Source organism: Nocardia jejuensis NBRC 103114 (assembly GCF_001613145.1).
GTDB classification, from domain to species: domain Bacteria; phylum Actinomycetota; class Actinomycetes; order Mycobacteriales; family Mycobacteriaceae; genus Nocardia; species Nocardia jejuensis.
The window spans coordinates 1-57,671 of the sequence record NZ_BDBU01000051.1; the positions used below are offsets into that span (position 1 = coordinate 1).

At 68.8% G+C, this 57,671-nt stretch carries 50 protein-coding genes, 1 pseudogene and 1 riboswitch; of the genes and pseudogenes, 32 read left to right on the top strand and 19 right to left on the bottom strand.

Going from position 1 to position 57,671, the window contains the following annotated elements; all coding sequences use genetic code 11:
- Positions 1-1,670 (bottom strand): annotated as a pseudogene (locus NJ1_RS40040) (hypothetical protein); the annotation flags it as partial.
- 256 nt (positions 1,671-1,926) lie between these two features.
- Between NJ1_RS40040 and NJ1_RS32490 the strand changes: the two are divergent.
- A complete protein-coding gene (locus tag NJ1_RS32490) occupies positions 1,927-2,370 on the top strand; it encodes a DUF3151 domain-containing protein (RefSeq protein ID WP_084479093.1) in 444 nt (147 codons plus the stop codon).
- A gap of 68 nt (positions 2,371-2,438) precedes the next feature.
- Complete coding sequence (locus tag NJ1_RS32495; RefSeq protein WP_067702412.1) at positions 2,439-3,533, top strand: FUSC family protein; 1,095 nt, start codon at positions 2,439-2,441, stop codon at positions 3,531-3,533.
- Positions 3,534-3,655: 122 nt separating this feature from the next.
- Here NJ1_RS32495 and NJ1_RS32500 read toward each other — a convergent pair whose 3' ends face one another.
- Both NJ1_RS32500 and NJ1_RS32505 read right to left on the bottom strand, forming a co-directional pair.
- Positions 3,656-4,438 (bottom strand): site-2 protease family protein, encoded by a 783-nt coding sequence (locus NJ1_RS32500; RefSeq protein WP_067702288.1) that lies wholly within the window; start codon positions 4,436-4,438, stop codon positions 3,656-3,658.
- A 161-nt stretch (positions 4,439-4,599) separates the two neighbouring features.
- A complete protein-coding gene (locus NJ1_RS32505) occupies positions 4,600-5,262 on the bottom strand; it encodes a hypothetical protein (protein ID WP_067702291.1) in 663 nt (220 codons plus the stop codon).
- Between the two features lie 369 nt (positions 5,263-5,631).
- On the opposite strand from NJ1_RS32505, the gene NJ1_RS32510 reads away from it, so the two are divergent.
- Positions 5,632-6,921, top strand: a complete 1,290-nt coding sequence (locus NJ1_RS32510) for an adenylosuccinate synthase (protein ID WP_067702294.1) — start codon at positions 5,632-5,634, stop codon at positions 6,919-6,921.
- Between the two features lie 102 nt (positions 6,922-7,023).
- Here NJ1_RS32510 and NJ1_RS32515 read toward each other — a convergent pair whose 3' ends face one another.
- Entirely contained in the window at positions 7,024-7,206 is a 183-nt protein-coding gene (locus NJ1_RS32515) for a DUF397 domain-containing protein (protein ID WP_067702297.1), read from the bottom strand.
- Entirely contained in the window at positions 7,203-8,201 is a 999-nt protein-coding gene (locus NJ1_RS32520) for a Scr1 family TA system antitoxin-like transcriptional regulator (protein ID WP_084479089.1), read from the bottom strand. The genes NJ1_RS32515 and NJ1_RS32520 overlap by 4 nt, the downstream gene beginning before the upstream one ends.
- Positions 8,202-8,826: 625 nt before the next feature.
- Here NJ1_RS32520 and NJ1_RS32525 point away from each other — a divergent pair.
- Entirely contained in the window at positions 8,827-9,012 is a 186-nt protein-coding gene (locus NJ1_RS32525) for a hypothetical protein (protein WP_067702303.1), read from the top strand.
- A 36-nt stretch (positions 9,013-9,048) separates the two neighbouring features.
- Here NJ1_RS32525 and yczR read toward each other — a convergent pair whose 3' ends face one another.
- Positions 9,049-10,542, bottom strand: coding sequence for a MocR-like transcription factor YczR (gene yczR, locus NJ1_RS32530; protein ID WP_067702306.1), 1,494 nt, complete (start codon positions 10,540-10,542; stop codon positions 9,049-9,051).
- Positions 10,543-10,603: 61 nt separating this feature from the next.
- On the opposite strand from yczR, the gene NJ1_RS32535 reads away from it, so the two are divergent.
- Together NJ1_RS32535 and NJ1_RS32540 are read left to right on the top strand one after the other, a co-directional pair.
- Positions 10,604-10,906 carry a hypothetical protein gene (locus tag NJ1_RS32535; RefSeq protein ID WP_067702309.1) on the top strand — a complete coding sequence of 101 codons (303 nt, stop codon included), beginning with the start codon at positions 10,604-10,606 and terminating at the stop codon, positions 10,904-10,906.
- Positions 10,907-11,151: 245 nt separating this feature from the next.
- Positions 11,152-11,712, top strand: coding sequence for a methylated-DNA--[protein]-cysteine S-methyltransferase (locus tag NJ1_RS32540; protein ID WP_067702311.1), 561 nt, complete (start codon positions 11,152-11,154; stop codon positions 11,710-11,712).
- Positions 11,713-12,274: 562 nt separating this feature from the next.
- Here NJ1_RS32540 and NJ1_RS32545 read toward each other — a convergent pair.
- The 3 genes from NJ1_RS32545 to NJ1_RS32555 form a co-directional block, all read right to left on the bottom strand.
- Positions 12,275-13,273, bottom strand: coding sequence for a hypothetical protein (locus NJ1_RS32545; protein ID WP_157574430.1), 999 nt, complete (start codon positions 13,271-13,273; stop codon positions 12,275-12,277).
- 419 nt (positions 13,274-13,692) lie between these two features.
- A complete protein-coding gene (locus NJ1_RS32550; RefSeq protein ID WP_067702317.1) occupies positions 13,693-16,299 on the bottom strand; it encodes a helix-turn-helix transcriptional regulator in 2,607 nt (868 codons plus the stop codon).
- 66 nt (positions 16,300-16,365) lie between these two features.
- Positions 16,366-17,181, bottom strand: a complete 816-nt coding sequence (locus NJ1_RS32555; protein WP_067702320.1) for a helix-turn-helix transcriptional regulator — start codon at positions 17,179-17,181, stop codon at positions 16,366-16,368.
- A 101-nt stretch (positions 17,182-17,282) separates the two neighbouring features.
- Between NJ1_RS32555 and NJ1_RS32560 the strand changes: the two genes are divergently transcribed.
- Entirely contained in the window at positions 17,283-17,825 is a 543-nt protein-coding gene (locus tag NJ1_RS32560) for a YceI family protein (RefSeq protein ID WP_067702322.1), read from the top strand.
- Between the two features lie 166 nt (positions 17,826-17,991).
- On the opposite strand, the gene NJ1_RS32565 is transcribed toward NJ1_RS32560, so the two are convergent.
- Positions 17,992-19,089 carry a CaiB/BaiF CoA transferase family protein gene (locus NJ1_RS32565; RefSeq protein WP_067702325.1) on the bottom strand — a complete coding sequence of 366 codons (1,098 nt, stop codon included), beginning with the start codon at positions 19,087-19,089 and terminating at the stop codon, positions 17,992-17,994.
- Positions 19,090-19,283: 194 nt separating this feature from the next.
- Between NJ1_RS32565 and NJ1_RS32570 the strand changes: the two genes are divergently transcribed.
- Positions 19,284-19,766, top strand: a complete 483-nt coding sequence (locus tag NJ1_RS32570; protein WP_067702328.1) for a DUF456 domain-containing protein — start codon at positions 19,284-19,286, stop codon at positions 19,764-19,766.
- A 14-nt stretch (positions 19,767-19,780) separates the two neighbouring features.
- Here NJ1_RS32570 and NJ1_RS32575 read toward each other — a convergent pair whose 3' ends face one another.
- Positions 19,781-20,848, bottom strand: coding sequence for an amidohydrolase family protein (locus NJ1_RS32575; protein WP_084479090.1), 1,068 nt, complete (start codon positions 20,846-20,848; stop codon positions 19,781-19,783).
- Between the two features lie 67 nt (positions 20,849-20,915).
- Entirely contained in the window at positions 20,916-22,337 is a 1,422-nt protein-coding gene (locus tag NJ1_RS32580) for an FAD-dependent oxidoreductase (RefSeq protein ID WP_067702331.1), read from the bottom strand.
- A 290-nt stretch (positions 22,338-22,627) separates the two neighbouring features.
- Between NJ1_RS32580 and NJ1_RS32585 the strand changes: the two genes are divergently transcribed.
- The 5 genes from NJ1_RS32585 (at position 22,628) to NJ1_RS32605 (ending at position 26,349) form a co-directional block, all read left to right on the top strand.
- Entirely contained in the window at positions 22,628-23,137 is a 510-nt protein-coding gene (locus tag NJ1_RS32585) for an Rv0361 family membrane protein (RefSeq protein WP_067702334.1), read from the top strand.
- 103 nt (positions 23,138-23,240) lie between these two features.
- Positions 23,241-23,356: riboswitch (SAM riboswitch) on the top strand.
- A gap of 15 nt (positions 23,357-23,371) precedes the next feature.
- Positions 23,372-23,794: a rhodanese-like domain-containing protein gene (locus tag NJ1_RS32590; RefSeq protein ID WP_067702337.1), complete on the top strand. Its 423-nt coding sequence runs from the start codon at positions 23,372-23,374 to the stop codon at positions 23,792-23,794.
- Positions 23,791-25,005, top strand: a complete 1,215-nt coding sequence (locus NJ1_RS32595; RefSeq protein WP_067702414.1) for an O-succinylhomoserine sulfhydrylase — start codon at positions 23,791-23,793, stop codon at positions 25,003-25,005. Before NJ1_RS32590 ends, NJ1_RS32595 begins: the two co-directional genes overlap by 4 nt.
- 207 nt (positions 25,006-25,212) lie before the next feature.
- On the top strand, positions 25,213-25,854 hold the full coding sequence (locus tag NJ1_RS32600) for a type 1 glutamine amidotransferase family protein (protein WP_067702340.1): 642 nt from the start codon (positions 25,213-25,215) through the stop codon (positions 25,852-25,854).
- A gap of 48 nt (positions 25,855-25,902) precedes the next feature.
- On the top strand, positions 25,903-26,349 hold the full coding sequence (locus NJ1_RS32605; protein ID WP_067702343.1) for a MarR family winged helix-turn-helix transcriptional regulator: 447 nt from the start codon (positions 25,903-25,905) through the stop codon (positions 26,347-26,349).
- A 217-nt stretch (positions 26,350-26,566) separates the two neighbouring features.
- On the opposite strand, the gene NJ1_RS32610 is transcribed toward NJ1_RS32605, so the two are convergent.
- Positions 26,567-27,367 carry an HAD-IIA family hydrolase gene (locus tag NJ1_RS32610; RefSeq protein ID WP_067702346.1) on the bottom strand — a complete coding sequence of 267 codons (801 nt, stop codon included), beginning with the start codon at positions 27,365-27,367 and terminating at the stop codon, positions 26,567-26,569.
- Positions 27,368-27,639: 272 nt separating this feature from the next.
- Here NJ1_RS32610 and fgd point away from each other — a divergent pair, with 272 nt between their 5' ends.
- The 3 genes from fgd (at position 27,640) to NJ1_RS32625 (ending at position 32,089) form a co-directional block, all read left to right on the top strand.
- The gene (gene fgd, locus NJ1_RS32615) at positions 27,640-28,647 is read left to right on the top strand and encodes a glucose-6-phosphate dehydrogenase (coenzyme-F420) (RefSeq protein ID WP_067702422.1); all 1,008 of its coding nucleotides are present in this window, start codon (positions 27,640-27,642) and stop codon (positions 28,645-28,647) included.
- Positions 28,648-28,790: 143 nt separating this feature from the next.
- The gene (pta, locus tag NJ1_RS32620; protein WP_067702349.1) at positions 28,791-30,896 is read left to right on the top strand and encodes a phosphate acetyltransferase; all 2,106 of its coding nucleotides are present in this window, start codon (positions 28,791-28,793) and stop codon (positions 30,894-30,896) included.
- Entirely contained in the window at positions 30,893-32,089 is a 1,197-nt protein-coding gene (locus tag NJ1_RS32625; RefSeq protein ID WP_067702352.1) for an acetate kinase, read from the top strand. The genes pta and NJ1_RS32625 overlap by 4 nt, the downstream gene beginning before the upstream one ends.
- Positions 32,090-32,118: 29 nt before the next feature.
- Here the strand turns inward: NJ1_RS32625 and NJ1_RS32630 are convergent, their stop codons facing one another.
- The 3 genes from NJ1_RS32630 to NJ1_RS32640 are packed head-to-tail and all read right to left on the bottom strand — an operon-like array spanning position 32,119 to position 37,123.
- Positions 32,119-34,794, bottom strand: a complete 2,676-nt coding sequence (locus NJ1_RS32630) for a serine/threonine-protein kinase (RefSeq protein WP_084479091.1) — start codon at positions 34,792-34,794, stop codon at positions 32,119-32,121.
- Between the two features lie 2 nt (positions 34,795-34,796).
- Entirely contained in the window at positions 34,797-35,795 is a 999-nt protein-coding gene (locus NJ1_RS32635) for a glutamate ABC transporter substrate-binding protein (RefSeq protein WP_067702356.1), read from the bottom strand.
- The gene (locus NJ1_RS32640) at positions 35,792-37,123 is read right to left on the bottom strand and encodes a GlnX family signal transduction membrane protein (protein WP_157574432.1); all 1,332 of its coding nucleotides are present in this window, start codon (positions 37,121-37,123) and stop codon (positions 35,792-35,794) included. The genes NJ1_RS32635 and NJ1_RS32640 overlap by 4 nt, the downstream gene beginning before the upstream one ends.
- A 132-nt stretch (positions 37,124-37,255) precedes the next feature.
- On the opposite strand from NJ1_RS32640, the gene NJ1_RS32645 reads away from it, so the two are divergent.
- The 3 genes from NJ1_RS32645 (at position 37,256) to NJ1_RS32655 (ending at position 40,705) form a co-directional block, all read left to right on the top strand.
- A complete protein-coding gene (locus NJ1_RS32645; protein WP_067702362.1) occupies positions 37,256-37,930 on the top strand; it encodes an NUDIX domain-containing protein in 675 nt (224 codons plus the stop codon).
- 4 nt (positions 37,931-37,934) lie between these two features.
- On the top strand, positions 37,935-40,118 hold the full coding sequence (locus tag NJ1_RS32650) for a molybdopterin-containing oxidoreductase family protein (RefSeq protein ID WP_067702366.1): 2,184 nt from the start codon (positions 37,935-37,937) through the stop codon (positions 40,116-40,118).
- Between the two features lie 155 nt (positions 40,119-40,273).
- Positions 40,274-40,705, top strand: a complete 432-nt coding sequence (locus tag NJ1_RS32655) for a type II toxin-antitoxin system Rv0910 family toxin (protein ID WP_067702369.1) — start codon at positions 40,274-40,276, stop codon at positions 40,703-40,705.
- A 364-nt stretch (positions 40,706-41,069) separates the two neighbouring features.
- Here NJ1_RS32655 and thiE read toward each other — a convergent pair whose 3' ends face one another.
- Positions 41,070-41,771, bottom strand: coding sequence for a thiamine phosphate synthase (gene thiE, locus NJ1_RS32660; RefSeq protein WP_067702372.1), 702 nt, complete (start codon positions 41,769-41,771; stop codon positions 41,070-41,072).
- Between the two features lie 263 nt (positions 41,772-42,034).
- Here thiE and thiO point away from each other — a divergent pair, with 263 nt between their 5' ends.
- The 6 genes from thiO (at position 42,035) to NJ1_RS32690 (ending at position 47,761) form a co-directional block, all read left to right on the top strand.
- On the top strand, positions 42,035-43,348 hold the full coding sequence (thiO, locus tag NJ1_RS32665; RefSeq protein WP_067702375.1) for a glycine oxidase ThiO: 1,314 nt from the start codon (positions 42,035-42,037) through the stop codon (positions 43,346-43,348).
- Positions 43,345-43,557: a sulfur carrier protein ThiS gene (gene thiS, locus NJ1_RS32670; RefSeq protein WP_067702377.1), complete on the top strand. Its 213-nt coding sequence runs from the start codon at positions 43,345-43,347 to the stop codon at positions 43,555-43,557. The genes thiO and thiS overlap by 4 nt, the downstream gene beginning before the upstream one ends.
- Positions 43,550-44,314, top strand: a complete 765-nt coding sequence (locus NJ1_RS32675) for a thiazole synthase (protein ID WP_067702380.1) — start codon at positions 43,550-43,552, stop codon at positions 44,312-44,314. The genes thiS and NJ1_RS32675 overlap by 8 nt, the downstream gene beginning before the upstream one ends.
- A 267-nt stretch (positions 44,315-44,581) precedes the next feature.
- Positions 44,582-45,526 (top strand): ABC transporter ATP-binding protein, encoded by a 945-nt coding sequence (locus tag NJ1_RS32680; protein WP_067702384.1) that lies wholly within the window; start codon positions 44,582-44,584, stop codon positions 45,524-45,526.
- Positions 45,526-46,284, top strand: coding sequence for a DUF2705 family protein (locus NJ1_RS32685; RefSeq protein WP_067702387.1), 759 nt, complete (start codon positions 45,526-45,528; stop codon positions 46,282-46,284). Before NJ1_RS32680 ends, NJ1_RS32685 begins: the two co-directional genes overlap by 1 nt.
- 709 nt (positions 46,285-46,993) lie before the next feature.
- A complete protein-coding gene (locus NJ1_RS32690) occupies positions 46,994-47,761 on the top strand; it encodes an adenylate/guanylate cyclase domain-containing protein (protein WP_422615801.1) in 768 nt (255 codons plus the stop codon).
- Positions 47,762-47,780: 19 nt separating this feature from the next.
- On the opposite strand, the gene NJ1_RS39885 is transcribed toward NJ1_RS32690, so the two are convergent.
- Complete coding sequence (locus NJ1_RS39885) at positions 47,781-47,936, bottom strand: CG2302 family histidine operon protein (RefSeq protein ID WP_169813234.1); 156 nt, start codon at positions 47,934-47,936, stop codon at positions 47,781-47,783.
- Positions 47,937-48,114: 178 nt separating this feature from the next.
- Between NJ1_RS39885 and NJ1_RS32695 the strand changes: the two genes are divergently transcribed.
- From NJ1_RS32695 to NJ1_RS32725, 7 genes are all read left to right on the top strand, one after another.
- Positions 48,115-49,830, top strand: a complete 1,716-nt coding sequence (locus tag NJ1_RS32695) for an acyclic terpene utilization AtuA family protein (protein ID WP_067702390.1) — start codon at positions 48,115-48,117, stop codon at positions 49,828-49,830.
- Between the two features lie 187 nt (positions 49,831-50,017).
- Positions 50,018-51,166 carry an acyl-CoA dehydrogenase family protein gene (locus tag NJ1_RS32700; protein ID WP_067702428.1) on the top strand — a complete coding sequence of 383 codons (1,149 nt, stop codon included), beginning with the start codon at positions 50,018-50,020 and terminating at the stop codon, positions 51,164-51,166.
- The gene (locus NJ1_RS32705) at positions 51,163-52,767 is read left to right on the top strand and encodes an acyl-CoA carboxylase subunit beta (protein ID WP_067702393.1); all 1,605 of its coding nucleotides are present in this window, start codon (positions 51,163-51,165) and stop codon (positions 52,765-52,767) included. The genes NJ1_RS32700 and NJ1_RS32705 overlap by 4 nt, the downstream gene beginning before the upstream one ends.
- Positions 52,768-52,775: 8 nt before the next feature.
- Positions 52,776-54,791, top strand: coding sequence for an acetyl/propionyl/methylcrotonyl-CoA carboxylase subunit alpha (locus NJ1_RS32710; protein ID WP_067702396.1), 2,016 nt, complete (start codon positions 52,776-52,778; stop codon positions 54,789-54,791).
- Between the two features lie 4 nt (positions 54,792-54,795).
- Complete coding sequence (locus tag NJ1_RS32715) at positions 54,796-55,959, top strand: acyl-CoA dehydrogenase family protein (protein ID WP_067702400.1); 1,164 nt, start codon at positions 54,796-54,798, stop codon at positions 55,957-55,959.
- A 15-nt stretch (positions 55,960-55,974) separates the two neighbouring features.
- Positions 55,975-56,763, top strand: a complete 789-nt coding sequence (locus NJ1_RS32720; protein WP_067702403.1) for an enoyl-CoA hydratase family protein — start codon at positions 55,975-55,977, stop codon at positions 56,761-56,763.
- Between the two features lie 5 nt (positions 56,764-56,768).
- Positions 56,769-57,383: a TetR/AcrR family transcriptional regulator gene (locus NJ1_RS32725; protein WP_067702406.1), complete on the top strand. Its 615-nt coding sequence runs from the start codon at positions 56,769-56,771 to the stop codon at positions 57,381-57,383.
- A gap of 14 nt (positions 57,384-57,397) precedes the next feature.
- Here the strand turns inward: NJ1_RS32725 and NJ1_RS39480 are convergent, their stop codons facing one another.
- Positions 57,398-57,559, bottom strand: a complete 162-nt coding sequence (locus NJ1_RS39480) for a hypothetical protein (RefSeq protein WP_157574434.1) — start codon at positions 57,557-57,559, stop codon at positions 57,398-57,400.
- Positions 57,560-57,671 lie beyond the last annotated feature (112 nt).

Here is a 57,671-nt window from a genome sequence, read left to right on the forward strand (position 1 = left end):
GGCGGCGACGGCCGAGTCTCCTCGACGTCCTCGGGCACGACACCCGGCCCACTCTGTCCCTGACCCGGGCCGCCCTGCCCGGGACCACTCTGCCCCGGACCACCCTGGCCGGGACCGCCCGGGCCGCCTTGACCGGGAGCCCGGGGCCCCGCGTTCCGAGGTCCCACATTCCCGCGCGGCGTCTGCGGCAACTTGCTCACCGCGCGCCCCTGCGGCCCGGAAACCCGGCTGATCTTCTCGGTAGCCTGCTCACCCGACACCACCGGCAACATGGTGGTCGCCGGATCCACCTCGGCTGCCCCCTGTCGCATGGACACCGTCTGCGCGTCCCCGTCACCGTCGTGCGCGTCGGATCGGCCGTCCGCCGCGTCATCGACGCTTCCGGCGAAGCCTTCGGTGTCGGCGGATCCGCCGTCGACCGGACGACTCGAATCGCCCTGTCCGCCTGCGGAGTTCGATCCGCCGTCCCGGTTCCGGGCGTCACCGGCCGTCCCGCTCGCCGCGCCGCCGGTGGCCGCGCCGCCTCGCTGGGCTGAATCCGATTGCGCCGCTGCGGCTCCGGAGCGCTCATCGCCCACCGGCCCGCCGGGCCCCGACGAAGGGCGCTCTCCGCCTGCGGCATTCGCGGTAGCCATCGATGCGGTCGCATCAGTGGCCATCGATGCGGTCGCATCAGTGTCCATCGACGCGGCCGCATCAGCGGGCCCGCCACCCGCGACATTGTCGCCCGGTCGGCCCGCGCCGCCCCGGTCGCCCGCCGAGGCGATCTTGAACACGGTGGTGGGAGCGTCCGCGGTGGTGGGTGACTGTCGCTGGTCGCCCGACCCCTGCGGCCGCTGCGCATCAGCCGAACCCTGCTCCTGCGGCCGCCGAGCATCCGAGCTGCCTTGTCCCAGCGGCGGTTGCGCGCCGGGATTGCCCGGATTCCGAGGCGGTTGTCCGCCGGGGTTGCCGGGGGCCTGAGGCGGTTGTCCGCCGGGATTGCCCGGGCTCTGAAGCGGCTGCCCGCCGGGGTTGCCCTGGTTCTGCGACGGCCGCGCGCCGAGACCACCGGGGCCCTGCTGCTGTTGACCGCCCGCGAAACCCTGGCCCTGGGGCTGCTGACCAGGGGAGTAGCCCTGCTCCTGCGGGCGCTGAGGCGCGTTGCCCGGTCCCTGCGAGGGCTGCCCGCCCGAGTTGACGCGGTTCTGCTGTTGTTGCGCACCGGCATTGCCCGGGTTCTGCGGTTGCCCTCCGGCAGCACCGGGCTGGTGCGACACGCCCGGGGCGTTGCCCGGCTGTGCGGCGTCGGTCCGGGGGCGATCCGCGCCGGGGGAGACCGGCTGAGCCGCGCCCCGATCGGGGCGGGCAGAGCCCGCGGTCTGGTAGCGGGTGGTCGCGTCGTCGGATCCGCCCTGCGGGCCCTCGTACTTGATCGTCGCGAAGCCGGGAGGGCGATTGCCGCCGGGGGCCGCGGGGTCGGCTCCGCCACCGTTGCCCGTGCCGCCGTCGCCCCCGCCGAGGTTGTCACCGGGGCTTGCACCGATGCCGGGGTTGCCGCCGGGCGCGTTGCCGCCGCCGGGGTTCGGGTTGCCCGCTCCGGCGGCCGGACTGCCGGGATTTCCTGCCGCTGCCGGATTCCCGGGGCCGTTCGCGCCCGGACTCGCTTGTCCGCGTAGGGAGTTCGGCACCGGAGGTAGCGGTGAGGGGGACACGCCTGGGGTGCGGAACGCCTCTGTGGGTGCGTTCGACGCGGGGTTCACTGATCCTGCGGGGGTGTTCCCGGCGTCCGGTTCGGCGCCCTCGGCCCGGTCTGCCGGATCGGCAGGGCCTTGTGGCTTTCGGTCGTCGGTCGAGTCGGACACGCGTTACCCCTCGCTTTCGGCGGAACTGTGATTCGACGGTCAGCCTACTGAGAGTTCGAGCGGTCGGTGCAGAATGATCGGCATGACCTCCTTCGGTGACCTGCTCGGACCGCAGCCTGTATTGCTCCCGGAAATCTCCGACGCAGAGGAAGCGCTGCTCGACAAGCAGGATCCGGTGCTGGTAGCGGCGGCGCATCCCTCTGCCTCCATCGCCTGGGCGTATCTCGCCGAGGCCGCCTTCGCCCGTGGTGAGGCGGCCGAGAGCGAGGTGAACCACGACATCGTCGCGGCCTACGCCTTCGCCCGCACCGGCTACCACCGCGGCCTGGATCTGTTGCGCCGCAACGGCTGGAAGGGTTTCGGTCCGGTGCCGTGGAACCACGAGCCGAACCAGGGATTCCTGCGCAGTGTCGGCGTGTTGGCGAAGGCCGCCCGCGCCATCGGTGAGACCGACGAGTACGCGCGCTGCCTCGATCTGCTCGAGGACTGCGACCCGCGCGCGGCCGGCGAACTCGGCCTCGACTGAGTACAGCCGACGTGACCAGCGGCCTGGGCACGACCTTCGACGCCGCCAAGGACAGCGGCGTCGCCCGCATGCGCAATGCCGGTAAACGATTGCGCTCCTCGCTGCTGCCGATCGTGCAGTGCGCGGTCGGCGCCGGCCTGGCCTGGTTCATCGCGCATCATGTGATCGGCCACCCGCAGCCGTTCTTCGCGCCGATGGCCGCGATGATCTCGATCGGTGTGTCGTTCGGCGCGCGCCTGCGTCGCTCGGTCGAATTGATCGTCGGCGTGGCCGTCGGCATCGGTATCGGCGACCTGTTCGTCTCGCAGGTGGGCACGGGTGTCTGGCAGATCTCCCTGCTGGTGATCGTCGCCATGAGCGCGGCCGTGTTCCTGGACGGCGGCCCCGTGATCACCATGCAGGCGGCCAGTTCCGCGGTGCTGGTGGCAACACTGTTGCCACCGCACAGCGGCGGTTCGGGCCTGCGCATGGTGGACGCGCTGGTCGGCGGGCTGGTCGGCATCGTGGTGGTGGCCGCGCTGCCGTTGCACCCGGTGCGCCGCGCCCGGCAGCAGGCGGCCGACATTCTCGACGTCATCGGCAAGGCCCTCACCGAATGCGCCGACGGTCTGCTCGAACACGACGCCGAGAAGATCAAGACCGCTCTGGACGCGGCCCGCAACACCCAGGCCCCGATCGATTCGCTCCGCAGCACCCTCGAGGGCGGCAAGGAGATCATTCGAATCTCCCCGCTGTACTGGAACTCTCGCGCCCGCCTGCAACGCCTGCGCGACACCGCCGATCCGCTCGACAACGCCGTGCGCAACACCCGCGTCCTGCTGCGGCGCGCGCTCACCTCGGTGCGCGACGACGAGGTCCTGGACCCGCGCCTGATCCAGCAGGTCGAGCAGCTCGGGCAGGCCGTGGACGTGGTCCGCAAGATGATGCTCGCGGATCCCGACGAACAACCCGACCCCGCCGAGGCGACCCGCGTTCTGCGCTCGGTCGGCAAGGGCGCGACCATGGATCTGGTGAGCGGTGCGGGCCTGTCCGCTCACGTCGTCTTCGCCCAACTGCGTTCCATCGTGGTCGATCTCATGCAGGTGTGCGGCGTCCGCCGACTCTCGGCCATGGCCCTGCTGCCCCCGACCGTGGACCACCCGTATGTGACCCCCATCGACTGAACCCGCACGGTGTGGGCTGATCACCCACGGGGCCCGGGTGGCCGCCGAGCGGCTTCATCGGCCGAATCCGGCGCCGATCGCCCGAGCCGAGTCCCGCTGTGCCGCAGAGCCGATCGCGTGCCTCAGGTCCAGAAGCGGGTCAGCGATCCGCCGTAGCTCGGCCAGATGGACGGCACGCCGGACAGATCGAACAGGGCGTGGATGCCGTCGAAGAAGGCGCGGTTGACCTCCGGCACGAACAGCAGCGCGACCAGGATCAGGATTCCGTACGGCTTGATCTGATCCACCGATCGCCGAGTCTGGTAGCTCAGCGACGGTTCCAGGATCCCGTATCCGTCGGTGCCGGGAATCGGGATCAGATTCAGCACGGTGGCCGTGATCTGAAGCAGCGCAAGGAAACTCAGCCCGAACCAGAACGCGGGATGCGAATACTGGCTGCCCCACAGCTTTACGATCAGCAGCAGCACGACCGCGCAGACCGCGTTCACCGCCGGGCCCGCGCCGCTCAGAATCCGTTGCGTGCGTGGGCTGAACGAATGCGAGTGCACGTAGACCGCACCGCCGGGCAGTGCGAAACCGCCGAGCGCGATGAACAGCACCGGCAGCCCGATCGACAGCAGTGGATGGCTGTACTTGAGCGGGTTCAGCGTCAGATATCCGCGCATCTCGACCTCGCGGTCACCAGCGCGGAAAGCCACGTACGCGTGCGCGAATTCGTGCAGGCAGACCGACACGATCCAGCCCGCCACCACCATGACGAACACACCGAACTGCGCCCAGCGCGAGAGCAGATCGGCCTGCCAGGCGAGCACGCCGCCCGCGACCGCGATCAGCACCACGACCAGGAAGATAGGGCTCGGCCGCACCGCACCGGCGGCTCGGCCCACTGTGTAGGGGTTGGTCACTGTGATAACTCCAGCACGTCGGAAACTTCCATGGGGTTCGAGCGGACCGAATCGCTCCGGCGGCGATGTGCGCCCGGACATCCCGTGCGCACGGCTCGACGCGAGAACCGACCGGCATGCTCGTCGCGGTCGACTCCATTCTGGAGCAGAGTCCGCGCGGATCAGCGCACCAGCAGCCAGGGCTCGTGGTGTCGATAGAACGTGGACCGCGGAACGATCTTGTCGGTGGTCACGCCGTCGCGCGTGACGATCGCGCCGCGGGTACCCAACTGGACCGCGCGCCCCGGGACCCAGCGCCGCCCGCGCAGCAGTCCGCGCTGCACGTGCGCCTGCAATCCGGGCATGGCCAGCGTGGGTGAGATGTGCAGCGCGTTGACCTTGCCGGTGAACAACCGGACGTCGTCGACGTACGCCTCGCCCTCGAGCTTCTCACTGTTCGCCCCGACCAGGGTGGCCCGGCCGATCAGCACCTTGCCGGTGTCGTCGCGGATCAGCGGGGTCTCCCTCGCCTTGCCCTCGAGCGCGCGTTTCGCGGCGGCCGAGCCGGTGCCGGTGTCGTAGGCGCGCGAGCCGTAGGTGCGATCGACCGGCACGAAGCCGATCTCGACGCCGAGGCGTTCGGTGCCCAGCAAATGCGTGAGTACAGCGGCCAGACCGGCGTCCTCGCCGAGCACGATCAGCCTGGGCAGGCTGTCGGCGGCCATGACGGGCAGCAACTCATCGAGTTGGGAGCCGGTGGGTATGGCCGCGGTCTGAGTGGTGGGCAGGGAGGCCAGCGCGATGGGAACCGGCGCGCCGTCGCAGCGGAGAACATGGGTACTCAACTGCCGTGCACCCTCCTCGGACCTGACACACCAATCGCCTCGCTGCCTTGTGTCGGACCCCCAGCCGGTCCGTCTCCCCGTGCCACCATAACCCTGTCTTCAGGGGCATGTCGGTCTCGCTGCTCATCCGTTACTGTGTCCGCTTTGCCGCGCCTGCTGTCCAGTTCGTCGCGTACGCCGTCCGCTTTGCCGGGCTCCCCGCAACCTGTCGTACACCGGCTGTTCTCCGGATACCGCCAAACCAGAGGGTATGCCCAGCCGGGCAATGGTCACGGCATCCATTAGACTGTCCCTCCGGCCACCGCCTTCCGACGGCGGGTAGCTGCAGCATCAGCGGTGCTGCGCGTCGAACCCGTAGGAGACTTCGAAATGCCGGCAATCGTGCTGATCGGCGCCCAGTGGGGCGACGAAGGCAAGGGCAAAGCGACCGATCTGCTCGGCGACCGGGTCCAATGGGTGGTGCGATACCAGGGCGGCAACAACGCGGGTCACACCGTGGTGCTGCCCAATGGCGACAAGTTCGCGCTGCACCTGATCCCGTCCGGCATCCTCACCCCCGATGTGACCAACGTCATCGGCAACGGCGTGGTGGTGGATCCGGGTGTGCTGCTGACCGAACTCGCGGGCCTGGACGAGCGCGGCGTGGACACCTCCCGCCTGCTGCTCTCGGCTGACGCGCATCTGATCATGCCGTACCACGTGGCCATCGATAAGGTCACCGAGCGCTTCCTCGGCAACAAGAAGATCGGCACCACCGGTCGCGGTATCGGCCCCTGCTACCAGGACAAGGTCGCTCGCGTCGGCGTCCGGGTCGCCGATGTGCTGGACGAGAAGATCCTCACCCAGAAGGTCGAAGCCGCACTGGAATTCAAGAACCAGGTGCTGGTGAAGATCTACAACCGCCGCGCGCTGGATCCGCAGCAGGTGGTGGACGAGATGCTCGAGCAGGCCGAGGGCTTCAAGCACCGCATCGCCGATTCGCGGCTGCTGCTCAACGAGGCGCTCGAGCGCGGCGAGATCGTGCTGCTGGAGGGTTCGCAGGGCACCCTGCTGGACGTCGACCACGGCACCTACCCGTACGTGACCTCCTCCAACCCGACCGCGGGCGGCGCGGCCGTCGGCGCGGGCGTCGGCCCGAACAAGATCACCACGGTGCTCGGCATCCTGAAGGCGTACACCACCCGCGTCGGCTCGGGCCCGTTCCCGACCGAGCTTTTCGACGAGTCCGGCACCTACCTCGCCAAGACCGGCGGCGAGGTCGGCGTCACCACCGGCCGCGCCCGCCGCACCGGCTGGTTCGACGCCGTGATCGCCCGCTACGCCACCCGCGTCAACGGCATCACCGACTACTTCCTCACCAAGCTGGACGTGCTCTCCAGCCTCGACACCGTCCCGATCTGCGTGGCCTACGAGGTCGACGGCAAGCGCGTCGAGGAAATGCCCACCACCCAAACCGATTTCCACCACGCCAAGCCGATCTACGAGGAAATGCCCGGCTGGTGGGAAGACATCTCGGGCGCGCGCACCTTCGAGGAACTCCCGATCAACGCCCAGAACTACGTCAAGCGCCTGGAAGAACTCTCCGGCGCCCGCATGTCCTGCATCGGCGTCGGCCCGGGCCGCGACCAGACCATCGTGCGGCACGACATTCTGGCGTAGAGCGCCTCGGGGGCCGAAACCCCCTACGGTGAGCAAACATTCGCCCCCGGTGCATTCGATGTGCCGGGGGCGAAGCCGTTTCCGACTCGGCGGCGTCGTGCCCTACCGGGTCGTGAAGCGAATGAAGCTGTCCCAGTCCTCGGGAGTGAAGAACAGCTCCGGCCCACCGGGATTCTTCGAGTCGCGAACACCGACGGCATCAGCGGCGTGGCATACCTCCACGCACTGCTTCCCGCCTTCGGACCGGCTCGACTTGTACCACTCGCCCGCGATCGGCTTCTTCATGCCGCGTACTCCTTCGCCACTCGAAACAAGAGGTCTCTCGAAGCCTCTTCGGTCAACGCTACAGTCGCAAGGTTCGCGATTGCCTCGCGATATTCGTCGAGTTCTTGCTCATGCTCGTGGAACGTACTGCCGAGCGCGCCTTCGGCAAACACCACAGGCGGTAGGGGTGTGCCGTGGCCAGTGGTTGGGAACCGCATCAGCGTGAACCCCTGCATCGTCAGCCCCCTATGAGCACCGGCTCCGAACGGGACAACCCTGATGCTGACGGCCTCTCGTCGACCACTCTCGGCCACCGAGCGAAGCTGTTCGGCCATAACCCGCACGCCGCCGGGCTGGTGACGTAGAACCGCCTCCGACACGAACGCCTCCAGTTGAAATCCGGCGTCGTCGAGACGTGTCTTGCGCTGCTCGGTCAGCTCCAGGCGGCGTTCCAGGTCCACTGCGGACACATCCGGTTCGTTGATCAGGATGATTGCTCGGCGATAGTCGGGAGTCTGTAACAGGCCCGGAATGATCGTCGGCTGATAGGTGATCATGGATTCCGCAGCGGATTCCAGCCGGAGGAACTTGGGAAAGTTCGGGGCTATCTGATCGGTGTAGGACTTCCAGAAGCCCTTCGAAGTACCTTGCAGCCTTTCGACTTTCGCCTGTTCTTTGACTTCCTCCCACAGACTGAGAGCCTCGGCGCGGTTGGCCTCCTCCGTGCCGTAGTAGTCCAACATCGCCTTTAGCTGCATCGTGCTGATTTTCGTACTCTGGCCGTCCTCGAGCCGCTGGATCGTCATGCGTGACACCTCCGCCTCCACTCCGGCGGCGAGGAGTGTCTTGTTCGCGCGATCTCGCAGCTCGCGCATGAGGTTTCCGAACGCTCGGCGAGAGACCGTTGATCCAGTCATTTCGTTAGCCTCGCTATCTGAATATGCTCGAATTAGCTGGTGCACGTGCACATTTCGTGCACGCACAGACTGAATACGTTCAAACTGTGCGCCCAGCATATTTGCTCTGCATCACGCTGTGAACGGTTCAAAAACTATGAACCGGGTGTCTACTTGGGAGGTGCCCGGAGCGGGAAGCCTCTGACAATCGGCGACCGCCAAGCCAGTGGATCAGTGACTCACGTCGTCGAAGTGCCATCGATCCTGCGCCCGGGTCGTCAACTATCCAAAGACCAAGGGACACGCAGATGTTCAGTCAAACGTGGTCGATCGCATTCCCGATGATTCCGTGTTTGCTCGTTCTCGCCTGGGCGGGTTTGTCGCCTGCCTTCGATCGTCCAGTTGCCCCACGTGCTGCTTTCGGTCGGCGAGTGGTCGAACTGCCGAACGGGCGCAAACTCCGCTTGACGGCGGCGCACCGTTCGGGCGGCAGGCATCGGCCGAAAGGTTGGTGGCGGTGGTGAATTTCAGAGTGGTCCGTCTTCATTCAGATCAGGAGAGGTTGCCCGCGATGTCGCTCAATTCTGGATTCTGTGTCAACGGCCGTCACCTGCAGTGCGGCACCACCGGGTGTGACTGCGGTTGCCACGGACTTCAGGGCAGCGGTTCAGCGAAGCGGACGCCGCTGGCGGTGGTTCCGTCACCTGGAGAGACAGTCGAAGTCATCCACCGGGAGTACCGATTCATGGCGTCCTTCGGGACCGAGAAGGCCATGGCCGAATTCGAGGAGGGAGTGCGGCAATTCAAGACCGACTGGAGGGAGGTAGCGGCCGTGGAGGTAACGGACATGATGCCGTCCACTACCTCTCAGACGATTCTGGCGCGCATGTTCCACGAGATCAGAGCTGTCGACCGGGCTTGGCGGCCTTGACCACGTCGCGTAGCGCGGTCGGCGAACGGTGTTGCGTCAGTAGGTGATCAGGGGGGAGAGGGGGTCGGCGGCGTGGGGGGTGAGGGAGGTGTAGGTGGCGGCAATGGATTTGACGGCCAGGCGGAGGTCGGGTTCTTCGTGGGTGAAGGGGAGGCGGATGAAGCGTTCGAAGGCGCCTTGGACGCCGAAGCGGGGGCCGGCGGCCAGCAGGACGCCGTGGTTGGGGGCGGTGGCGGCGAGGGCGGTCGAGACCGGGGCGGGGAGTTGGGCCCACAGGGACATGCCGCCCGCGCCGGGGGCCACGCGCCAGTCGGGGAGGTCCTCGGCGAGGGCGTCCAGGAGAGTGGCGCGGCGCGAGAGGAGTTGTTGCTTGCGGGTGGTGAGGATTTCGTCGGCGTGCTGGAGCAGGTGGACGGTGGCCAGCTGATCCATCACCGGGGTGCCGAGGTCGACGGTGGAGCGGGTGCCCAGGAGTTTGGCGATGAGCGGCTGATTGGCGCGAACCCAGCCGACGCGCAGGCCGCCCCAGAACGACTTGGACGCGGAGCCGATGGTGACGATCTCCGAGCCGCGCGCGAAAGCCGCTGCGGGCGGCATGGATTCACCGTCGGTGAGGTCCAGATCCACCATGGATTCGTCGACGATCACGGTCATCCGGGTCTCGCGCGCGATGGCGGCGAGTTCGGCGCGGCTCTCGGCATCCATGAGCAGGCCGGTGGGGTTGTTGAAGTCAGGGATCAGATAGGCGACGCTGGCGGCGGTTTGCCTTGCCGCGCTGCGGATTCCGTCCATGTCCCAGCCGTCGGGGCGCATCGGAACCGGCACCGGCCGCGCGCCCACATCGCGAATCGCCTCGATGGCATTGGGGTAGGTGGGATGCTCGATGAGCACCCGCTCGGCGGGGGTGGTGAGCACGTTCAGCAGCAGTCGCAGACCGTGCTGCGCGCCCAGCGTGATCAGGATCTGATCGGGTTCGGTGGGCAGGCCGCGCTCGGTGTAGCGGCGGGCCAGGGCCTCACGCAGGATGAGCACGCCCACCGGATCCATGCCGTGCGTGCCCAGATAGGTCGGAAGTCCCTGCAGCGCATGTGAATACGCCTCGCTCATGATCGGCGGGGCGGCCATGGCGGCGTAGGTCATGTCGACGGTCGGCAGTTCGGGCTGCGCCATCATGGCCAGAATGCTGCGGGCCGGTTTGGTGCCGTCGTGCACGACGGTCGGCGGCAGCGCCACCGTGCTGCGCGAACCCTGCCTGCTGATCAGATAGCCGTGCTCGCGCAGCAGCGTGTACGCGGAGGTGACCGTGGTGCGGCTGACCGCGAGGCTGGTGGACAGATCCCGCTCGCTCGGGAGGGCGACGCCCAGCGGTGCGCGGCCGTCGTGGATCAGCAGCCGGATGCTCTCGGCCAGGGCCACGTAGGCGGGTCTGGTCGGACGCTTGGCGTCCGCGGCGGCCACGCCCGGCTCGTCGTGCCGCCAGCGGCCCAGGTCGCGTGTGAGGCTCGCGGCGCCGATCACTCGTGTTGCCATAAGGGCCAGTATCCGGGCACTGGATATTTATTTCAAGTCCAGCTGGAGCCACCATGGAGACATGCTCGCTCTACTCGCCTCCGCACTGGTCGTCGCCGCCTTCGCCGGTCTCGTGTACCGGTACGCACCCAAGCCCAGCGAACGCTGGGGGATGCTGCTGGAGCGGTACCGCCCGCATGCCCCCATGTCCGACTGGTCTGCCATGGATTATGAAGCGGCGCGCCAGTATTCGGACCTCGCCGCCGTTCGGGCGTACCGGGAACCGGAGCCGCCGCGCACCCCCGCCGCGCTGGTCCGCCGTAAGTCTCCGGTCTTGCCGGACCTGTCCGGGATCCCTTGCCGTGGCGAGACAGTCCAGTTCTAGAAAACTGGCCCGCATTGGGGATCTTGTGCGAAGGCCACCCATCCGACCGGACTCGGAACCTCGCTTTGCCCGGCATCGCGTCGGAGCCGCGAGCCTGCCACCTCGAACCTCGGAACTCGCCGTCGAGCGGCATCGGATCCCGCCCCGGACTCGCCCTCTCCACATCGGCCGATCGCCGAGGTCCCGAATCGATTCGGGACCTCGGCGGTTCATACATTGTCGGACCTCGAGTGCACACTGAAGAGATGTCCGACCAGGCCCGTCCGCTCGCTTCGGCGGCGCTCTTCGATACAGCGATCGGCACCTGTGCCCTCGCCTGGAGTGCCACGGGCGTACTGCGGTTCGCTCTCCCCGAAGACGACCCGGAATCGGTGCGCGAGTACATCCTGCGCGGGCATCGCGTCTACGAGATCCGCGAAGCCGAGCCGACCCCGGAGATCGTGGACGTCATCGCCCGCGTCCGCGCTCACCTCGACGGCGAGTTGGACGATCTAGTCTCGATTCCGCTGGACACGGCCACCCTCAACGACTTCGACCGCGCCGTTTACGACATCACCCGTGCCATCGCCCCCGGCCACACCCTCACCTACGGCACGGTCGCCAACCGGATCGGTGCTCCCGGCGGAGCCCAGGCCGTGGGCCAATCCCTCGGTCGCAATCCGATTCCCCTGATCGTTCCCTGCCACCGAGTCCTGGCCGCCGACAATGCCCTCACCGGCTTCTCCGCCCCCGGCGGCGTCACCACCAAACAGCGCCTGCTGGAAATCGAGCGAACCCCCGGCTTCGGCGAGGCCACCCTCTTCTGACTGCGGCCTGGCCTGGCTATACCTCGTGTGATGTGTAAGTCCGCCGAAACTGGAAAGTCATGTCGTGACATGCCGGCAACGGCGAATCCGAGGAAAGAGGCGGATTTCATGACCCTGCACGAACCCGGCCCCAACGGCAGCTCCGGTGATCTCTGGAACGTACCCGTCAACGCCGATGACGACGGCCGAGACTCCACCCGAACCAACCAGCTGTAGGTTCGTCCTCACCCTTCACCGGATCCGACCTCGCCCCGATCGGTCTGGGGCAGAGACAGTCACGACGACGCGCTCGCAGTATCCAGTCGAGATGCGGTGTCTATCGAATCCGGTCGTCGTCGGGGCAGGTCTCGCCTGCGGGCCTCCGCGCTCGCGCAGCTGAGGTGCACCGTGCTGTAACCATCTGCACCGATGGGCGTGAACGCCGACAGCGGTGGAAGAGCGTCTGCACCAGTGGAATCGGTGCAAACGCTCTGCTTTCCGTCGCTGCCACTTTCCCGGTCATGAGCTGAACGCAGCCTGCCTGCCCCGCTGCGGCCAGAGGGTGTCGGCTCGCGGCACCGGGTCAGACGGTGCCACCGAACGCGGCTCCCGTCGCACCACCGGCGATTCCGCCGACGACGGCTCCGGCGACGGCCGCGGGAATTCCGACGAGTGCTGCGCCCGTGGCCGCGCCTACCGCCGCACCGCCGCCCGCGCCGATCAGCGCGCCGATCGCCGCGCCTTCGGGGGAACCGGCACCGCCGGTGGGGATTGCGGTGACGAGGCCGCCGATCACTCCGCCCGCGAGGGCGCCCACCCCCGCACCGATCACCGCACCCGGTACCGCACCGAACATCGCGGCGGGGACGCCGGCGAGCACCGCTCCGGTCGCTCCACCCATCGCGGCTCCCGCGAGAGTCAGGCCCGCGATCTTGTCGGAGCGGCCGGCGTCGATGCCCACCGAATCCAGGCCGGTCGCGATGGTCGCTTCGATCGCGGCCGCACCGCCGTTCACGGGCCCGAGTACCGCGTCCGGGACGTCGTTTCCGACGGCGGTCATGAACGCGCCGACCCGCAGCATCCGGGGCGGCGGCATGATCGGCGCCACCGGCGTGACCGGTTCGGGGGCATGCAGTTTCCGCCAATCGATGGCCGGTGCCGCTTCCACCTCGGGAATCCGCCGAAAGTTCAACGGGAAGAACGCCTCCGGGCGAGTGGCGGGCGGCGTGGTCACCCCCGGCTGAAACGAATCCGGCCGCGGATTCCGCCCCCGATTCCCGCCCGGCTCGGCGACCCCCGGTAGCGCGACCCCCGGCTGCGTGGGCCGAACCCCGCCCGATGACCCACCGTCCATGCCCGGCAGCATCGGCCGGGCCCCACCCTCTCCGAAAACTCCACCACCCCAGGGCTTCTGCTGCCCCGTGCTCTGCTGCCCGCTGCCGGCCGCCACCGGCGAGACCGGCGCCACCGCATCCCGCTCCCGCACACTCGAACACCCCGCCGCCAACGCCACCGGAATCGCCCCCATCAGAACCACCCGCCGCACAACCCCACCCAGCAACCCGACATCCCGACGATCCATGCCGAACACCACCTTCATCACAGTTGAAACCCACTGTCCGCCAACGCCCGACCAGCCCCGCGAACACTTCTGACCAGGACTTCGTCACCCATCACACCCCGGACAGCCCCACCCCCAACTTCGCACCCCCGACACACCCCACCCATTTCATCCACAGCCCGTCACAACTGTGGATAAGCCGTACCCGCCGCCCCGGCCGGTACCCGCCCTCCGGTCTGGCGCAGCCCGCGAACCCGCCGCAACTCCTCTGGACGAGTACCCCGAGCGGCGAAGAACGGCGGGGTCGCGCATCGGAGGGCGCGTCGCGGATCACGCCGCCGACGGCGAAACCGGCTGCGCCGCTGCCCACTCCGTCGAGGACGGCCGCCGGGATTCCGATGACCGCGCTCCGGGATGATTTCTCGAGCCGGAGATGACGCTCAGGGTTTGGGGGAGTCTCCGCCGAGCATGAGGTCGGCGAGGGCCTCCCGGTCGGTGACGTCGAGTTTGATGCAGGCGCGGTAGAGGTGCCCTTCGACCGTGCGGACGGAGACCGTGAGCCGGTCGGCGATCTGGCGGTTGGACAGGCCCGCCGCGACCAGGTTGGCGATTTCGCGCTCGCGGGTGGTGAGGGGGAGGGGTTGGGCGGATTGGCGCAGGGCGGGGGTGCTGGCCCCACCGCAGGCGGCGGCCAGGCGATTGGCGGTGGCGGCCGATTCCAGCAGGCGGCGGCGGTCACCCGCGCGTTCGTGAGCGGTGGCGGCCTGCGCGGCGGCGTCCGCGGCCGAGAGCAGTACGCCGATTGTCTCGAATTCCGCTGCGGCGGTGTCCAATCCAGGTCCGTCGTGCGCGGCCACCGCCACGGCGTGCCGAGCCTGGACCTGGACGAGGCGTCCGTCCACCCGCGCCGCGAGATCCGCCAAACGGCCCGCGACACCGTGATCGCCGAAGCGCGCGGCGGTGTGCAGCGCCATCGCCTCGATGGCGTGCTGGTGTGACCGCGCCGCGGCATCGGCCGCGCCGAGGGCGAGCCGTATGGCCGGCGTCGCGGTGCCCTCGGCAGCTGCCTGCCAGGCCTTGGCGATCTCCAACTGCGGTTCGTAGACCGCACTGTGCCGTCCCCCGCGCTCGATCGCCGCGGCGATCGATTCCGCGGCGTCCACCGACCGGCCCAGCGCCGAATAGGCCTCGGCCAGGCGAAGTCTCGCCGGGAACATCCACGCCGCGGCCCCCTCGGTGGTGAGCGCGGCGAGCGCCTGTTCGAGATTGTCGATGCCCTGCGGGAAATGCCCCTGGGCCACGTCGACCGTGCCCTGCAGGATCTTCATCATGCCCCACGCCAGGTACTGCCCCGGCGAGGAATACGTGTAAGGGCTTCCGGCACAACGTCTTGCGGCATCGATGTCACCGGTGAAGGTGAGCGCCAATACTTCCGCGTGCGTGGACATGAACTGGTTCAGCCCGTCGATGTGCGAGGCCACGGCATGTCCGCGCGCCGCATACCGCCGCGCCGCGTCACCGCGCCCCATCAGCGCGAGTGCGAGCCCGCCGCCGAAGGCCGCCCACCACACCGCCCACGGCGGCGCGTCCGCGTCGGCCATCACCGGATCGGCCAGCGCGAACGCCTCGTCCAGCTTGTTCTCGTTGACCGCGCAGGCCGAGGCCAAACCGTCCAGCGTGGCCACCACCTTGGGATGCGTGGCCCGGCCGCGCACCGACCCGAGCACCTCGTCGGCGCGATCGGCATCGCCCATGGACCACAACAGATTCGAGACCCGGGTGCTGCCCCAGCGCGCCAGCTGCACCTCGTTCATCTGATCCGGATCGAACCCCGCCAGCGTGCGCTCGGCCTCGATCCGGTGTCCCTGCCACAGCAGTGCGCGGGCCAGCAGGTCCGCGGCTTCCACGCCGCCGCGCCGTTCCACGGCCGCGCGCGCGAACCGTTCGCCCAGTGGCAGATTCGCCAGCGCGATGGCATCGGCCGCTGCCGCCTCGAACAACTCCAGATCGGCGGATTTGTCACTGTCCAAAGCCAATTCGGCCAAGCGGATGCGATCGGCCGCCGAGTGGATGGGCCGCTCCCTGAGCGAGGTGAACAGCCGCCCGCGCAGTCGCCGCGCGGACGCGATCCCCAGTCGCCGCCGGATCACCTCCCCGAACAGCGGATGGTTGTACCGCACCAGCAGCTGGTGACCGTGCTCCACGATCCGTACGACGCCGCGGTTCTCGGCCGTCTCGACGGCGGCCTCACCCGTGAGTTCGGCCAGCACGTCCAGGTCGATGGGTTCGCAGAAGGTGAGCAGTTCCAGTACCCGCAACACGGGCTCGGGCAGTTGCTCCACCCGATCCTCCAGCAGCGCAGCCAATTCCGAGGTGACCGCGGCCCGACCGCGCAACTGCCACACCCCTTTGACCTGCCGCAGCGCACCCGCCTCCAGCGCGCCCTCGACGAGGTGGCGCAGGAAAAGCGCGTTCCCGCCGGAGGATTCCCACATCAGATTGGCGGTGAAGCCCTCGAGCTGTCCGCCCAGCATGGACTCCACCAACTCCACGCTCTGCCGCTGGGTGAACGGCGACAGGTCGATCCGCAGTAGATGCCCGTCCTTCCACAGCGAGGTCACCGCGTCGGGCACCGGAACCCCGCTGCGCACGGTCGCCACCACCATCGCGGCCCTGTCGATGGCCAGTTGCAGCAGCAGCGTCGCGGACAGCTGGTCGAGCAGGTGCGCGTCGTCCACGCCGATGATGGTGTGCCCGTCCGCGAGCAGCGCCTCGCGGGCCGCGGCCATGAAGGTCACCGGATCGTGTGCGGTGTACACCCCGACCATGTGCGCGAACACCCCGAGCGGGATGCTGCGCGCGGATTCGGTGCCCGCCACCCAGCGAATGTTTCCGCCCACGGCGGCGGTCGCCTGCCGTGCCAGTGTGGTCTTGCCGACCCCCGCATCCCCGGTGAGCACGGCTCCGACGAAGTCCCCGCTGGTCAGTGCCGCTCTGATCGATTCGAGCTCGTTCTCTCGTTCGACCAGCGGCCAATTCCGAGCCATGTATTCAACTGTAGTTCTCGTTTCCCTCGTGAGCAGGGGGAACGAAAAGCCCGGAATGTGGGGTTTTTACTCGTTGACCAGCCGCAATCCGGGGCTGCGAACCTGCCTGCGGTCCACCAGCCACACCATGACGCTCTGGTCGGCGGCCGGATCGAGCGTCTCGGCCTCGATCTCGATCTCGCCGCGTTGCGGATGGTCTATCCGCAGGATGAACGAGCGGTGGTCGCTGACCCGATGTTCGCGCCAGCGGCGGGCGAATTCGGGGGTGCGGTTCAGTGCGGTGATGGTGGCGGCGACGGAGGCGTCGTCGGCGAAGCGCGTGTGCGAGGCGCGGAGCGACGAGGTGACCATATCCGCGGCGTCGTCCCAGTTCAGAAAGTATTTGCGCGCGTCGGGGTTGGTGAACAGATAGTGCGCGAAGTTGCCCTGTCCGGCCTCGTCGAACACGCCGAGGGGTTCGGCGAGGTCGCGCCAGGCGGGATTCCAGGCCAGTAGGTCCAGCCAGCGGCCCAGGATGAACGCGGGTGTGGGGTGCAGCGCGTCGATCACGGCCTGCACGGTCTCGGAGACCTGTTCGCGGGCCTGGCCGCTGGACGGGCAGGTCTCCTCCATGCCGAAGGCCAGCTTGCCGAAGTGGTGCCGTTCGATTTCGTTGAGCCGCAACGCATCCGCGAGCGCGCCGAGCACCGCCACGGACGGGTTGGTGTCGCGGCCCTGTTCCAGCCGGGCAAGATAGTCCGAGCTGACCCCGGCGAGCGCGGCGACCTCCTCGCGGCGCAGTCCGGGCGTGCGCCGGCGGCGGCCGACGGGCAGGCCGACCTCCTCGGGCTGCAGCTGGGCCCGGCGTGCGATGAGAAACTCGGCGAATTCGGATCGGGACACCTCACCATGGTGCCTGATCCCGGGCCCGTTATCCCAGCCCTGGCAGGTCCAGGATCAACCCGGTGTGGTTAAGCGGACCTCGGTCCGCTTATTCTTCTCTCATGACGACTTCCGAGCAGACCACCATCGCCCCCGGCTCCTGGACCCTGGACGCCGCCCACTCCTCGGTGAACTTCACCGTCAAGCACCTGGGCATCTCCAAGGTTCGCGGCCGCTTCAACCGCTTCGAGACCGCGTTCGTCGTCGACAACGAGGGCAAGGCCGTGATCGAGGCCACCGTGTACTTCGATTCCTTCGACACCGGCAACGAGTACCGCGACAACCACGTGCGCAGCGCCGACATCCTCGATGTCGCCAACCTCCCGCACCTGACCTTCCGCGTTCCCGAGGGCATCAAGGTCGCCGAGGAGTTCGAGGTCACCGGTGAGGCCACCATCGGCGGCATCACCAAGCCGGTCACCCTCGACGTCGAGTGGGGCGGCGTACAGCTGTTCCCCGGCGACAACAAGAACCACGCGGGCTTCAACGCCACCGGCTCGATCAAGCGCAGCGACTTCAATGTCGCCCCCGGTCTGCCGACCGCCATGCTCAGCGACAAGATCACCGTCGAGCTCGACATCCAGCTCGTCGAGCCGGAGGCCTGAACTCCCTCCACCGCAGCGGATTCAGTGCGGTGGCCGGTGTGATCCGCGCCGCCGCAGCCTGATTCGCTGACCGCAGTGCCGCCGACCGCGGTCGGCACGACGCAGAACAGCCCGCGACCTCAGGTCGCGGGCTGTTGCCGTACGGGGCCGTGTCAGGCCCGAAAGATCAGTCGGCCCAGACCTGTTCGAACGGGGTGCCGACGGTGGGTGGGGGAGTGGGGGTGCCGCCGGGGGTGCGGGAGAACCGCGGCGCGGGCGCGTGCTGCACGATGCCGTCGATCTCGATCAGACCGGTCCGCGCCACGATGTGCTCGTTCTGCTCGGCCTCGCTGAAGGTCAGGACCGGTGTGGTGCAGGCGTCGGTGTCCTTGAAGATGGCCCACCACTCGTCGCGGGTCTTGGTCTTGAACTTCTCGGTGAACAGCTTGCGCAGCTCATCCTGGCCGTTCGGATCGATCTGGAACGGCAGGCCCTCGGGGTCGATCTCCAGGCCCTTCAGGAACTCGGCGTAGAACTGCGGCTCGATGCAGCCGACCGCCATGTACTTGCCGTCGGAGGTCTCGTAGGTGTCGTAGAACGCCATACCGGTGTCGAGCAGGTTGGTGCCGCGCTCGTCGGACCACAGGCCGACGCCCTTCATGCCCCAGATCATGTGCGAGAGCGCCAGCGCGCCGTCGATCATGGCCGAGTCGATGACCTGACCCTTGCCCGAGTTCTGGCGCTCGACCAGCGCGGCCAGGACTCCGAAGACCAGGAACATGGAGCCACCACCGAAGTCCCCGACCATGTTCAGCGGCGGAACGGGACGCTCACCCTTGCGGCCGATGGCATTGAGCACACCGGTCAGCGAGATGTAGTTGATGTCGTGCCCGGCGCGGTCCGAGAGCGGACCGTACTGGCCCCAGCCCGTCATCCGGCCGTAGACCAGGCGCGGATTGCGCTCGAGCGCGGCGTCGGGTCCCAGACCCATGCGCTCGGTCACGCCCGGGCGGAAGCCCTCGAGCAGCACGTCGGCCTTCTCGATCAGCCCGAGCACCTTCTCGATGTCGGCCGGATTCTTGAGGTCGGCCTCCACGATGGTGCGGCCGCGCCACTGCGCGCGCTCCATGAAGCCGGGCAGCTGGTTGGGGCGCTGCACCCGGACCACGTCCGCGCCAAGGTCCGCGAGCAGCAGCGCCGCGTGCGGACCGGGGCCGATGCCGGCCAGTTCAACAACCCGCACGCCCGCGAGCGGGCCCTGCTTGGCGGTGGATGGAGTGCTCACAGGCCCCTACCTCGGTTCAATCGTCGTCGATCATGTGCCCCAGCCCCCGGGGCCGGTGTTGACACTATGACAATAAGTGGTCGGTCCCCCGGAGGGCACCCCCCGAATCCGGCCGCTCGCGTGATCCTCGACGCGCGGCGCTGCGCGCACCGGTAGTGGACAATGCTGGGGAATCTCGAGCTGGAGGAACCGCAGTGAGCGCAATGGGCGAGGTCCTGGTCGGCCTCGCGATTCTGATCGGCCTGCTGGGCATCATCGTGCCGATCCTGCCGGGGGTGATCCTCATCCTGGCCGCGATCCTGGTCTGGGCGATCATGACCGGCGGGACGTCGGCCTGGATCGTATTCGCCATCTGCACAACGCTTCTGGTGATCAGCGGCGTCATCAAGTACACCTGGCCGGGCCGCAGGCTGAAGGAGGCGGGCGTGCCGAACCGCACCCTGCTGCTGGGCGCGGTGTTCGGCATCGTCGGCTTCTTCGTGGTGCCGGTTGTCGGGCTGATCCTGGGATTCGTTCTGGGCGTGTACCTTTCGGAATACCAGCGGATCAAGGAGCATCAGGCCGCGTGGCAGTCGACGATCCACGCGCTCAAGGGCGTGGGCCTGTCGATGCTGATCGAGCTGTTCGGCGCGCTGATGGCGACCGGAGTCTGGCTGATCGCGGCCCTCGCGCTCTGACGCACCGCGCGCGATCAGCCGAACCGGTTGCGGCGGTGCGGATTCCGGCCCTCGCCGGGATTTCGCGGATTCGCCGGGTTTCGCGGGTCGGCCGGATTGCGCGGATCGGCGGGCGTACCGGGGTCGACGGGATTGCGCGGCTGCCCCGGGCGCGGACGGCTGATCTGCCGGGGACGACCCGGTTGACGCGGCGGCCCCGGCTGGATGATCGGAAACGGCACGGTGCTCGGCGGCGGAGTGGGCAATTCCGAGCGATGCAGCCGCAGCGTCGGTGAATCCGATTCCGGGCGGGCCGCCGAGCCGGGCATCGGCAGGGTCGGATTCGGGTCCTGCAAGTGCCGTTCCTTGGCGGGCAGGCGGTAGAAGGCGCGCGCGTTGTCATCCAGCACTCGATGCAGATCCGAACCGACCGCGGTGGCTATGACGTCGATATCGGTGTCCCGGAACGGCCGTCCGGCGCGGGTGCCCGGCAGGTCGGAGCCGAACATGAGCGCTTCGGGGCTGACCGCGTGGATCTTGCGCAGTGCCATCCCGACGTCCATGGCGACGCGGCCGAAGCCCGATGCCTTCACCTTGGCCCCGCGATCGACGAGGTTCAGCAGGTAGGGCAGGCATTCGTCGCTCATGCCCATGTGGTCGATCGCGAGCACGGGAAGTTTGGTGATGACCGGTTCCAGCGAGCCGAGCATGGACCCGTCGATGTACAGCTCGACATGCCAACCGGCCAGCTCGTACGCCCGCAGCGCGAGCATGGTGAGCCCGACGATATCGCCGCCGCCACGCTTGAGGTTGAAGCGCAGCGCGCGAACGCCCGCGCGATCCAGCGCCAGGATCTCCTCGTCGGTCGCGTCCACGTGCAGGTTGGTGACGCCCACCCAGCCCTCGCCCAGTTCGGCGAGGGCCGCGGTCAGCCAGCTCTGATCGGTGCCCTGGAAGGACCCGATGACCACCGCACCACCGTCGATACCCAGGCGCGACATGCGCTTGCGGTAATCGCCGATGGTGTACGGGTCGGGCAGGTAACCTTCGTTCTCGACCAGCGGATACCGCGGATCGATGATGTGGACATGGGCATCGAACACGTGATCAGCATGCCTCACAACGGTGACAAGTGTGGATGACCTTGTCCGCCTGTCGGATTCGTGCAGGTCAGGAGGGGTTGGCGGTCTTGTCCGGCTCGCTGGCCCGGAACATGTCCTCGCGCTCGACGACCTTGACCCGCTCGCGGCCCTCCGGCTCGCCCAGTGCGCGCTCGTGCGCGTCGAGGCGGTACCAGCCGGCCCAGGTGGTGAACGGGACGCCCTTGCCCTCGAGGAAGTCGGTCACCGCGTCCAGCCCCGGCTCGACGGCCGGGGTGAAGTTGGCGGCGTCGTCCAGCAGGCACGCGACGGTCTCGTTGGCATCGCCCTTGGTGTGGCCGATGAGGCCGACCGGGCCACGCTTGATCCAGCCGGTGACGTAGGTCTGCGGCACGTAGCGCTCGGCGCCGTCGGCGTTCTCGTCGGCGAGCACGCGCCCGGCCTCGTTCGGCACGGTCCCGGCCTGCTCGTCGAACGGCAGGGACGGGATGTTCTGCGACAGGTAGCCCACGGCGCGGTACACGGCCTGGATGTCCCAGTCCTTGAATTCGCCTGTGCCCTTGCAGTTTCCGGTGCCGTCGAGCGAGGTGCGCTCGGTGCGCAGACCAACGACCTTGCCGTCGGCGTCGCCGACGATCTCCGACGGGCTCTCGAAGAAGTGCAGGAACAGCTTGTGCGGGCGGGCGCCGACGTCGCGGATCGCCCACTGCTCGAGGGTGTTGCAGATCATGTCGACCTGCTTCGAGTGGCGGCGGGCCGCTTCCGAACCCTCGTCGTAGTCGATGTCCTCGGGATCGACGATGACCTCGATGGTCGGCGAGTGGTCGAGCTCGCGCAGTTCCAGCGGCGTGAACTTGGCCTGAGCCGGTCCACGGCGGCCGAACACGTGCACCTCGAGCGCCTTGTTGGACTTGAGGCCCTCGTAGACGTTCGGCGGGATCTCGGTCGGCAGCAGTTCGTCACCGGTCTTGGCGAGCACGCGCGCCACGTCCAGGGCCACGTTGCCGACGCCGAGAACCGCGACCTTCTCCGCCTCCAGCGGCCAGGTGCGCGGCACGTCCGGGTGGCCGTCGTACCAGGACACGAAGTCGGCGGCGCCGAAGCTGCCGTCCAGTTCGATGCCCTTGATGTCGAGCGCGCGGTCCGCGTTCGCGCCGGTGGAGAAGATGACGGCGTCGTAGAAGCCGCGCAGGTCCTCGAGGGTGATGTCGACGCCGTAGTCGATATTGCCGAGCAGGCGGACCTGCGGCTTGTCGAGCACCTTGTGCAGGGCGGTGATGATGCCCTTGATGCGCGGATGATCCGGCGCGACGCCGTAGCGGATGAGGCCGAACGGCGCGGGCATGCGCTCGTAGAGGTCGATGCTCACTCCGTCGAAACCGGTGGGGGCATCGGACTTCATCAGGGCGTCGGCGGCGTAGATCCCGGCCGGGCCCGCGCCCACGATCGCAATGCGTAGCGGACGAGTAGTCGCTGCACTCTGTTCGGTCATTCTCTCGCGCACCCTTTGGGTCGAAACGATCTTGCCGTCGGTCTTGGCCGTCTTTCTTAGCTTAGGCTAAGTTGACGCCCTGGCTACGGGGTGGTGCCGTCTCCGGCCCCCGACGCTGCAGCGTTGCTGCGTAGTGAGGCTATTCCCGCCGGTAGGCGGGAATTGTCGTGATTCTATCGGTGCGGCCGGACGCCCGACCGCGCCGGTGTGGCGAACCGCCGCGAGGCCCGTTCACGGCGTCGGATGGCGCCGCGCGCCGGACACCCGCGCCGACCAGGCATGATCAAGCCATGGCCGACCCCAGCGAACCCAGCCCCGAATCCGGCGAGCCGACCGGCGATTCCGCCCGTTCGGCGCGTGGATCGGCCGAGGTCACCGCGGAGCCGCCGATCCCGATCGATCAGGGTGAAACCCGGTCCATGCTGCCGTTCCTGGTGGCCGCGGGTGTGATCGTGTTGGTCGTGGCCGGAATCGTGGTCTCCACGCTGCTCTCGCCGGCTGAGAAGAATCTCACAGATTCCGGTCGCGTCGCGATCGCCGCCCGGAACTTCGTCCAATCCCGCAGCGAGACCGACTCGTTCGACGCGAGCACCGCCTGCGCGAATTTCGACGAGAACCGTTCGCCGCTGAATTTCCCCGGTGCGAGCGGCAAGAAGATCGATCTGGTCAAGGTCGAGAACACCGCGATCGAGGGGGACAAGGCCACCGCCGACGTCACCTTCCGGGTCGAGGGCCGCGAATCCACCGGGAATTGGCACTTCACCAGAGCCGACTCCACCTGGCTCGTCTGCACCGCCTGAACGCCTGATGGGGACGGCTGTCGGGGGCTCGCGCACCGCACGCGCGCCCGCGCGTGCGGTGAGGGTTTGACAGCCGGGCCTTGCCTCGGTCAATCTCAACCCAGGTCATGAGTACCAGCGTCAAGCCCCGGCTGGCTGGTCGGCAACCCTCCTCCGCGGTGGGGTGCTCCGGGTGACGACCTGGCCACGCGCCGGACAGCGGCGCGGCAAGTGCGGATTCACAGGAGGTTCGACATGAGCTACGCGGGTGACTTGACGCCGAAGCAGGCGTGGGAACTGTTGCGTGACAACCCGGATGCGGTGCTGGTGGATGTGCGCACCGAGGCCGAGTGGCGCTTCGTCGGCGTGCCCGACACCAGCGGTATCGGCCGTCCGACCAAGCTCATCGAGTGGGTCGACACCACCGGCACGCCCAACAATCGCTTCGTGGACCAGCTGAAGCAGGCTCTCACGGACCGGGATTCGGGTTCGGACGCGCCGGTGATCTTCATCTGTCGTTCCGGGCAGCGGTCCATCGGCGCCGCCACGGCGGCCACCGCGTCCGGATACGAACCCTCCTTCAATGTTTCCGAAGGTTTCGAAGGCGCGCTCGACGCGCAGGGACATCGCGGCAGCAGCGGCTGGCGCGCCGACGGTCTTCCGTGGAGGCAGTCATGATCACCGGTGGTGCGTTCGACAGGCCACTGCCCGAAGGCGTCGGCCCGGCCACCCTGGCGGTGCGCGGCGGCGTCCGGCGTTCGGGTTTCGAGGAGACGTCCGAGGCGCTGTTCCTGTCCTCGGGCTTCGTCTACGAGAGCGCCGAGGCGGCCGAGGCGTCGTTCACCGGCGATATCGAGCACTTCGTCTACTCGCGCTACGGCAATCCGACGGTCGCCATGTTCGAGGAGCGGCTGCGCCTGATCGACGGCGCGGAAGCGTGTTTCGCCACCGCCTCGGGCATGGCCGCGGTCTTCACCGCGCTGGCCGCGCTGCTGGGCAACGGTGACCGGCTGGTCGCGGCGCGCAGCCTGTTCGGCTCCTGCTTCGTGGTGTGCAACGAGATCCTGCCGCGCTGGGGCATCGAGACGGTGTTCGTCGACGGTGAGGACATCGCGCAGTGGGAAGAGGCGCTGTCGGTGCCCACCCAGGCCGTGTTCTTCGAGACCCCGTCCAATCCGATGCAGTCGCTGGTGGACGTCCGCCGCGTCACCGACCTCGCGCATGCCGCGGGCGCGAAGGTGGTGCTGGACAACGTCTTCGCGACGCCGCTGCTGCAGCGCGGGTTCGACCTCGGCGCGGATGTGCTGGTCTACTCCGGCACCAAGCACATCGACGGTCAGGGCCGAGTGCTCGGCGGCGCGATCCTCGGATCGAAGGAATACATCGACGGTCCCGTGAAGAACCTCATGCGGCACACCGGTCCGGCGCTGAGCCCCTTCAACGCCTGGACGCTGCTCAAGGGTCTCGAGACCATGCCGCTGCGGGTGAAGCAGTCCAACTCCTCGGCGCTGCGGATCGCGGAGTTCCTGGAACAGCATCCGGCGGTGTCGTGGGTGAAGTACCCGTTCCTGAAGTCGCATCCGCAGTTCGACCTGGCGCAGGCGCAGATGTCCGGCGGCGGCACCGTGGTCACCTTCGAATTGAAGGCCGCTCCCGAAGAGGCCAAGAAGCGCGCCTTCGAGGTGCTCAACGGACTGCGCATCATCGACATCTCGAACAATCTGGGCGACGCCAAGTCGCTGATCACGCATCCGGCCACCACCACCCACCGGGCCATGGGCGCGGAAGGTCGTGCGGCCGTGGGGATCACGGACGGCGTCGTGCGTATCTCCATCGGTCTGGAGGATGTCGAGGATCTGCTCGGCGACCTCGAGCGCGCACTGGGCTGATTCGCTCGCGCTGAACCCGTAGGCCTTGGGCCGGAACCGTTTTCGACGGTGTTCCGGCCCTTCGTCGTTTCTCCCGGCGACAGCGACTTCGCCGTTGCCGAAGCGGTCGCCGGGTCCATCTCTTGTCATGCCGGGTCGGTCGCTGTGGCGGGCCTCTTTCCGATTCGAATATTGACAGTATGCTGTCAAATATGACAGCATACTGTCATGACGAAGACAGTGCACCTGGCCGTTTACGACACCTTCTCCGATTGGGAGACCGGCTACGCCACCGCTCACATCCACCGCGAGCTGTGGCAGCGGGAACCCGGAACGTGGCAGGTGAAAACGGTGGGACCGAGCATCGAACCGGTCACCTCGATGGGCGGCATGCGGATCGTTCCGGACCTCGCGCTGGCGGATCTCGCGCCGCAGGACAGCGCCATGCTGATCCTGCCCGGCTCGGCCACCTGGGAGACGGGCGCGCTCGCGGCATTCGCGGACAAGGCGCGCGAGTTCCTCGCGGCGGGCGTTCCGGTCGCGGCCATCTGCGGGGCGACCTTCGGACTGGCGAGCGCCGGACTGCTCGACGCCCGCGCGCACACCAGCAATGCGGCGCAATACCTTGCCATGAGCGGATATTCGGGTGGCGAGCACTTCTCGCACGAGCCCGCGGTCATCGACGGTGATCTGATCACCGCGACCGGGACCTCGCCGGTGGACTTCGCCCGTGCGATCTTCGCGCGGCTCGAACTGTTCGAGCCGCGCGTGCTCGAGGCCTGGTTCGCCCTCTATAAAGACAACGACCCGGCCGGTTTCTTCGCGCTCGCCGAATACGAACAGGCCCGAACGGCGGGCCCGGTCGCGTGATGCGGGAGAATCGTCTGCACTCGGCGGGCCCGGCATGCAGGAGGTGAGATGACCCGCTCCGAACAGGACCTGTTCAGCACGGTCGCCATCACCTCTTTCAAGCTGAACGGCCAATTCCTGTCCATCGCAGAGGAATTGGCCCGCCCGGCCGGCATCACCGCCGCCTGGTGGCAGGTGCTGGGGGCGGTGCTGCGCGAACCGCTGCCGGTGGCCGGCATCGCCCGCGAGATGGGGATCACCCGCCAGAGCGTGCAGCGCATCGCCGATCTGCTGGTGGATAAGGGCCTGGCCGAGTATCGGCCGAACCCCGCGCACAAGCGCGCGAAGCTGGTGGCGGTGACCGATGCCGGCCTCGCGGCGGTGCGGCGCATCGACCCGCAGCACGCGGAGATCTCGGCACGGCTCGCCGCGAAACTGGGGCCGGAGCGGCTCGCCGCGATCACCGACGCCCTGACGGAACTGTCCGCCGCTCTGGAGGTGCTGGAAACCGAGTGATCGGGGCATCGTCGCGGCGTGCGGGCTGAGTCGTCGGCACGGTCGGGTGCCCGATGGAACGCCCACGGCTCGGCGGCGTCGGTGTGGCACAGCGTCGACCGTTCCGTCGACGGCCGCCCGCGCACGGCGGTCCTGAACGCGGGGCCGCACATCCAGCCCGTGTGACGAGTTCGGTTCTCCAGCAAATGAACTCGGAGTCACCCGGGATGGGCGGATCTCACACGCTGAACGGGTCCTTGGTCTTGCCGACCAGGTCGGCGACGGACTTCAACACCGCGGTGGGGCGGTAGGGGTACTGCTCGACGGTGGACATGGTGGAGATGCCCGTGGTGACCAGGATGGTGCGCATGCCGGCTTCCAGACCGGAGATGACGTCGGTGTCCATCCGGTCGCCGATCATGACGGTGGACTGCGAGTGCGCGCCGATCCGGCGCAGCGCCGACCGCATCATGAGCGGGTTGGGCTTGCCCACGTAATACGGTTCCTTGCCGGTGGCGCGGGTGATCAGCGCGGCGACCGAACCGGTCGCGGGCAGGATGCCCTCGCGCGAGGGACCGGTGGCGTCGGGGTTGGTGGCGATGAAACGCGCACCCGCCGAGATCAGCCGGATGGCCGTGGTGATGGCCTCGAAGGAGTAGGTGCGGGTCTCACCGAGCACCACGTAGTCGGGGTTGCTGTCGGTGAGCACGTAGCCGATCTCGTGCAGCGCGGTGGTGAGGCCGGATTCGCCGACGACATAGGCGGTTCCGTCGGGGCGCTGTTCCTTGAGGAAGGTCGCGGTGGCCAGGGCGGAGGTCCAGATCGACTCCACCGGGATGTCCAGGCCGGTGTGCTTGAGCCGGGCCTGCAGGTCGCGTGCGGTGTAGATCGAGTTGTTGGTCAGAACCAGGAACGGGATCTCGTTGTCGCGCAGTTCGGCGAGGAACTGGTCGGCGCCGGGCACCAGGTGGTTCTCGTGCACCAAGACGCCGTCCATGTCGGTGAGGTAGGACAGGATCGGTTCATCGATGGAAGTCACGAGTCAATTGTCCGCTATCGAAGTCCGGCGTGTCGGCCGGAGGGGCACACCGGCCGCGAACTTTTCGAAACCCACTTCACACGAACGAACGCGACACGCGGAATACCCGCGCTGACGGCCGGGTTCGCCGATGTGGGTGCGACCCCCGACACACCGCTGACTAGGGTGCGAAGAAGGCCGTTCGCACCGATGCCCACCCGGCGTCCCGGACGGCCGCGCGGGAGGTTGGGCCCGCACGACACAAGCGCAACAAGGCGACAGGAGTGGCGCACGTGAAGGACCTCAAACTCGGATACAAGGCGTCGGCGGAGCAGTTCGGCCCGCGCGAGCTGGTGGAGATCGCGGTCGCGGCCGAGGAGCACGGCCTCGACAGTGCCACGGTGAGCGATCACTTCCAGCCGTGGCGGCACAACGGCGGGCACGCCCCGTTCTCGCTCGCCTGGATGGCCGCGGTGGGCGAGCGCACCCAGCGCATCCAACTCGGCACCTCGGTGCTGACCCCGACCTTCCGCTACAACCCCGCGGTCATCGCCCAGGCGTTCGCGACCATGGGCTGCCTGTACCCGGATCGCATCATGCTGGGCGTCGGCTCCGGTGAGGCGCTCAACGAGATCGCCACCGGGTACCAGGGCGAATGGCCGGAGTTCAAGGAGCGGTTCGCGCGCCTGCGCGAATCGGTGGATCTGATGCGCGCCCTGTGGACGGGTGATCGCGTCGACTTCGACGGCGAGTACTACAAGACCGTCGGCGCCTCGATCTACGACGTGCCCAAGGGCGGCATCCCGGTGTACATCGCGGCGGGCGGCCCGCTGGTCGCGCGCTACGCGGGCCGCGCGGGCGACGGGTTCATCTGCACCTCGGGCAAGGGCATGGACCTCTACACCGAGAAGCTCATGCCCGCGGTCGCGGAGGGTGCGGCGAAGGTCGGCCGGACCGTGGACGACATCGACCGGATGATCGAGATCAAGATCTCCTACGACACCGATCCCGAACTGGCGCTGGAGAATACGCGCTTCTGGGCCCCGCTCTCGCTGACCCCGGAGCAGAAGCACTCGATCACCGATCCGATCGAGATAGAGGCCGCCGCGGACGCGCTGCCGATCGAGCAGATCGCCAAGCGCTGGATCGTCGCCTCGGATCCGGATCAGGCCGTCGAGCTGATCAAGCCGTACCTGGACGCCGGGCTGAACCACCTGGTCTTCCACGCCCCCGGCCACGACCAGCGCCGCTTCCTGGACCTGTTCAAGCGCGATCTGGGCCCGCGCCTGCGCGCGCTGTAGTTCTCGCACCGCGTTCCGCCCCGCACCCTTCCAGGGTGCGGGGCGGTGTCGTATGGGAAGGGGCGAGGGATATGTGTGGTGATCCGCACTTGTGCCGCGTGCTCCGGGTGAACCGCACATAACGGTCGGTAGGCTCTCGGGGTATGGCTGCGGCACCGGTTTCCAGCGTGTACATAGCGTCCCCCGAGGGCGATACCGGCAAGTCGACTGTGGCGCTCGGCGTCCTGCAGGCGCTGGCCGCTACCACCCCGCGCGTCGGCGTGTTCCGTCCCATCACGCGGTCCGCGACCGAGCGGGACTACATTCTGGAACTTCTGCTCGAGCACTCCACCTCCGATGTCGACTACGACATGGCCGTCGGCGTCACCTACGAACAGGTGCACGCCGACCCGGACGCGGCGATCAGCGAGATCGTCATGCGCTATCACGATGTGGCCAAGCACTGCGACGCCGTGCTCATCCTGGGCAGCGACTACACCGATGTCGCCAGCCCCAGCGAGCTGCGCTACAACGCCCGCATCGCCGTGAATCTCGGTGCGCCGGTGTTGTTGACCGTGCGCGGATCGGGCCGCACGCCCGAGGAGATCGTGCAGCTGGTGGAGCTGTGCCGGACCGAACTGGTGGCCGAGCACGCGAAACTGGTCGCCGTCATCGCCAACCGGTGCGACCCGGACGAGCTCGAGGCCGACGCCGACGCTTTGAAGCGCGCCGCGGCCGTCCCGTCCTGGGCGCTGCCGGAGGTTCCGCTGCTGCAGGCTCCCACCATGGACGAGCTGTGCCAGGCCATCGGCGGCGAAATCTACAGCGGCGACCCGGAATTGCTGCACCGCGAGGCGCTCGAGGTGATCGTCGGCAGCATGACCATCGAGCACATTCTGGACCGGCTGACCGACGGTGTCGCGGTCATCGCACCGGGCGATCGCTCCGAGGTGCTGCTGGCCATGGTGAACGCCCATGAGGCGGAAGGCTTCCCGTCGCTGTCCGGCATCATCATGAACGGCGGCATGCGGCCCGCGCCGTCCATCGCCCGGCTGATCGCCGGTCTCAAGCCGCGACTTCCGATCCTGGCCACGGATCTGGGCACCTTCGAGACCGCCAAGGCCGCCGCGCGCAGTCGCGGCCGCATCTCGCTCTCCAGCATCCGCAAGGTGGACACCGCGCTCGCCCTGATGGAGGAACGGGTGGACGCGCGAGAACTGCTGCGCCAGATCGAGATTCCCATTCCGAACGTGACGACCCCGCAGATGTTCGAATATCAGCTGATCGAGCGCGCCCGCTCGGATCGCAAGCGCATCGTGCTGCCCGAGGGCACCGACGACCGCATCCTGCGTGCCGCCGGCCGGGTGCTGCAGCGCAAGATCGCCGATCTCACCATCCTCGGTGACGAGACCGCGGTGCGCGGTCGCGCCGCCGAACTCGGCCTCGATATCGAGGCCGCCGAGGTGCTCGATCCGCTCACCTGTCCGCTGCGCGACGAGTTCGCGCAGGAGTACGCCCGGCTGCGCGCCAAGAAGGGCATGACGGTCGACCGCGCCCGCGAATTCATGGCCGACATCTCGTATTTCGGCACCATGATGGTGCACATGGGCGTGGCCGACGGCATGGTGTCCGGCGCGGCGCACACCACCGCGCACACCATCCGGCCGGCCTTCGAGATCATCAAGACGGTGCCGGGGGTGGCCACGGTCTCGAGCGTGTTCCTGATGGCCCTCTCGGATCGGGTGCTGGTCTACGGCGACGGCGCCGTGGTGCCGGATCCGACCGCCGACCAGTTGGCCGACATCGCGATCTCCTCCTCCCGCACCGCCCTGCAGTTCGGCATCGAGCCGCGCGTCGCCATGCTGTCGTACTCGACCGGCGAATCCGGGACCGGCGCGGATGTGGACAAGGTCCGCGAGGCGACCAAACTGGTGCACGAGCGGGCGCCGGAACTGCTGGTGGAGGGCCCGATCCAGTACGACGCCGCGATCGAGCCGACGGTCGCGCAGACCAAACTGCCCAACTCCCAGGTCGCCGGGCAGGCGACGGTGTTCATCTTCCCGGACCTCAATACCGGCAACAACACCTACAAGGCCGTACAGCGCAGCGCCGGCGCGGTCGCCATCGGCCCGGTGCTGCAGGGTCTGCGCAAGCCGGTCAACGATCTCTCGCGCGGCGCGCTGGTCGCGGACATCGTGAACACGGTGGCCATCACCGCCATTCAGGCCCAACAGGAGTCCGGGGCGACTCCGGAAGGCAGTGCCTCGTGAACGTTCTGGTGATCAACTCCGGATCCTCGTCGATCAAATACCAGCTGCTGGACCCGGATTCGGCCGATGTGGTCGCCTCCGGCGTGGTGCAGCGGATCGGCGAACCCGTCGCCGAGGGCTCGCCCAGCATCGAACACAAGAGTGCGGGAAGGACTTTCGAGCACGACGGCGCGGTGCCCGATCACGCGACCGGGTTGAAGCTGGTGTTCGACCTGTTCGCCGAGAGCGGCCACGACCTGGCCGAGGCGGGTCTGCGCGCGGTCGGGCACCGAGTGGTGCACGGCGGGGAGATCTTCTACGAGCCCACCCTGGTGACCGATGAGGTGATCCGGGCGATCGCCGAGCTGTCCACCCTTGCGCCCCTGCACAATCCGGCCAATGTGGTGGGCATCGAGAGCGCTCGGGAACTGCTGCCCGGGGTTCCGCAGGTGGCGGTGTTCGACACCGCCTTCTTCCACGGCCTGCCCGCCGCGGCCAAGACCTACGCCATCGATGCGAAGGTGGCCGCCGAATACGGTGTGCGGCGCTACGGCTTTCACGGCACCTCGCACGAGTACGTGTCCGGTCAGGTCGCGGACTTCCTTGGCCGGGACCGCACCGAGCTGAACCAGATCGTGCTGCACCTGGGCAACGGCGCGTCGGCATCGGCTGTCCGAGGTGGAAAGGCCGTGGACACCACCATGGGCCTGACGCCGCTGGAGGGCCTGGTCATGGGCACCCGTTCGGGAGATCTGGACCCGGGCATCATCTTCCACCTCATCCGCGAGGCGGGAATGGGCGTCGACGAGGTGGACAACCTGCTCAACCGGGAGTCCGGGATCAAGGGCGTCTCGGGGGTCAACGACTTCCGGGAGCTCGGTCGGCTCATCGGAACCGGTGACGCCGCGGCGAAACTCGCGTTCGACGTGTACATCCATCGGCTGCGCCGGTACATCGGCGCGTACCTGGTGGAGCTGGGGCGGGTGGACGCCATCACCTTCACCGCCGGTGTCGGCGAGAACGACGCCGCGGTCCGCGCCGCCGCGCTCGCCGGGCTCGAGCGCTACGGAATTCGGGTCGACGAGGCCCGCAACACCGCGAAAGATCGCTCGGCCCGGTACATCTCGCCCAAGGGCGCGGAGGTCGCGGTGCTGGTCGTGCCGACCAACGAGGAGCTTGCCATCGCACGCGCGGCCGTCAGGCTGGTCGGCTGACGTCGTGAACCGCGGTCCGTGAGCGCGGTTCAGAACCAGGATTTGGCGCGGACCGCGTTCGCGAGGTCGATCAGGGCGTAGCGGTGGCTGCGGCCCGGCGCGTATCGGGCCAGGGAGCGCAGCCCGGTCTCTATGCCGCGCCGCAACTCTCGTTCGTCGAACGGGGCGCCGAGCAGGGTCGAGTCGGGGTTCTTGGGCGTGTGGCCCTCCTGCAACCAGCCGAGTGCGGTGCCGTGCACGAAGACTCGCAGCTGGGCGGTGCGGGCCTCACCCGCGGGGAGGGCCAGTACCCGCGCGGCGGCCAGGTGCAGGGTGGATTCCTCCAGCTCGCCGACCGGCGCCGAGGTCAGCAGCATCAGCACCGCGGTCATGCGCGCTTCGGCGAAGTGCCTGGACGCGGGCGGGACCTCGTCCAAGGCGTGCACCGCCGCGGCGATGTGCCCGGCGGCGGCCAACTGCCGGGCCAGGCCGAACGCGGCGCTCACCACCCCGCGATCGGTGCGCCAGACAGTGGCGTAGTAGCTCTCGGCGTAGGCCCGCCATTCCTCCGGATCGGGGGAATCCCAGTGCTGGAGAACGAGTTCCGCGGTGGCGGCCAGGGCCAGCTTGGGTGCGATCTCACCGGGCAGCGCCTCGAGCACGGCGTCGAAACGGCCGAAGGCGCGTTCGTACTCGCGTTCCAGCAGTTCGGTCAGACCCAGATACCAGTCGATCCGCCAATCGCCGGCGGGCGCGCGCGACTGTTCGGCCACCCGCTCCATCAGGACGCGGGCCGCTGCGGGCTCGTCCAGATCCAGATGCGCCCGCGCCTCGGCCAGGGTCACCTCGAGTTCGAAAGTGTCCGGGGCGCCGCCGGGTTCGGCCGCCGCGCGCTGCCGGGCATGGCGCAGCTCGTCGAGCGAATGCCGGGCCTCGGGGTGGGCCGCGCCCGCCAGCAGCGGCGCGGACGGGTCGGCGGGATCGATGATCGGAACCGGCAGCGCGGCCATCACGTCGCTAGGGCCCAGCAGCGTGCTGCGCGCGATGCCGTCGATGATTCCGTCGGTCTGCGCGATCAGCTCGCCGGTGCCGAAACTGGTCCGCGGCGGGCTGAAAAGCGTTGACAGCTGCGGATGTTCGTTCCCGGTCTCGACCGCGAGGATCTCGCGCAGCACACCGGTGAGCTGGCTGGCGAACACCCGGGCCGAGCCGAACCGCCGATCCGGATCCGGATCGGTGGCGCGCAGCAGCAGCCGGTGCAGGAACTCGTGCCGGGCCAGCACCGGCTGATCGGCGGGAGCGGGGATGCCGTCGACGTAGGCGCCCTTCTCCATCGGCATGTCGAGGATGAGCACGGCCAGCGTCCGGCCCACCGTGTAGATGTCCGAGGCCGCCGTCGGGCCGGTGTTCCCGATCTCCGGCGCCTGGAAACCCCTGGTGCCGTACAGGTTTCCGTACGCCTCGAACTGTGCGACCGCGCCCAGATCGATGAGTTCCACCCGATCGGTGGTCACCATGATGTTGTCCGGTTTGAGGTCGTTGTACGCCAGCCCCACCGAATGCAGGTAGTCCAGCGCCGGAAGCACCTCCAGCACATAGGCGATGGCCTCGGTGACCGGCATGCGCTCGGGCCGCTGATGCTGATCGAGCAGGTGCCGCAGCGAATGGCCGCCCACGTACTCCATCACGATGTAGCCGATCGGTGACCCGTCCGACCCGGGATGCTCCACGAAGTTGTGGATCTTCACGATGCTGGGATGCGCGACCTCGGCCAGGAACTGCCGCTCGGCGACCGCCACCGCCTGTGCCTCGGCGTCACCGGCGTGCAGCAGGCCCTTGAGCACCACCCAGCGATCGCTCACGTTCCGGTCGATGGCGAGATAGATCCAGCCCAGGCCGCCGTGCGCGATACAGCCCTGAATCTCGTACTGACCCGCCACCTGGTCGCCGGTGTGCAGTGAGGGCTTGAAATCGTATGGCGCGCCGCAGGTATCGCAGGTTCCCGAGGTCCGGGCCGGTCGCATGGGGGTGGCCCGGCCCACCGGCTTCCCGCAGCGCCAGCAGTATCGGCGGCCCTCGGACACCTCGGCGTCGGCGAGTACGGCCTGTTCCGGATCCACCGGCTCGACCGCCGGGATCGGCACCAGTCCCGCGCCCAGCCGCCGCACCACCGGCCGGGGCCGGGACATGCGCGCGGTGCGCTGGGACGGCCGGGTGCCGGTCCGCACCTCGCCCTCGGACGCTCCGGCGGTGCCGGGCCTGGTCGCGGGTGGGCGGCCCGAGGCCTGAGTTCCCTTGCCCGCGAACGACTCCGCACCGCCGTACGGTGCTCGCGCGACGGCCTGGGTGCCCGCGTCGGGACCGTTGCCTCCGGCGCCGTTGCCCGAATCCGGCCGCGCGGTGGCCTGGGTGCTCGCCCCCGTGCGGGTGGTGGCCTGGGTGGGCGGGCCGGATTCGGTGCGGGTGGTCGCCTCGGTCTCGGGAGCGGCGGGCTCGCCGACCGCGGGCGGCAGTTCGGCGGCCGGGCCGGGCCGGGTGAGGAACGCCGAGATGCTCCGGGGCTGTTCGGCTTCCAGGTTCTCGGTGCGTCCCGAGCGGCGCGTCGGCTCGCCTTCGGCGGACAGTTCCGGCTCGCCCTCGGACGGTTCCGGCTCGCGTGCGAACGGTTCCGGCTCGCCCTCGGACGGTTCCGGCGCGGCGGGTTCGGGTTCGGCGGGTTCCCTCATGCTCAGTCCTGGTACCTCGGTGCGGGCGGCACGGCGGCATTCTCGAGCTGCCCGGCCAGCCAGCGGCCGTAGAGGCGATTCCAGGTGCCGTCGCCGCGAATCCGCTCGAGCGTGCCGTTGACCTGGCGCACCAGATCGTCCGCGCCCTTGGAGATTCCGATGCCGTACTGCTCGGTGCTGAGATCCGGCCCCACCACCTCGGTGACCGGATCCTGGATCGCCAGCCCGGCCAGCACGGTGTCGTCGGTGCTGACGGCGTCGACCTGACGCTGCTGCAGCACCACCAGGCAGTCGGCCCAGCTGGGCACGGTGAGAATCGACGCGGCGGGCTGCTCGCGGCGGATCCGGTCCAGCGACGTGGTGCCCGGCACCACGCACACCCGCTTGCCCGCCAGATCGGCGAGTCCGTTGATCCCGGAGTCGTGCACGGTCAGCACCCGCTGATGCGCCTGCAGATACGAGGTGGAGAAGGTGACCCGTTGCCGCCGTTCACAAGTGATGGTCATGGTCTTGACCACCACATCCACCGTGTGCTCCTGCAGCGCGCGTTCGCGGTCCGCGGAACCCAGGATGCGGTACTCGATCAGATCCGGATTCCCGAGCAGGTCGCGGGCGATCTCGCGGGCGATGTCCACGTCGAATCCGGCGAGCGTGCCGGTGATCGGGTCGCGGAAGCTGAACAGGTTACTGCCCGGATCCAGCCCGACCAGCAGTCGTCCACGCGAGCGAATGGCATCGACGCCGGATCCGCCCCGGCCGCCGGTGGGCCGGAGGCTGGCGGTCGGATCACCGCAGGTGTCGGACTCGGGCGGCAGCGGCTGATGTGTCTGCGCCGCAACGGCTCCCGACGGTAAGGGTGGCTCGACATAGCTGGGGGCCCGAGTGGGCGGCGGTGCGCTGGACGGGGAGTCGCCACAGCCCGCGGTCATGGCCACCGCGGCGACGGCGGCGATGACGGCGGCGGACCGCCACGCGCCGGGAGAGTGCGTGCGTGGGCTCATCGGTACTCCCGTAGTCGGGGCCACAGGCCGACCGCGACGAACACGGCCGCCGCGGTACTGAGCACCAGCGCGCCCGGTGTGAGCAGATCGAGTGCGCGAGCGGCCTGGGACGTATTGCTGCGCAACTCGTTCCGGGTGTCGCCGATGCCGTCCGCGAGCGCCCGGTCCAGGGCGTCCACCTGTGCGGTCGCCTCGTTGGCTCCCGCGCCGGTGGCCACCGCGGCCGCGCCGTTGAGATCTCCGCGCGAGACGGCGTCGTTCATCCGCTGATGCGCGGCCCGCCACTTGCTCAGCGCGCTGCTCGCGGTGGTGACCTCAGCGGCCCCCGGTGCGTCGGGGGAGTACCCGGACAGGATGCGGTTCAGTTCGCTGACGGCCTGATCGAAGGTGCTGTCGTACTCCGCACCGGTGTCGCGGCGCACGAGTTTGAGGGTTTCGGCGGTGCGGGCCTGCTGTGCCAGGATCCGGCTCTGGGTGAGCGCGGCCATCGGCGCGCTGCCCGCGTCCCGTGAATCGGTGGTCGCGACCGCCGAGACGATGCCCGCGATCACCGTCCAGGACAGCAGCACCACCATGGTTGCCGTCGCCAGCAGCAAACCCGGGTTCAGCACCCGGTTCCAGTGCCGGAACAGGAACATCTGCGCCGCGATCAGAGCCGCCACGGCCAGCAGCGGCAGCACGATGGCCGACCACGGCGGTCGCACCTGATTGTGCTGGGTATCGGCGATGGCGGCGGCCCGGTGCGCCTGCAGTTCCTGGGCCATCGGCAGCATGGTCGCCTGCATGAGATTGGACGCCTCGCTCAGGTAGGCCGCGCCGACGGGGAGCCCGCCGCGGTTGTTGGCCCGAGCGGTTTCCACGATGCCGCTGTACACCGGCAATCCAGTGGCTATTCCGGTGCGCAGATGGGTATCCGCGTCGCCGTCACTGCGAGTGGACTGGGTCACCAGTTCGGCCGAGGCCTCGCCCAGCGCCTGGTTGTAGCGGTCGCGCACCGGTTTGGGCTCGAGGCCGCCCGAGATGAAGGCCGTTCCGGCCGACGCGTCCGCCACCGACAGCGAGGTGTACAGCCGCTGGGCCGAATACGCATCCGGCTCGGCCTGATCCGAAATCACATCCAGGGCGTGCTGGCGGTTGTCGACCGCGGTCGCGGTGACCACGCCCGCCACCACGCACATGCCCAGCAGGACCAACCCGACCGCCAGCAATTTCGCTGGTGACGAGCGCGCGAACAATCGCATTTCGGTGCCGGCGAGGCGTTCACGCCAGGCCGCGGCGGCAGCGCGCGGCGACAATTCATCGAGCCGCAACTGCGCGGTGCGAGCCATGCTCACCTCCCACTGGCCGAAACCGGACGACCGACTCACTGATATCGGATGAGCTTATTGTGGACGTATCGGTGCCGTGACGCGGGAACACCCGTCGTGCTCGTGCTTCGGGCCGAAGATGGGATGTGAACGATGCGTGGTGACGGCGACGGCTGGTCGGAAAGCCCCGATGGCACTCGCCAGTGGGGCCGCTTCGGTGCTGCCGGACTGTTGCTGCGCGCTCCGCTCTCGAGTGGGGGATCGGCGGTGCTGCTGCAGCACCGCGCCGCGTGGAGTCATCAGGGCGGCACCTGGGCGCTGCCCGGCGGCGCGCGCGACTCGCACGAGTCCACCGTGCACGCCGCGGTTCGCGAGGCCGAGGAGGAAGCGGGCATCGCCGCGGGGGACCTGCGGGTCCGGGGTTCCCGGGTCACCGCCGTCGCGCCGAGCGGCTGGACCTACACCACCGTCGTCGCCGATGCGGCCGCCCCGCTGCGCACCCGCGGCAATATCGAGAGCACCGAACTGGCCTGGGTCCCCGAGGACGAGGTGGACGGTCGTCCCCTGCACCCGGGATTCGCGGCCGCCTGGCCCACCCTGCGCGCCACCCCGACCCATGTCAGCCTGGCCGGTCTGCCCGATCCGGCGGCGGTGGCGGCCGCGTTGCCGCGCACCCTGGATCTGGACTCCGGCGGCTTCCTCTGGCTGCAGGCGAACGGCGACGGCGATGGCCGGACCGCCCGGATCGGCGAACCCGAGACGCCCGCCGCCGCCCCGGATCTGACCGGAAATGTGTTGTTCCTCACCCTGGCTCAGGTGTTGTCTTGAGGGCGTGACAACGCGCGAGGTGCCCACGTACTGCCGGATCTGCGAACCGCTCTGCGGGCTGATCGCCACCGTCGAGGACGGCAAGCTGATTCGCCTGCGCGCGGACAAGGAGCATCCGCTCTCGCGCGGGAACGCCTGTCCGAAGGGGATCGCGTTCACCGAGATCCAGAACGATCCCGATCGCGTGCTGTATCCGCTGCGCCGCACCCCGGACGGTGAGTTCGAGCGGGTGTCGTGGGACGAGGCGCTGCGGGACATCGGCGCCCGGCTCGGGGCGATCATCGATGCGCACGGGCGCGAGAGCCTGGGCTGGTACTTCGGCAATCCGTCGTCGTTCTCCTACTCGCATACGCTGTGGCTGGTCGGATTTCAGCTGGCCGCCGGCATCCGGCACATGTACTCGGCCGGCTCGCAGGACATCAACAACCGGTTCGTGGCCAGCCAGCTGCTCTACGGTTCGATGACCTCGGTCCCGGTGCCGGACCTGGACCGCACCGACTTCCTGCTGATGATCGGCGCGAATCCGGTTGTCTCGCACGGCAGTGCGGTCAGTGTGCCGCGCGTGCGCGAGAAGCTCACCGCGATCACCAAGCGCGGCGGGCGGGTGGTGGTGGTCGATCCGCGCCGGACCGAGACGGCGCAACTGTTCGAGCACGTCGGCGTGCGGCCCGACGCGGACGCCTGGCTGCTGGCCGCGCTGCTGCAGGTGATCTTCGAGGAGGGCTTGGACGACGCGAACGCCCTGCGCCGACAGGCATCGGGCATACGCGAATTACGGGACGCGGTACGCCGATTCACGCCCGAGGCGACCGCCGCGGTGACCGGCCTCGAAGCCGATCGGGTGCGCGCCCTGGCTCGCGATCTGGCTGGTGCGCGCTCGGCCGCCGTATACGGCCGCACCGGCACCTGCCTCGGCCGCCATGCCACGCTGGTCGCCTTCCTCATCGACGCGCTGGCCCTGGTGACCGGCAACCTGGACGCGCCCGGCGGCTCGGTATTCGGTAAGGAGCTGGTGGCGGTGTCCCAGCTCAACGCGCGGCTCGGGCTGATCGGCTACGGCAAGAACCGTTCCCGCGTAGGCGGATTCCCGGATGTGCTGGGCACATTCCCGGCGGCCGTCATGGCCAAGGAGATCACCACGCCGGGTCCCGGTCAGTTGCGCGCGCTGTTCACCTCGGCGGGCAACCCGGTCTCCTCGGTGCCGAACGGCCGCGAATTGTCCGACGCCATGCGGCAATTGGATCTGCTTGTGTCGATCGACCTGTACGTGACCGAGACCAACCGCGCCGCCGACTACATCCTGCCTGCCACCACCTTCCTGGAGCGGGACGATATTCCGCTGCCCTTCACCGCGCTCTCCCCGACGCCGTACACGCAGTACACCGAGCGGGTCCTCGAACCCGCCGGTGAGGCGCGCGAGGAATGGCGGATCATCGACGACATCGCGACCCGAATCGGCGTGCAGCCCTTCGTGATCGGCCCGGCCCGCGCGGCCGGGCGGGTGCTGAGCGCGCTGCGACGACGTGTTCCCGGCGGCGGATCGGTTCGTCCCACGCCACGGCTGATCGTCGATCTCGCCCTGCGTACCGGGCCCTACGGGGATCGCTTCGGTCTACGCCCCGGTGGGATCAGTCTGAAGATGCTGCGGCGTCATCCGCACGGTGTGGTGCTGGCCGACGGCATCACCACGGGGGTGCTGCGAGAGATCGTGCAGCACAGGGGTGGCCGGGTGCAGGCGGCTCCCGCCGAGATCATCGCCGAACTGCGTGATCTCACGGCGCCGATCGTGGATCCGGAATACCCGCTGCGGGTGATCGGCATGCGCGAGTTGAAGTCACACAACTCCTGGATGCACAACGTGGAACCGCTGATGCGCGGCGATCGCGAGCACGCCGCCCGGATCAATCCCAAAGACGCCGCGCAGTCGGGTATTTCCGACGGCGATCGCTGCCGGGTGACCTCCCGGCACGGCGTGATCGAGGTCGTCGCCCGCCTCACCGAGGATATGACCGAGGGCGCGGTCGCCATCCCGCACGGCTGGGGGCATCGTGGCGGCTGGCAGCGCGCGAACGCGGCCGGCGGAGCCAATGTGAACGACCTGATGTCCTCGGACCTCGCCGACGTGGAGCCCCTGGCGGGAATGTCCAACCTCAACGGCGTCCCCATTCGCCTGGACCCCCTGCCCTGAGATCCGGGCCGACTCCGATCAGCCGCCCGAGGGGCTCGATACCGGTTCGGCTGCTCCGGCTCGGCGCCGGTAGCCGAGCCTGGATCGGGCGCAGTGTGGGCGAGCCCACCCGCCCGCGGATCACTGAGACAACCTGTAACGGTTAGTATCCGCGAGTGGCCAAACTGAAGGTTTCCGTCGATGTACCCATCGCCCCCGCACAAGCGTGGGCGCACGCCTCCAACCTCTCCGAGCTGGGTGATTGGCTCACCCTGCACGAGGGCTGGCGCGGCACCGTCCCGGAGGAACTGACCGCGGGCACCCGCCTGGCCGGAGTCGCCACCGTCAAGGGCTTCCGCAACCGGGTCAACTGGACCGTCAAAACGGCCGAGCCGCCGCACCGCCTGGTCCTGAGCGGCGCGGGCATCGGCGGCACCAAGTTCGGAATCGAACTGCGCGTCGCCCCCGCCGCCTCCGGCTCCAAGGTCGCCGCCGACATCGAACTCGGCGGCGCGCCCCTCTTCGGCCCGATCGGCTCGGCCGTGGCCAAGGCCCTGCGCGGGGACATCGAACGCTCCCTGGAACGGTTCGTCCAGCTCTACTCCTGACTCGTGTGAACCCCTCAGTGGGCGACGGTGACGTGTTTCGCGTGCCGGGAGATTCGAGTTCGTCGAGGATCACCACCGCGAGGTCCTCGGCCGAAATCCGTGCTGTCCCATCGGCTTCGGTGGGGAGCGCGGTGGTGCGGCGGCCCTCGGGGCGGACCTGATGTCAGAAAGTCGGGGGCCGCGGCGCTAGTTCGCGGGCGTGGGTCTGTGGACGGTTGTGGATTGCCCGGTGTGCGCCGAATCGGGAGTGCGCGGGGCACGGGTGCTGCCTCGGCGGCGCCGGCGAGTCCCGCGCCCCACGAATTCGCCGCGTGACAGAGTCGGGGCCGGACGACCCCGGGTGATCCAGCAGTGTTCCCGGTGTTCAGGAGGCGCTGTCGAGCACTCGCTGCTTGAGTGCGCGGGCCGCGGCTTCGGGGTTGCGGGCCTCGGTGATGGCTCGTACCACCACGATTCGGGTCGCGCCGGCGGTGAGGACCTCGGACAGATGCTCGTCGTCGATGCCGCCGATGGCGAACCAGGGGCGGGTGGGGTGCGAGTCGGCGGTGGAGCGGACCAGCTCCAGTCCGGCGGCTTGGCGGCCGGGCTTGGTCGGGGTGGCGTAGACCGGACCGGTGCAGAAGTAGTCGAGGTGCTCGTCGATGGCGGCGAGACCGGCCTGCGCGCGGTTGTTGGTGGAGCGGCCGATCACCACGTCGGGCCCCAGAATGCGGCGTGCGTACCAGGGCGGCAGGTCACCCTGGCCCAGGTGCAGCACGTCCGCTCCGGCGGCGAGCGCGATATCGGCGCGATCGTTCACCGCGACCATGGCACCGTGCCGTCGCGCGGCGGCCTTCAGTTCGGCGAGCGCGCCGAGTTCGGCTTTGGCCTCGAGCGGTCCGAACTGCTTGTCGCCGGGCGAACCCTTGTCGCGCAGCTGAATGATGTCGACACCGCCCGCGAGCGCGGCCTCGGCGAACTCGGCGAGGTCGCCACGCTCCCGGCGGGCGTCCGTGCACAGGTACAGCCGGGCGTGAGCCAGGCGTTCCCTGGGTGGAGCCGGCCGGTTCGGGTGGGAGGGTTGCACGAGCTCAACGGTAGCCGCGCTACCGTGGATAGCGCGAAGCGAACGACGACGCGCGAGACGCGTGACACGTTCGTGCACGACCCCCGAAGTGGGTCCGGATCGTCCGATTCCGAGAGCGCGGCTCCCACCCGGCGGTCCGGCACCGCGACGGCCCGGCTCCGATCGGTTCCGGAGGCGGGCGGGAAACCCGTCCGGCGGATGCGGGTTTCGCGTGGAGAACAGGCTGTTCCCCGGGGTCGGCCCCGGGGAGTGAGGTGGAAGCAATGCGGACTCTGGCCGTCGTCGGCGGCGGCGTGATCGGGCTGTCGGTGGCATGGCGTGCCGCCGAATCCGGCTGGACCGTCACGCTGTTCGACCCGGCGATCGGATCCGGGGCCTCCTGGGTGGCCGGCGGCATGCTGGCCCCGCTCTCGGAAGGCTGGCCCGGCGAGGACGAGGTCCTCGAATTCGGCGCCGCCGCCCTGGCCCGCTGGCCCCGCTTCGCCGCCGACCTCCGCACTCGCACCGGCACCGACGTCTTCGTCGCCGACCGAACCCTCACCGTCGCCCTGGACTCCGCCGACGCCACCGACCTGCGCACCATCGCAGACTGGGTCAACACGCGCGAGGTGCGAGGCGCCGAGGGCGAGCCGCTCCGGCTCCTGAACCGTGCCGGTGTGCGTGAACTCGAGCCCGGCCTGAGCCGCGTCGTCCGTGCCGGGTTGCTCGCTCGGACCGAACCCGCCGTGGACAACCGCCTCGTGGTGACCGCGCTGCGCGCCGCCTGCGCGGCCGCCGGGGTGCGGTTCGGTTCCGACCGCATCGTGCCTTGCGCGGGCGAGGAGGATCACGCCGATCCGGCGCCCGCGCCCCCGACTCGGAGTCTCGGGGATCTGCCGCACGATCGGATCGTGCTGGCGGCCGGCGCCGCGTCCGCCGAGCTGTGGCCCGGCTTGCCGGTGCGCCCGGTCAAGGGGGAGATCCTGCGACTGCGTCGTCGCCCGAGTGCACCCGCTGCACCTGTGCACGTGGTGCGGGCCCGCGTGCACGGCCGTCCTATATATCTTGTGCCGCGTGGTGACGGGATCGTGCTGGGCGCGACACAATACGAGGCGGGATTCGATACCGCGGTCACGGTGGCCGGGGTGCGGGATCTGATTTCCGATGCGGAGACGGTGTTTCCGGGTATCGGTGAGTACGAGTTCGCGGAGGCGATCGCGGGTTCGCGCCCGGGGTCGCCGGACAATCTGCCGTTGATCGGATATCTCGATGATCGGGTGATCGCCGCGACCGGGCACGGTCGCAACGGGATTCTCGGCGTGCCGGTGACCGCGGACGCGGTGCTGGCCCTGCTCGAGGGCGAGGTGCTGCCCGAGGCCCGAGCCGCCGATCCGGCTCGGTTCGGCATCCCACCGTCCGGTGGGGCGACATCGCCCGATGGCTCCGACGCCGCCGGACGCGATTCCACGGCGGCGACCGGGCAGTCGTCCACCGCCGCGACCGGGCAGTCGCCTACCGCTGCGGCGCGGCAGTCGTCTACCGCCGCGGCGCGGCAGTCGTCTACCGCCGCAATGTTTTCCCCAGGAGGAGTTCGATGAGTGCGAGTCCGGTCGGCATCACCGTCAACGGTGAGGACCATACGTTTCCGGTTGCCCCCACGGTGCACGAGTTGCTGGCGGGCCTGAACCTGCCGTGCAAGGGCGTGGCCGTGGCGGTGGACGGCGCGGTGTTCCCGAAGTCGCGCTGGGACGAGCCGGTCGAACGCGGCTGGGAGATCGAGGTCCTGACGGCGGTGCAGGGTGGCTAGCCCGGCCGATCCGCTGGTCATCGCGGGCCGCGAGTTCGGTTCGCGCCTGATCATGGGTACCGGCGGCGCGGACAACCTGACGGTTCTCGAGGAGGCTCTGCTCGCCTCCGGGACCGAGCTGACCACCGTCGCCATGCGCCGGGTGGACGCCGCGGGCGGCACCGGAGTGCTGGATCTGCTGAAAAAGCTGCAGATCGCCCCGCTGCCCAATACCGCCGGGTGCCGCAGCGCGGCCGAGGCCGTGCTCACCGCGCGCCTGGCCCGCGAGGCCCTGGAAACCGAGTGGGTGAAGCTGGAGGTCATCGCCGACGAGCGCACCCTGCTGCCCGACGCCATCGAATTGGTCGACGCCGCAGAGCAATTGGTGGACGACGGTTTCATCGTGCTGCCGTACACCACCGATGATCCGGTGCTGGCCCGCCGGCTCGAGGACATCGGCTGCGCGGCGGTGATGCCGCTGGGTTCGCCGATCGGCACCGGTCTGGGGATCAGCAATCCGCACAATATCGAGATGATCGTCGCGGACGCCGGGGTTCCGGTGATCCTGGACGCCGGTATAGGCACCGCCAGCGATGCCGCCCTGGCCATGGAATTGGGTTGCGCCGCAGTCCTGCTCGCCACCGCCGTCACCCGCGCCCGTCAGCCCGCCGTGATGGCCACGGCCATGGCGCACGCGGTCGAGGCCGGTCGCCTGGCCCGGCAGGCCGGTCGCATTCCCAAGCGTTTCTGGGCGCAGGCCTCCTCGCCCGCACTCTGAGTCGTCGTCGGCGACGCGAGACGGGCGCGCCGCCACCCGTCCGGTCCCGTCGGCCGATCGTGCTCGTCGCGGCCCGCTGCCGTGACCTCGGCCGTTAGTGGACCGTTGGAATCTCGTTGGTGACCCCGAGAAAGCTTCTGATCAGCGGCCGACAGGGTTCGGGGTAAGCCCTCTGACATCCCCTCGACGAGGTCATCCTCGAGGAGGAGCGGACGCGCGACCTCTGGGCGATAGTGCGCGGCGGCCGAATCGGGAAGACTGGGCAGCATGATCGAACTGAGGGGCCTGACGAAACACTACGGGCAGACCGTCGCAGTGTCGGATCTGTCGTTCTCGGTCCGTCCGGGGCAGGTGACCGGCTTTCTCGGCCCGAACGGGGCGGGTAAGTCCACGACCATGCGGATGATCCTGGGGTTGGACGAACCGACCTCCGGCACCGCGCTCATCGACGGCACTCCGTATCGCGAACTGACCCGTCCACTGGAGAAGGTCGGCTCGCTGCTGGACGCCAAGTGGGTGCATCCGAACCGCTCGGCGCGCGCCCACCTGCGCTGGATGGCGGCGTCCAATGATCTACCCGCTTCCCGCGTGGAGGAGGTGCTGCGACTGGTCGGCCTCTCGGAGGTGGCCAACAAGAACGCCGGCGGGTTCTCCCTCGGTATGTCCCAGCGTCTCGGTCTGGCGGGCGCGCTGCTGGGCGATCCGCAGGTCCTGCTGTTCGACGAGCCGGTCAACGGCCTCGATCCGGAGGGCATCCTCTGGATCCGCCGCTTCATGCAGCGCCTGGCCGCCGAGGGCCGCACCGTGCTGGTGTCGAGCCACCTGCTCTCGGAAATGGCTTTGACCGCAGAGCATCTCATCGTGATCGGCCGTGGCCGGTTGATCTCGGACATCAGCACCAAGGACTTCATAGAGAAGGCCTCGGAGCAGTCCGTACGGGTACGCAGTCCGCAGCTGGATCAGCTGCGCAGCCTGCTCACCTCGAACGGTATGACCGTGCGCGAGGAGGGCGCGGACTCGGCCGGTCCGGCGCTGGTGGTCGCGGGCGTCACGAGTGACGCGGTCGGAAAACTGGCCGGCTCCAACGACATCACGCTCTACGAGCTCGCGCCGCAGCGCGCCTCGCTCGAGGAAGCGTTCATGCGAATGACCGGTGGCGCTGTGGAATACCACGGCGAAGGCTTCGACCAGGTGATGGGAGGTGCGCTCTGATGGGCGTATTGGCAGCGGAACGTATCAAACTCACCTCGACCCGGTCCCCGTGGTGGTGCTCGGCGATCGTGGTCGCACTGGCCCTGGGCATGTCCGTGCTCATCGCGGCCACGTCCCGGTCGGGCAAGACCAATAACACCGACATTCCGGACTTCGACATCAGCACCGCCGTGGTCAGTGTCAGCGGCTTCGGCGTGCTGGTGCTGATGATCATGGCGACGCTCTCGGTGACCAGCGAATACCGCTTCGGCATCATCCGGACCACCTTTCTGGCTACTCCTCAGCGAACCAAGGTCATCGGGATCAAGACGGGTCTGCTGGCGGTCTACGCCGCCGTGCTGACCGCGGTGCTGTCGGTGGTCGCCTACCTGATCAGCCGTGCCATCTACGGGGCCGCTCCGGGCCTGGAACTCTCCGGTGAGGCAGCCTGGCGTGCTCTGTTCGGCGTGCCGATCTATGCTCTTCTGTGCGTCATGTTCGCGATCGGCATCGGTGTGCTGCTGCGGCAGTCCGCGGCGGCCATCTCGGTCATCGTGTTGTGGCCGCTGGTACTGGAATCGCTGCTCGGCGCGTTCGGTAGCTTCGGTCGTAATGTCGCTCCCTTCTTGCCCTTCCAGAATGCGAACCGGTTCTTCACCCAGCGGGATTCGAGTGCCAACTGGCACTGGGGTCCGTGGGGGAGCCTGGTGTACTTCGCGGTGATCGTCCTGATCATCTTCGGAGCCGCCCTCGTCACGCTGAACAAGCGCGACGCCTAGAGACCCTGCCCGGGATCGTCGGCCACTGCCCGGTCGGCGGTACATCGGCCCGATACGGATTTCCGTATCGGGCCGATGTCATATCCGGGTGCGGAGCAACAGCGCCGAACCCGCGATGTAAAGCAACGCGGCGTAACGATAAGAGTTTGTGAATACTCTCGCTCGGAGCCGGAAACATCTGGCCGGTTCCGCCCGGCCGTGGGTAGCATCGCGGCAGCAACCAAAACACTCGAACGATCGGCGGGCCCAGCGCTGTGGCCGCACGGACCGATAGGTAGGTGTCCAGGTGGCAATCATTAATCCACTCGATGACAAGAGGCTGGGATACGCTCTGGGCGTGAGCGAACGACCCTCCGACGGCGGTGAGCCTGCCCCCGGCAGATCCAACGCCGAAGGGTCTCGCAAGGCCCGCTCCGATGCGGCCAAGGCGCGTTCCGATGCGGCCAAGGCCCGTTCCGACGCCGCGAAGTCCGCCGGCAAGGGCAAGACACGTGCGGAATCGGGCAAGAGCCGTTCCGAAGGGCCTCGCGAGTCCCGCAGCGAAGGTCTGGGGACCGATCGCGGCCGGTCGAAGGATGCGAACGGAACCGCGTCGCGGGAGTCCCGTATCGACCCCGACCTGGTGATCCCCCTGACCCCCACCGAACTGCACCCGGATCCGGACGGAGCCGAGGGCGGCCGTCGTCGTTTTCCGGGGCAACTGTCCTCCCTGGTCTCCGCGGCGAATCAGCGCGGGGATCTGATCGGCGTGATCCGCAAGGCGCGCGAGAACCTGCCCGGCGACCCCGCCTTCGGGGATCCGCTGTCGGTGTCCGGTCCCGGCGGCGCTCGCGCGGTGGCGCGGGCCGCGGACAAGCTGGTCGGCGATTCCCCCAGTGCCGCTCGGGAATTGGGCCTCGGCGCGCTGCAGGTGTGGCAGGCCATGCTGGAGCGGGTCGGCAAGGGCCGCGGCAACGCCGAGATCACCATCATGTTCACCGACCTGGTGGCCTTCTCCAGTTGGTCGCTGGCCGCCGGTGACGAACAGACCCTGGAACTGCTGCGCCGCGTCGCCAAGGCGATCGAGCCGCCGATCGTGGATCGCGGCGGTCAGGTCATCAAGCGCATGGGCGACGGCGTGATGGCCGTGTTCCCCACGGCGGACCGCGCGGTCCGCGCCGCGGTCGCCGCCAAGGAAAACCTGACCACGGTCTCCATCGACGGGTATTGCCCCCAGATGCGCATGGGCCTGCACACCGGCACCCCGCGCGAGATCGGCGGCGACTGGCTCGGCCTGGACGTCACCATCGCGGCCCGTGTCATGGAGGCGGGCGGCAACGGCAACACCATGCTCTCGGCCGCCACTTTGGAATCCCTGAGCCCGGAAACCCTCGAGGACCTCGGCTTCGCCGTCAAGCCCTACCGCCGGAGCTTCTTCGCCGCGCCGCTGAGCGGAGTCCCGGAAGACCTGCGGATCTTCCGCCTGGACGCCGACTAGGGGCCAAGGCCCCCGAAAGCTATATCAACCACAGGATCGAGGCCGCCGCCGCTAGCACTCCGCAGACCGCGAGTGCGATGGCGAGCGGCCTGGTGTTCTTCCAGGTGGACCAGGCGCCGCCGAAGAGGAAACCGGCTATGGCCAGCAGCAGGATCACGGGTACGTCTTTGGACACGCGTCAAGTGTGCCTGGTCTCTTTCCCGAGGTTCCCGGGGGCGTCACGCGGGGGTCCGGCGAGTCGCCGCAAATTAACAAGCACGCAGGCTTGATTTTTTTCAGGGGCAATGTGACCCTTATGGCGACCCGCGGCGAAGCAGCCGCCGGACTCGGGTGCGCACCAGGGAGGCCCAGTGATGAGTCAGCTCGCCGACGACGCGGAGCTCATTCGGATCGGCAACTGTTCGGGGTTCTACGGCGATCGCATGAGCGCCATGCGCGAGATGCTCGAGGGCGGGCAGCTCGACGTGCTCACCGGCGACTATCTCGCCGAGCTCACCATGCTGATCCTGGGCCGCGACCGTATGAAGGACGCGAACCTCGGCTACGCCAAGACCTTCGTGCGCCAGCTGGAGAACAATCTCGGCCTCGCCCTCGAGCAGGGCGTGCGCATCGTGGCCAATGCCGGTGGGTTGAACCCGGCGGGCCTGGCGCAGCGCCTGGGGGAGGTGGCCGAGAAGCTCGGTCTCACTCCGAAGATCGCCTACGTGGCGGGTGACGACCTGCTGCCGCGCGCGCAGGAGCTGGGACTCGGAACGCCGCTGACGGCCAATGCGTACCTGGGCGCCTGGGGCATCGCCGAGGCGCTGAACGCGGGCGCGGATGTGGTGGTGACCGGCCGCGTCACCGACGCCGCACTGGTCGTCGGCCCGGCCGCCGCCCACTTCGGCTGGAGCCGAACCGATTTCGACGCCCTCGCGGGCGCGGTGGTCGCGGGTCACGTCATCGAATGCTCGACCCAGGCCACCGGCGGCAATTTCGCCTTCTTCACCGAGATCGCGGATCTGGGCCGCCCGGGCTTCCCGATCGCCGAGGTGCGCCGCGACGGCAGCAGCGTGATCACCAAGCACGCCGGAACCGGCGGCGCGGTCACCGTGGACACGGTGGAAGCCCAGCTCATGTACGAGATCCAGACCGCGCGCTACGCGGGCCCGGACGTCACCACCCGCCTGGACACCATCGCGCTCACGCAGCAGGGCCCGGACCGGGTGTTGATCAGCGGTGTCACCGGCGAGGCCCCGCCGCCGCAGTTGAAGGTGTCGCTCAATACCCTCGGCGGTTTCCGCAACGAGATGGAATTCGTGCTCACCGGTCTCGATATCGAGGCCAAAGCCCAACTGGCGCAACAGCAGCTGGAGAGTTGGCTGCCGGTGCGCCCCGCTCAGCTGGAATGGTCCCTGGCCCGCCTGGATCGGCCGGACGCCGAGACCGAGGAGCAGGCCAGCGCCCTGCTTCGCTGCGTGGTGCGCGACCCGGACCCGAACAAGGTCGGCCGCGGCTTCTCCAGCGTCGCGGTGGAATTGGCGCTCGCCAGCTTCCCCGGCTTCTCGCTCACCTCGCTGCCCGGCAACGGCGCTCCCTACGGCGTCTTCAAGCCCGGATACGTGGACGCGCACCGGGTTCCGCACATCGCCGTGCTGCCCGACGGGAGCCGGGTCGAGATCGCACCGTCCGCCGAGACGCTCGCGCTCGCCGAGGTGCCCGAACCCGCCCTGCCGCAACCGCTTCCGCGAGGCGAGACCCGCCGAGTCCCGCTCGGCGCCATCGCGCTGGCCCGCAGCGGCGACAAGGGCGGCAATGCCAATATCGGCGTCTGGGTGCGCACCGACGAGCAGTACCGCTGGCTGGTGCACGCCCTGACGGTCGACGAGCTGCGCCTGCTGCTGCCCGAAACGGCGAAGCTGACCGTCACCCGGCACGTACTGCCGAATCTGCGCGCGCTGAACTTCATCGTCGAAGGCCTGCTCGGGGAGGGCGTGGCCTACCAGGCCCGCTTCGATCCGCAGGCCAAGGGGCTCGGGGAATGGCTCCGCGCCCGGCACATCGACATTCCCGTGGAGCTGCTTCCGTGAGCGGGCTCGGCCGGCCGGTGCGCGGGGCACGCCCCGCCCCGCCGGTCCCGTCCGGATCTTCGCGGAAATCCCCGGGTACCAGCGGAATTGATTCCCGAGCGCGCGACTGCGGGCCTGACGGGCGAGAAGATGACCGGCGAGGATTGCGCCTCGCGGAAGGGAACGAGGCGGCATGAGCGCCGAGTACGTGAACCCCTGGCAGACGCCCGAGCGTCGCGAATTGCGCGCCACCGTGCGCGGTTTCGTGGAGCGAGAGGTGCTGCCCCACCTCGACGACTGGGAGCGGGAGGGTGAACTCCCGCGCGATCTGCACAAGAAGGCGGGCGCGCTGGGGCTGCTCGGCATCCAGTTCCCCGAAGCCGCGGGCGGTTCCGGCGGCGACGGCATCGACGCGGCCATCGTGGCCGAGGAGATGCACTACGCGGGCGGTTCGGGCGGTCTTTTCGCCTCCCTGTTCACCTGCGGCATCGCCGTGCCGCACATCATCGCCTCGGGCAACGCCGAGCACATCGAGCGCTGGGTGAAGCCGACCCTGGCGGGCGAGAAGATCGGTTCGCTGGCCATCACCGAGCCGGGCGGCGGTTCGGATGTCGGGCATCTGCGCACGACCGCGGTGCGCGAGGGCGACGAGTTCATCGTGAACGGGTCCAAGACGTTCATCACCTCGGGTGTGCGCGCGGACTACGTGGTGACGGCGGTGCGCACCGGCGGTCCCGGCGCGAGTGGCGTCTCGCTGCTGGTGGTCGAGAAGGGCACGCCCGGGTTCACGGTCAGCCGCAAGCTCGAGAAGATGGGCTGGCTGTGCTCGGACACCGCCGAACTGTCCTACGTCGACGTGCGGGTGCCGGTGTCGAACCTGGTCGGCCCGGAGAACAGCGGATTCGCCCAGATCGCACAGGCTTTCGTGAGCGAGCGGGTGGGTCTGGCCGTGCAGGGTTACGGGCATGCGCAGCGCTGCCTGGATCTGACCCTGCGGTGGACCCGCGACCGTGAGACCTTCGGCCGCCCGCTGATCAGCCGCCAGGCGGTGCAGAACACGCTGTCGGAGATGGCGCGCCGCATCGACGTCGCCCGGGTGTACACCCACGCGCTGGCCGAGCGCGCCGCCCGCGGCGAGACCGATCTGATCGCCGAGGTGTGCTTCGCCAAGAACACCGCGGTGGAGACCGCCGAATGGGTCGCGCACCAAGCTGTTCAGCTGTTCGGCGGCCTGGGCTACATGCGTGAGTCCGAGGTCGAGCGGCACTACCGGGATGTGCGCATCCTGGGTATCGGCGGCGGCACCAACGAGATCCTGACCAGCCTTGCGGCCAAACGATTGGGGTACCAGTCTTGAGCATTCTGCGCACCTCCGTGGATCCGAAGTCGGCGGACTATCAGGCCGCCGCCGAGGCGATGACGGCCAAACTGACCGAGGTCGAAGCCGAATACGCGAAGAACATCGCGGGCGGCGGACCCGACAAGATGGCGCGGCATCGCAAGCGCGGCAAGCTGACCGCGCGCGAGCGGATCGAACTGCTGCTGGACGAGGATTCGCCGTTCCTGGAGCTGGCCCCGCTGGCGGCCTGGGGCAGCGACTTCCACGTCGGCGCGAGCGTGATCGCGGGCATCGGCATCGTGGAGGGCGTCGAATGCATGATCGTCGCGCCCGATCCGACCGTGCGCGGCGGCACCTCGAACCCGTGGACGCTGCGCAAGAACCTGCGCATGAACGACATCGCGCTGGAGAACCGCCTGCCGGTCATCGGCCTGGTGGAGTCCGGCGGCGCGGATCTGCCCACGCAGAAAGAGGTCTTCGTCCCCGGCGGCCGGATGTTCCGGGATCTGACCCGGCTCTCGGCGGCCGGAATCCCCACCATCGCACTGGTTTTCGGCAACTCGACCGCGGGCGGCGCGTACATCCCCGGCATGTCCGACTACACGGTCATGATCAAGGAGCGCTCCAAGGTGTTCCTGGGCGGCCCGCCGCTGGTCAAGATGGCCACCGGTGAGGAGTCCGACGACGAATCCCTCGGCGGCGCGGAGATGCACGCGCGCACCTCGGGACTCGCGGACTACCTGGCCGTGGACGAGCAGGACGCGATCCGCCTGGGCCGCTCCATCGTTCGGCGCCTGAACTGGGAGAAGAAGGGCCCGGCCCCGCGCCCGCTCGCGGAGGTGATCGAGCCGCTGCACAGCCAGGAGGAGCTGGTCGGCATCGTCCCGGGCGACCTCAAGATCCCGTTCGATCCGCGCGAGGTCATCGCCCGCGTGGTGGACGGCTCGGACTTCGACGAGTTCAAGCCGCTCTACGGTTCCAGCCTGGTCACCGGATGGGCCGAGCTGCACGGATATCCGGTCGGCATTCTGGCCAACGCCCGCGGCGTGCTCTTCTCCGAGGAGGCGCAGAAGGCGGCCCAGTTCATCCAGCTGGCCAATCAGAAGAACACCCCACTGTTGTTCCTGCACAACACCACCGGCTACATGGTCGGCAAGGAGTACGAGCAGAAGGGCATCATCAAGCACGGCGCGATGATGATCAACGCGGTGTCGAACTCCAAGGTCCCGCACATCTCGCTGCTGATGGGCGCGTCCTACGGCGCGGGCCACTACGGCATGTGCGGTCGCGCCTACGATCCGCGCTTCGTGTTCGCCTGGCCCAGCGCCAAATCCGCCGTCATGGGCGGTGCGCAGCTGGCGGGCGTCATCTCCATCGTGGGCCGGGCCGCCAACGAGGCGCGCGGAATCCCGTTCGACGAGGAGCAGGACGCCGGCCTGCGCGCCATGATCGAGGCGCAGATCGAGGCCGAATCGCTGCCCATGTTCATGTCGGGCCGCCTGTACGACGACGGCGTCATCGACCCGCGCGACACCCGCACGGTATTGGGAATGGCCCTGTCCGCCATTCACAATTCCCCGATCAAGGGCGCCGAGGGCTTCGGCGTCTTCCGGATGTGAGGCCAGAAATGGAAATAGACAACGTTCTGGTCGCCAATCGTGGCGAGATCGCCCGACGGGTGTTCGCCACCTGCCGTCGCATGGGCATCGCGACCACCGCGGTCTACTCCGACGCCGACGCGAACGCCCCGCATGTGGCGGAGGCCGATGCGGCCGTTCGCCTTCCGGGCAACACCCCCGGTGAGACCTACCTGCGCGCCGAACTGATCATCGAGGCCGCGCTGGCCGCCGGCGCCGACGCGATCCACCCCGGATACGGATTCCTGTCCGAGAACGCCGAATTCGCGAAGGCCGTGCAGGCCGCCGGGCTGATCTGGATCGGCCCGCCGGTCACCGCCATCGAGCAGATGGGCTCCAAGGTCGAGTCCAAGAAGATGATGGACGCGGCCGGGGTGCCGGTGCTGAAGCAGCTGGATCCCGCCGAGGTCACCGCCGACATGCTGCCGGTGCTGATCAAGGCGTCGGCCGGTGGCGGCGGGCGGGGAATGCGCGTGGTGCGCGAGCTGGCCGAGCTCACCGACCAGATCGAGGCCGCACAGCGCGAAGCCGCCTCCGCCTTCGGTGATCCGACCGTGTTCTGCGAGCGCTACCTGGAGACCGGTCGTCATATCGAGGTGCAGGTCATGGCCGACACCCACGGCACGGTGTGGGCGGTGGGCGAGCGCGAGTGCTCGATCCAGCGGCGGCATCAGAAGGTCGTCGAGGAGGCTCCGTCCCCGCTGGTCGAGAAGATCGACGCCGTGGCCGGCGGAGCGAGCATGCGGGCTCGGCTGTTCGAGGCGGCCACCCTTGCCACCGAGGCGATCGGCTACGAGGGCGCGGGCACGGTCGAATTCCTGGCCGACGAGAAGGGCGAGTTCTTCTTCCTGGAGATGAATACCCGTCTGCAGGTGGAGCATCCGGTCACCGAGCAGGTCACCGGGCTGGATCTGGTGCGCCTGCAGTTGCAGGTGGCCGCGGGCCGTCCGCTGCCCGCCGAGCAGCCGCGGATGCGCGGGCACTCCATCGAGGTGCGGTTGTACGCCGAGGATCCGGCGCAGGACTGGCAGCCGCAGTCCGGCACCGTGCACAAGCTCGATATCCCGGGCACCACAGGCGAATTCACCGTTCTGACCGAGCCGGGCGTGCGCCTGGACACCGGCGTGGTGGACGGTTCGGTGGTCGGCGTGCACTACGACCCGATGCTCTCGAAGGTCATCTCCTTCGCCGAGACGCGGGACGAGGCCGCGCATCTGCTGGCCTCGGCGCTGGCCCGCGCGGAGATTCACGGGCTGGTCACCAACCGCGATCTGCTGGTGCGGGTGCTGCGGCACCCGGCGTTCCTGGCGGGCGATACCGACACCGCCTTCTTCGCCACCCACGGTCTCGACAAGCTTTCGGCGCCACTGGTTTCCGAGAACGACGAGAAACTGTCCATCGTGGCCGCCGCTCTGGCCGACGCCGCCGCCAACCGGCGTACCGCCCGCATCGGTCGCGGGCTGCCCTCGGGCTGGCGCAACCTCCCGTCACAGCCGCAGTCCAAGTCCTATGACAGCCGCCTGAGCGGCAAGCACGAGGTGCGCTACACGATCGGCCGCGACGGCCTCGCGGTCGAGGGCTTCGACGGACTCGAATTGCTCGACGCCACACCGGATTCGGTCAGCCTGTCGGTGCCGGGGGAGCGGGGCGCGGTGCGCCGCACCTTCCGCATCGCCCGCTACGGCGATCTGGTCGCGGTCGATTCCCCGCTCGGGCCGGTGGCCCTGCGTCGTCTGCCCCGGTTCGAGGATCCCGCCGATCAGGTGGCCGAGGGCTCACTGCTGGCCCCCATGCCGGGCTCGGTCATCCGACTGGGTGCGGCGGTCGGCGATCGGGTCGAGAAGGGGCAGCCGATCCTGTGGCTGGAGGCGATGAAGATGGAGCACACCATCGCCGCGCCCGCCGCGGGTGTCCTCTCCGAACTCAATGTGACGGCCGGACAGCAGGTCGAAGTCGGCGCCGTGCTCGCCGTGGTCCATTCAGAAGACAGCGAAGGTCAGGAGTAGGCAGATGAGCTTCATCGAAACCGACGAGCAGAAGGCGCTGCGGGAAGCGGTCCGCAAGCTCGCCGCCAAGTACAACTTCCGCGACTACGCCGGACCCAAGGCGCGCCGCAACGAACCGTTCGACGAATTGTGGAACGAGGCGGGCAAACTCGGCTTCCTGGGCGTGAACCTGCCCGAGGAGTACGGCGGCGGTGGCGCGGGCATCTACGAGCTCGCGCTGGTGCAGGAGGAACTGTCCGCGCAGGGCTGCGGGCTGCTGCTCGCGGTGGTGTCACCCGCCATCTGCGGCACCATCATCAGCAAGTATGGCACCGAGGATCAGAAGCGGTACTGGCTGACCAAGCTGGCCGACGGATCCTCGAAGATGGTCTTCGGCATCACCGAGCCGGACGCGGGCTCCAACTCGCACAAGATCACCACCACCGCCCGCCGCGACGGCGAGGACTGGATCCTCAACGGCCGCAAGATCTACATCTCGGGCGTGGATCAGGCCGAGGCCGTGCTGATCGTGGCGCGCACCGAGAACGCCAAGACCGGCAATCTGCAGCCCGCCCTGTTCATCGTGCCTGTCGATGCCCCCGGCTTCGAGAAGACGAAGCAGGAGATGGACATCATCGAGCCGGACAATCAGTTCACGCTGTTCCTGGACGATGTGCGCCTGCCCGCGACCGCGCTGGTCGGCAAGGAGGACGCCGCCATCGCGCAGCTGTTCGCCGGCCTGAACCCCGAGCGGATCATGGGTGCGGCCATGGCGATCGGCATGGGCCGCTACGCCATCGACCAGGCCGTCGCGTACGCCAAGGAGCGCACGGTGTGGAAGGGCGCGCCGATCGGTGCGCACCAGGGCATCGCGCATCCGCTCGCCCAGGTGAAGATCGAACTCGAACTGGCCAAGCTGATGATGCAGAAGGCCGCGCATCTGTACGACGGCGGTGACGACTTCGGCGCGGCCGAGGCCGCCAATATGTCGAAATACGCTGCGGCGGAGGCCAGTATCAAGGCGCTGGATCAGGCCATCCAGACGCACGGCGGCGCCGGCCTGACCTCCGATGTGGGCCTGGCGGGCATGCTCGCCGCGTCCCGCATCGCCCGGGTCGCTCCGGTCAGCCGCGAGATGATCCTCAACTTCGTCGCCCAGCATTCGCTGGGCCTGCCCCGCTCGTACTGAGATTCGGGAGTTTCGATGAGTGACACCACCACCGACGCGCCGTTCGTACGCTACGAGGTGCAGGACGACGGCTTCGCCGTGCTGACGCTGGATTCGCCGCACAACCGCAATGCGCTGTCCTCGCGGCTGGTGACCGAGCTGCTGGCCGGTCTCGAGCGGGCGGCGAGCGACGACGCGGTGCGCGGGGTGGTGCTCGCGCACACCGGCAACACCTTCTGCGCGGGTGCGGATCTCAAGGAGGCCGTGGACGCCGACCCGGCGGCGGCGGCCGACATCCGCACCCGGTGGATGATCTCGGTCCTGCGCGACATCCTCGTCATGCCCAAGCCGGTGCTGGCGCGGGTCGACGGCAATGTGCGCGCGGGCGGTATGGGCATCATCGCCGCCTGTGATCTGGTGATCGCGGGGCGCGGCAGCAGTTTCGCCCTCACCGAGGTGCGAATCGGGCTGGCGCCGTTCATGATCTCGCTGACGCTGCTGCCGCGCATGACGGGACGGTCGGCGGCCCGGTACTTCCAGACCGGCGAGACCTTCGACGCCGCCGAGGCCGAACGGATCGGCCTCGTCACGGTGGCCGCGGAGGATCCCGTCGCCGAGACCGCGCGCCTGCTCGGCGAGCTCCGCAAGGGCTCGCCGCAGGGCCTGGCCGAGGCCAAGCAACTGGTAAACGGGGAGCTGCTCGCGGCCTTCGATCGTTCGGCCGAGGACCTGGCCAAACGATCGGCGAGCTTCTTCGGCACCCCGCAGGTGATCGAGGGCATCACGGCCTTCATGCAGCGCCGCCCGCCGAGCTGGGCAGAATAGCCGTCATGGCGACACCCCACGAACCCAAGCAGGACCGCAGCCGGGCCACCCGGCAGCGGCTGCTGGAGGCGACCATCGACTGCTTGGCCGAGACGGGCTGGGCAGCGGCGACGGTCGCCGTGGTCGCCGAACGCGCGGGGGTGTCGCGTGGCGCGGCGCAGCATCATTTCCCCACCCGCGAGGATCTGATCACCGCCGCCCTCGAGTACATGTTCGACACCCGGATGGATCAGGCCAAGGCGGACGCACTGGCCACCTCCGAGGTGGCCGAGGGCTCGGCCCGCACCGAGGCGGTGGTCGCCGGGCTCGTCGAGTCCTACACCAGTCCGCTGTTCAAGGCGGCGCTGCAGGTGTGGACCCATGCCGCCGCCGACCAGGCGCTGCGCGAACGCATCATGCCGCTCGAGGCCCGGTTCGGGCGGATCTCGCACCGCATGGCCGTGGACGCGCTGGGCGTCGACGACTCCGATCCGGTGGCGCACCACCTGGTTCAGGCCACCCTCGACATGGCGCGCGGCCTCGGTCTGGCCGATGTCCTCACCGACGACTCACTGCGCCGCAAGGACATCGTCCAGCAGTGGGCGGCCACCCTGCACACGGCGCTGCACGCTCCGCGCTGAGCGGTTCCGGTCGATCACCAGCCGAAAATCTCTGCCATATCGATGGATTCGTCGTCCCAGCGAGCCTCGATGACCTCGCGTTCGGGCTCCGGCAGATCGGGTGACCACCCGACTCTGCGCCAGAAGGATTCACGGTGGTCGTCGCCGAGCGGGTGTGGGGGGCCCATTTCGATCATTCCCGGGATCTCCGATTCAACGGAATGTGCTGGTGGGGAAGATATCCAGGGTATGACGGGAGTATTCATGATCGTGGCGGGTTGCCCGGAATCGAGGGCGCGCCGCGGGGCG

Coding starts and splice junctions, on each gene's coding strand:
- pta (WP_067702349.1), top strand. CDS start 28,791: ATGGCTGCGGCACCGGTTTCCAGCGTGTACATAGCGTCCCCCGAGGGC.
- NJ1_RS32600 (WP_067702340.1), top strand. CDS start 25,213: ATGACGAAGACAGTGCACCTGGCCGTTTACGACACCTTCTCCGATTGG.
- NJ1_RS32720 (WP_067702403.1), top strand. CDS start 55,975: ATGAGTGACACCACCACCGACGCGCCGTTCGTACGCTACGAGGTGCAG.
- NJ1_RS32725 (WP_067702406.1), top strand. CDS start 56,769: ATGGCGACACCCCACGAACCCAAGCAGGACCGCAGCCGGGCCACCCGG.
- NJ1_RS32590 (WP_067702337.1), top strand. CDS start 23,372: ATGAGCTACGCGGGTGACTTGACGCCGAAGCAGGCGTGGGAACTGTTG.
- NJ1_RS32715 (WP_067702400.1), top strand. CDS start 54,796: ATGAGCTTCATCGAAACCGACGAGCAGAAGGCGCTGCGGGAAGCGGTC.
- NJ1_RS32515 (WP_067702297.1), bottom strand. CDS start 7,206: ATGAAGAAGCCGATCGCGGGCGAGTGGTACAAGTCGAGCCGGTCCGAA.
- thiS (WP_067702377.1), top strand. CDS start 43,345: ATGAGTGCGAGTCCGGTCGGCATCACCGTCAACGGTGAGGACCATACG.
- NJ1_RS32520 (WP_084479089.1), bottom strand. CDS start 8,201: ATGCTGGGCGCACAGTTTGAACGTATTCAGTCTGTGCGTGCACGAAAT.
- NJ1_RS32540 (WP_067702311.1), top strand. CDS start 11,152: ATGTCCGACCAGGCCCGTCCGCTCGCTTCGGCGGCGCTCTTCGATACA.
- thiO (WP_067702375.1), top strand. CDS start 42,035: ATGCGGACTCTGGCCGTCGTCGGCGGCGGCGTGATCGGGCTGTCGGTG.
- NJ1_RS32535 (WP_067702309.1), top strand. CDS start 10,604: ATGCTCGCTCTACTCGCCTCCGCACTGGTCGTCGCCGCCTTCGCCGGT.
- NJ1_RS32510 (WP_067702294.1), top strand. CDS start 5,632: ATGCCGGCAATCGTGCTGATCGGCGCCCAGTGGGGCGACGAAGGCAAG.
- NJ1_RS32580 (WP_067702331.1), bottom strand. CDS start 22,337: ATGACCGAACAGAGTGCAGCGACTACTCGTCCGCTACGCATTGCGATC.
- NJ1_RS32490 (WP_084479093.1), top strand. CDS start 1,927: ATGACCTCCTTCGGTGACCTGCTCGGACCGCAGCCTGTATTGCTCCCG.
- NJ1_RS32630 (WP_084479091.1), bottom strand. CDS start 34,794: ATGAGGGAACCCGCCGAACCCGAACCCGCCGCGCCGGAACCGTCCGAG.
- NJ1_RS32550 (WP_067702317.1), bottom strand. CDS start 16,299: ATGGCTCGGAATTGGCCGCTGGTCGAACGAGAGAACGAGCTCGAATCG.
- NJ1_RS32710 (WP_067702396.1), top strand. CDS start 52,776: ATGGAAATAGACAACGTTCTGGTCGCCAATCGTGGCGAGATCGCCCGA.
- NJ1_RS32635 (WP_067702356.1), bottom strand. CDS start 35,795: ATGAGCCCACGCACGCACTCTCCCGGCGCGTGGCGGTCCGCCGCCGTC.
- NJ1_RS32685 (WP_067702387.1), top strand. CDS start 45,526: ATGGGCGTATTGGCAGCGGAACGTATCAAACTCACCTCGACCCGGTCC.
- NJ1_RS32585 (WP_067702334.1), top strand. CDS start 22,628: ATGGCCGACCCCAGCGAACCCAGCCCCGAATCCGGCGAGCCGACCGGC.
- NJ1_RS32640 (WP_157574432.1), bottom strand. CDS start 37,123: ATGGCTCGCACCGCGCAGTTGCGGCTCGATGAATTGTCGCCGCGCGCT.
- NJ1_RS32595 (WP_067702414.1), top strand. CDS start 23,791: ATGATCACCGGTGGTGCGTTCGACAGGCCACTGCCCGAAGGCGTCGGC.
- NJ1_RS39480 (WP_157574434.1), bottom strand. CDS start 57,559: ATGATCGAAATGGGCCCCCCACACCCGCTCGGCGACGACCACCGTGAA.
- NJ1_RS32495 (WP_067702412.1), top strand. CDS start 2,439: ATGCGCAATGCCGGTAAACGATTGCGCTCCTCGCTGCTGCCGATCGTG.
- NJ1_RS32545 (WP_157574430.1), bottom strand. CDS start 13,273: ATGGATCGTCGGGATGTCGGGTTGCTGGGTGGGGTTGTGCGGCGGGTG.
- NJ1_RS32645 (WP_067702362.1), top strand. CDS start 37,256: ATGCGTGGTGACGGCGACGGCTGGTCGGAAAGCCCCGATGGCACTCGC.
- NJ1_RS32605 (WP_067702343.1), top strand. CDS start 25,903: ATGACCCGCTCCGAACAGGACCTGTTCAGCACGGTCGCCATCACCTCT.
- NJ1_RS32560 (WP_067702322.1), top strand. CDS start 17,283: ATGACGACTTCCGAGCAGACCACCATCGCCCCCGGCTCCTGGACCCTG.
- yczR (WP_067702306.1), bottom strand. CDS start 10,542: ATGGCAACACGAGTGATCGGCGCCGCGAGCCTCACACGCGACCTGGGC.
- NJ1_RS32680 (WP_067702384.1), top strand. CDS start 44,582: ATGATCGAACTGAGGGGCCTGACGAAACACTACGGGCAGACCGTCGCA.
- NJ1_RS32695 (WP_067702390.1), top strand. CDS start 48,115: ATGAGTCAGCTCGCCGACGACGCGGAGCTCATTCGGATCGGCAACTGT.
- NJ1_RS32525 (WP_067702303.1), top strand. CDS start 8,827: ATGGCGTCCTTCGGGACCGAGAAGGCCATGGCCGAATTCGAGGAGGGA.